The following is a 57671-nucleotide window of genomic DNA, read 5'->3' on the forward strand; positions in this document are numbered from 1 at the left end:
GTCGTGGTTGGCTTTGCGCTGACCGAACGGCTGTCTGATCTGTTCCATGGCCGCTTACAGCTGGCCAGCACCGACCCGGATGTGGCCGCCGCCGACGTACTGGAACAACCGGTCGACCTGGTGGTGTGGCAGGACGGCCAGCCTCTGCGCCGATTCACCGGCGTGGTGAACGAATTCGTTCGGGGCGACACCGGCCACCGCCGCACCCGCTACGAAGTGGTCATCCAGCCGCCGCTATGGCGCCTGGGCCTGATGCATAACAGCCGCATCTTCCAGACCCGGACCACCGACGCCATCGTGCGCACCCTGCTCGAAGAGCGGGGCATTGTGGATTCTGTTTTCGACTTCAAACGCCCAGCCGAACAACGGGAATACTGCGTCCAGCACCGGGAAACCGACTTGCAGTTCCTGGAACGCCTGGCCGCCGAAGAAGGCTGGCACTATCGCTACCAGCACGGCAGCGTGGATGGCGAAGAACAACCGGCACTGATTCTGGCCGACCACCACGGCGATGCCCCGAAACTGGACCCGGTGACCTGCAACACCAAAGCCGGCGGCAGCACCCAACAAGCCTGCGTGTTCAGCTTTGCCTATGAAGAGCGCGTGCGTGCGTCCTCCGTGGCGATGAAGGACTACACCTTCAAGAACCCGGCCTATGCCCTGATGCACGAACACAGTGCAGGAAGCCCGAGCCACCGGGAAGATTATCAGCATTACGATTATCCCGGCCGCTACAAAGCCGACGCCAGCGGCCAGCCGTTTACCCAGAACAAACTGGATGCCCTCAGAAACGACGCGTCCATGGCCAACGGCAAAAGCAACCGCCCGGACTTCGCTCCCGGCGCCAAAGTGGAGTTGCAGGAACACGACAGCCAGAGCCTGAACCGGGAATGGCTGCTGACCGCCATCACCCACACCGGCAAACAGCCCCAGGCCATGGAAGAAGAGGGTGGCAGCGAACCCACCAGTTACCACAACGACTTCACCGCCATCCCGGCCGACAAAACCTGGCGGCCTCTTTGTGAACATAAACCCATGATGGACGGCCCTCAGATGGCCATCGTCACCGGCCCCGAGGGTGAAGAGATCCACTGCGATCAGTACGGCCGGGTGAAAGTCCGATTCCCGTGGGATCGCTATTCGAAAAATGATGAACACAGCAGCGCCTGGCTGCGCGTCGCCCAGGGCTGGGCCGGCGGCCAATACGGCTTTATGGCCCTGCCCAGAATCGGCAACGAAGTGATTGTTAGCTTCCTGGACGGCGACCCGGACCAGCCCATTATTACCGGCAGGACTTACCACGCCACCAACACACCGCCCTACGCGCTGCCGGAACACAAAACCCGGACCACATTAAAAACCAAAACCCACAAGGGTGAGGGCAGCAACGAACTCAGGTTTGAAGACGAAGCTGATCAAGAGCAAATCTACGTTCACGCCCAGAAAGACCTGGACCTGCTGACGGAAAACAACCGTACCGAAGTCATCAAGAACGACAGCCACCTGACGGTGGTGAACAACCGCTTCAGCCACACCAAAGGCAACAGCCACCACACCGTGGACGGCGAGAAGCGCGAACAAACCGGCAAAGACCACAGCTTCAACGTCACCGGCACCCTGCACCTCAAAGCCGGCACCGCCTGGCTCAGTGACTCGGGCACCGAGCTGCACATCAAGGCCGGCCAGAAAGCCGTGATCGAAGCCGGCGCCGAAATAACCCTCAAGGCTGGCGGCAGTTTCGTGAAAATCGACCCCAGCGGCGTCGCCATGGGCGGGGCGGCCATCAAGATGAATGCCGGCGGTGCACCGGGCAAGGGCAGTGGACAGAAGGTTCAGGTGCCTGAGATGCCGGGGTTGGTGGAGAAGAATGGTGGGGCTGTGGCGCCTGTGGAGATTGCGGATATCGGCCAGCGGGAGAACGCTGGTGCCTCGCAAATCAACCCGGATGCACTCTTGACGGCAGCATCTGATCGAACACCGGCACAGCAAATGTGTCAGAAGAAAATGGATGGAACCTGCGATGTTGTCGACTGCCCCTGTGTTGGATAGATCGCATTCGTTGACTCACTTTAATCGAGCACTTAATGACTGGAAGGTGTCATCTTGGGAGCGCTGCCTGCTAATCATCGACGCAGCAAGATACGATGAAGGGGATGTGATCCGGCAGATTTATGCTCTCGGTGACAACCCCGATTGGTTCTGGCTATTCGACGAAACGCCTTTTGAACAGCATAAGGACGCCGGCCCCATTGTTTTTAAGACAACCCTCAACAGTGTGCTGTGTCAGCGTGCCGTATCCCAGTGGGGGGCTGATGAGGCATTGGCCATCCTGGTGTCAGAACGAGAACAGGGCTCGGCACTGGCGGGTATTCGCAAAAGCCTGATGATCCATTTCGAATCCTACGGCCCCTGTTTCGTGCGGCCGTATGATGGGCGTTTTCTCGAAGTTCTGAATACCTGCCTGCCCGAGGCAGTGGGCAGCCTGATCGGCGAAGACGATCTACTAATCTGGGCCACTAGTCACGGGGAAGGAACGCATTGGTCGAGCGCAAGGGGAGCCAGCACGGAAACGGAGGGGTTGCACGCACACCAGCCAAGCTCCTTTGAAAGGCTGTTGACGTGGGTAAGTGGTTGGCCCCGATGCATGGCCATCGCGAATCACCAACACACGCCAAGTCATCGAATCCGGATTATTCGTGAATTGTGGTCTGCTGGCCATCAGTGTCCCGAATCGGATGCCGAGCTAGGCACACTGTGGCAACACGCGGAACTGGAATTCCACGGACTACATGAAAAAGGACTTTAGCAATGTCAGCCATTAAGCCACCACCCTGCACACCGTCGCGCACCTTTTGGCTGGAACTGGTTGGGGAGGATTCCCTGGACGGGCACCGTTACTGTTTGCTGGACCACGAAAGTCAGAGCCCTTCTCCAGAGCCAATGGAGCCCTGTGCCGATCACCGTGGGCGAATGGGGCCCATTCTGGCCGGCCATGCAGAAGCACCTGCGCAACGGTCCCTGGTCCTGGAACTCCATGGCGATGAAAAAGTCGTGGTACCTGTGATAGACCAGGAACAGATCGCGCCCGTAACGCTCCGGCCTCCCCAGAGGAATTTCCAGGACAGCCTGATGGTGGCGGTACACCCCACCCTGTTCTGTGACGCTGGCGAGCTGAGCTACCCACGTCCCATGACCGGTTACGAGGAAAGTGTGGCGGCGCCGCTGCGAACCGGGTGGGTGTACGTCTTTTTCCAAGGGCGCCTGTGGCGCGAACTGTTTGTGGTCACCGCTGAAGAATCGGCGCCGTTACTGCGGGATACGGACCTGGCACGGTTTCGACAGGCCGGCGAGGAAGACAGAAATGAACGGCCTCCCGTAGGCCCCGAAGTGGACACAGTGCACATACCGGCCCGCCTGCTTGGCCAGGACGTATACGATGATGTGGAACTGGCATTCAGCGATACCCAGTGGGCCTGGCAGCATATCGAAGCATTGGAAACTGATGATTCGCTCCGTGGCAGCCGGTGCCGTAATGCCCGTGCCATAAAGGGTTTCCTGGATCGGATACCCGGACGCATGTTCCCTGATTGGCACCGGGTTGACGAGCTTGTTCCCATGCGTGCCCGGGACAACCCGGTGGAGCGGGACATCTTCATGCCGAACCAATGGCTGCGTGATATCGATGGCAGCGACACCCAGAGAACGATGGATGAGATTGTCACCCAGCGGGATGCCATTGAATCCGATGAGGCTGTTGTCGATGCAGACATGGATATCTACCCCCAGATGCTGGTACCACGCTGGCGACACCAGCATCTAAAAGGCGAATCAATGCCGCAGATCACCGAAGGCGTGGACGTATTCGAGACCCTGCGTGATCGTCACCTGTTATCCCTGACATTGCGGGACCCACTGTTTGCGGCCAGGCACTTGGTTCAGCATATGAATGAAAGTCTGGGGCTTCTCCTGGCGTTGGTGGACAACATCAAGAAGCGGCCCCACGGCGTAACAGCTGAACTGTTTCATAATAATTTCCGGCGAGAGGTGCTTCCGAACGGCTCCAGCAACCCCCTGCACATCGAGGGGAGCTGGTTCGACAACCGACTGGATGACAGCGAGGATGGGCGTTTGCTGCGTACCGTCTACGAGGTGGAGCGCGCAGCCCTGCGTCGCTACCTGATCGAGGCCCAGGGCGCTGTTGTACGCCTGATGGAGGACACACGCGCTGAGAACCTGACGGAAGCGCTGCGTGATCTCTTCAATGCCGAGGCCGGTAACGATGTAGCCGGGTACGTTCAAGCCGGCCCGCTGCTCCAGGCCCTGACCATGCCGGTAGGCAGGGCCGACCCGCTGCTGTTGCCCCAGGACGCGGGCCGGATGAAAGCTAGCGGCGCGGAGGACCTTAACGAATCCCTTATGGTGGGTGAGCACGCATTGGCGGCGCTGCTGTTGCCCTTCAAAGCCCCGTCCGAAGCATTGCCCGGCGACGCCTCCGGTGAAAAGCTCCGTACCATGGTCAGCGCTCTCCAGGACCGTGAACAGCCCATGCGAGTGGCGGAAGCCAACGTACTGCGTAGCCTTGCCGAGCATTTTGATAAAACCAGTGCTCCCGATATCACGGAAATGTTCTCGGATACTCGCTTCGGTATGCACGCGCTGTCCGCGCCCTTAGCGGAACTCAGTCAATGGTGGCTCGGTGGTGTGCAGGAAACCCTCCTGAAGAAAGGCTTTGCCTTTGAAGCAAAAGTCAGCCAGGTGAAAGGGGCATTCGAAGGCTTCGCTGAAGCCGCCATACCTGGAAAAACCACTCTCCAGTTGAACAGTGCCGAGGATGGCAAGCTTTATACGCTGCTGGACGTGGTGGATGAACAGGGCCAGACCCTGACTTCCGGTGCCGCGGTGGGTGCAACACTGAGACTGGCTGACAGTCAGGCTTTTGATGAAGTGGTGAGGCGGCGCCCTGTTGGTCAGTTTTTCCATACGGCTTCGGTAAGCCCGATAGGGTTGCCGCCGTTGTTAGTGTTAATGGATTTGTTTAATTTGATGAATGCGGTTGCCTACTCTGATGAAGGCAGTCGACGCAATGTAGGAATAGCGAGTGCGGCGGTGGATTTGGCCGTTAGTTCAGCGCAGTGGGTTTCCGTTTTGCCCAAAAGAACTGTTTGGGTCGACACGCAAGTTGGTCTCTGGAAACAGGAAGCAAAGTGGTTTACCTCGATGGCTAGTTCAGTGAGTGTTGCTGAGGAATACGCTGAAGAAGTTATTCGCAACAAACTGCAAGCGGCGGGTTGGATCGCTGGCATGTTTACCGTTTCGGTGATGGTCTGGGATGCGGCGGAAAACGCCTTTCAGGGGCGCCTGAAACTGGCCTCAGCCGACCTGACCAAGGCGGTGGGCGTAGGTGTCATGACCAATTCCGATATCATTGCCGGCCGAATCCTCACCCCCATGGGGCGCCAGTTGGTGCACCGTACCGGTGAGCGGGCCGTGGCAGCGGCGTTGTTATCCAGAGCCGCTGCGGCGTTAGGCTGGGGCGGTACGGTCAGCGCGGGCTGGGTAACCGTCATCGGCCTGGGAATTTATGGGTTGGGTGAATGGCTGTATTACGAAATCAAGGACGATGCCATCAGCAGCTGGTTGCGGGGCGGCCCGTTCTCGGGAAGCCTGGAAGATCAACGCCCGGAACTGCTGGAAGAGGATGCCGCATACCTGGGGCTTCTTAAATCCATGATGCCCCTGTCGATAACGAGGGTAACCGGGGCCGGGCTGGACAGCTTCCTGCAGGAGAATGAGCTGTCGCCGTGGCAGGGCGCGGCAGAATCCGTGTTTTCCTTTTCCGCACCGGCATTGGCCATCTCGGGCGAGCCGGTAACCATCGAATGGGAACTGGAATACGAACGTACCCACTACCAGGCGCTGGGCCGGGCCGGTACGAAGACACTTGCCTCTAGGAGTGGCAATACCCGCCACGTCGAGTATCGGTTCGACGGCAGCCATACTATTCATTTCGTGGTGTCGGAGGCCCAACTCCCGGAGATGGTCCCGAACGAGCACAATCACGAATACGTGGCCACGCGCTACTCGGTGAAAAGCCTGGAACTCACCTTCCAGGTCAAGGTCTGGGACCGCCATCAGGAAACCTATACGATTCGGGAGGTCAGCCAACAGCTCACCGACCTGGACATCAAACACCATGCAAGCCGGTAACGAACCGATGGCCACATACGTATCGGGCGCCTATCGCCGGGATGCCATTCCCGAGCAGGCACCCCTGAAGGATATCAGTGGGTTTGCGAAGTCCTTGGAGGCAGGGGACTTTATCGAACGGTTGCCCTGGGGCGACTATGCCCATCTTGATATCCACGTGCGGCCACAGTATGCAAAGGCCTATCAGGAGCGTCTGAAATCCGGGAAAAAAAAGCTTGAAGGCGCTGGCTGGACACATCTTCAAAAACCCAAAGACCTTATAAAATCGCGCTGGCAGCTCCTTCTGATGTTTGCCGGCTCCTTCGCCGACTATTCCATGTTGAAGTTTTTGTTGTTTTGTGTTTTTGCTTCAGGAATTCTTACTTCGATTGTCGATGGGACAATTTGGGCCTTTGTTGGTTTTTTGGAAATAGGTGGGGTTATTCTTATGCTGCACCTGTTTTTCCGCTACCCATTCACTTGGTACCTAGAGCGCCACCCCGGACTCATCGTCAAGGACTTGGGGTGCGGTTTCTTCCGGACTACCGGCATGGTGAAGTTTCGTACCTGGCGTGAAGAAACCTTCGAAGCACCATTTATCGAGTTTGATCCCTACATCTCGTTCCATGTGAACCCCAAGGGCCCGGTGAGCTACAAGCTGCTCCTGCGTCACCGTTACACCGGCTGGCAGACCACCGTGGCCCAGGTGGCGGATATCCATAAAGTGGAGTTGTACGCCCACTGGGACGAACTCCAGCGCTACATGGACGTCAGCCAGCCACTGCCGGATGTTCCTACCCTTGAGAAGTTCCGCCCACTGGACCCCACCACTGCGGAGCATGATGCAGCAGGCAAGCGCGGACGCCCGGCAGACTATTGGGCGACGCTGGACCTGGCATGGTGGGAGGAAGAGGGGTACCCGGCGCACCTGAAGAAGATCCGTGAGTTCCCCTGGTCGACACTGGAAGACCGGATGGAGAAAAGCGTGCCCAACCTGGCTCAGGGGGCTATGGTTTGAAACCGAGCGCCATGTGGATCATCCGAACCGGACATTAACACCATGCAAGCCGGTAACGAACCAATGGCCACATACGTCTCGGGCGCCTATCGCCGGGATGCCATTCCTGATCAGGCCCCTCTTAAGGATATCAGCGGATTTGCTAAGTCTCTTGAGGCTGGGGATTTCATAGAGCGTCTGCCGTGGGGGGATTATGCTGGTCTCGATATACATGTCCGACCCCAGTATGTGAAAAACTACAAAGAGAAACTCGAGTCGGGTGGGATTGGCTGGGTGGGGCCTAAATGGACGCATCGACAGCAGCCTTCTGATTTTGTCAAGACCCGTTGGCAGTTGCTGTTAATGTTTGCCGGTGGATTTGCGGACTACGGGTTGCTGAAGCTGATGTTGTTCGTAGTGTTGGCCTCGGCAGTTATAACGGCTTTTGTTGATGGGACTGTTTTAGCATTTACAGGGTTCATGGAGATTGGTGCCTATATCTTAGGTTTGCATCTTTTTTTCCGCTACCCCTTCACCTGGTTTCTGGAGCGCAATCCCGGAGTCATTGTTAAGGATCTGGGTTGTGGCTTTTTCCGCCCCTCCGGCATGGTGAAGTTTCGAACCTGGCGCGAGGAAACCTTTGAAGCACCGTTTATCGAGTTTGATCCCTACATCTCATTTCATGTGAATCCGAAGGGCCCCGTCAGCTACAAGCTACTTCTGCGCCATCGCTATACCGGTTGGCAAACGACCGTCGCGCAGGTGGCGGATGCCCACAAAGTGGAGTTGTACGCACACTGGGATGAACTGCAGCGGTATATGGATGTGAGCCAGCCCTTACCTGACGTTCCGGCACTGGAGAAGTACCGTCACCTGGATCCCACGACTGCCGAGTACGATGCAGCAGGCAAGCGGGGAAGGCCAGCGAACTATTGGGCGACTCTGGATTTGACGTGGTGGGAAAGCGAAGGCTATCCGGCCCATTTGAAGGCTATTAAGGAATTCCCATGGTCGACGCTGGAGGATCGGATGAAAAAAAGTGTTCCGAATCTGGCTGAGGCGGCCATGGTGTAATACAGGCGATACTGGGACAGAAGAGAACTGTCTGGGATCCTGACGAACTGTTGGAATCAGGCGATTACTACTAAGAGCATGGGCGCGGCGGGCGTTGCCCTTGAATTGTCCCTGACCGGAGCTGACCTGGATGCGGTCGATGGATTCTATTTGGCTTTTCGCTACAAGGCTGCAAACTCCCCCAACTGGTTGCCAGAGACAGACGAGGCGTACCATTACAAGCTGACCTTGCACGAGCAGGGTAATTTACCGATGGTCGGCGCTAACGAAACGAAAGAGTGGCAGCCGATAACACCGCTGGATGGGCCCGACACTCGATTGACCCCGTTGATCATCAACTACCATGCCCCGGTAAACTACCCCATTAAGTCCTGACTATGACCAAAGCTAACGAAAGCCCATCATCAACTCAAACATCGCCTGAGCCCGACTGGGAAGTCGGAGCGCGCCGAACCACTAAAGATGGTCGGTTACTGGCTCTGAGTCCGGAGCCGGCAACGACAGGTGAAAGGGCGGTAGACGTCAATGCTTGGATTCGACGGAAAACCGAGGGCTGGCTGGATTTGCAGCATGGCAACCTGTTGTTTGGGGCCGAATTTGCGTTGATGTTTTTAAGCCTATTTATCTTAATGATGCTGTTCGCTACGGCTATCACAGTTGATGCCTATCTCCAGGATGGGCAAATGACATGGATTCCGTACAGTGTTGTGGGGGGGATGAACATGTTAATCACGGTCCCTTGGGGTCTTTACATGCATTTCCTGGGTAACAAAGCCGTGAAAGAAACGCCTCCGGTGAGACTGAACCGGCATCGCCGGGAAGTGGCCATGCCGCGCTGGACGGGAGGAAAGGAATACAAACTGCCATTTTGGAATGAAAGTGCAGAAGGATGGGCTTATGTGACGGTTGTATTCACCATTGTCGCTGTTTTTGCGCCATTTATGTTGGAGGATGCGACAAAAGAGTATCGCAATACGATAATAATGTGGGCCTTGGCTGTGCTTGCAATAGAGCTTTTAGTTATCGGCACCTACCTCTTCTTCGCCCTCCGCCTAAAGAAAAAATGCGACCCCAAACTCGTTTACGAAATTTACCCGTGGGAGAAACTGGTCGCCTACATCGAAACCCGCCAAGACATCGGTCCCGGCCTGATGGCTACACACACGGTTCTCACCTTGGCGATTCCGAAACCCGACGACCCGGAATCGGCCTTGGCGGCTGCAAGTATCAACGTCGGCCATGAAACCGCCGGCCTGGCCCAGTGGGAGTGTATTCGCCAGTTTATGGAAAACGGCCCCGAGGCCTGCCCGGATCCGAAAGAGGATGAAACCCTGGCTCATTACAAAGCCAAATGCCGCCGGGCACGAAAAGAAATGTCTCTGCTGCCTTGGCTGAGCAAGAAGGTGGGCGACTGGTTCTTCCAGCGCTATCTGACCCACATCATCACTGAACGCCGCATCAAGACCTTGGCCCTGAAGAGCCTGCCAGAGGAATTGAAAGCCTGGTCCGCGCCTTTGCCCAAGGAACAGTGGGCCAAACCGTCTGAGGCACTGCAGAGCCTGAATCAGCAACTCACCCGTGCTTACGATCGTGGCCTGAAGTTTACCCAGATGGGGCCACTCTCCGAATGGCAGGCGGGTGGTGAGGAGAAGCAACAACAAAAGCGGGGGAGAGGTCGTTTCCGGGCGTGAACATCCTGATGAGCAAGAAGCACATGGATGTGAGCCGACGCTCATCCCGGAATGGGGTTTATGTCTCCGCAGCCGGATTCAAAGGCTGTAGTGACAACCCGATCAAGGTTGCCAAACACATCATCGGGTAGACTGCCCTTTAGAAAATCTTAAGAAGCATTATTCGAAAAGGAATTCAGTGATGGCTCGCAGGCTTCTCTTCTCTCTTTTTCTGTTGTCCGTTGGCTCGTTTTCTCAGGCTGCCGTCTACCAGTGGACAGATGTCAACGGGCATACCCATTTCGGCGATCGCCCCCCGGCGAAGGCCAGTTCCAGGGAGGTGCGCGTCAATGCTGCGCCGGCCCAGACCGATGCCACGGCCCGAGACCGGCAACAAAAAATGATGGAGTTCCTGGAACAGCGACAGAAGGAGCGGGAGGCGCGCCAGGCTGCGGAGACGAAAGCTCGTCAGCAGGCGGAACGTCAGGCGGAGATGTGTCGAAAACTACAGGCCCGTCTCAAGCACCTGAAGAGTGTTTCCACCTTTTACGACATTAACGACAAAGGCGAACGGGAGTACGTGTCCGAGGAAGACAATCAGCAGATTCGTAATCGTTTCCGTGCCAAGGTTAAAGAAACCTGCGATGGGTAGGCGTCCCTTGCGATTAACCGGCAGGCCTACCGGTTAATCGCAGCCTCCGGCTGATTCAGCATCGCAATCAGCGGATTCTTCCGCAGCACATAATCCCGCAACAGGTAGCCCAGCAGTAACCCCAAGCCAAAGCCGCCCAGATGCGCGGCCCACGCCACACCGCCCTGGGCGGTGAACATCCCGAACAGGTTTATCAGGCTCCAGATCAGGAAATACCAGTGGGGCGCGAGTTTCTTCTGGTAAACAACGATCATGAAGGTAAGGCTGGCGTGGCGAAACCACATCAGGTAGAGGCCGAACAGGGCAGCGATGGAGCCACTGGCCCCGACCAGCAGCAAGGGGCCCTGGCTGGGATCGAACAACAGCAGTTCCGCAAGTGCGGCCATAACGCCGGCAAACAGGTAGAGTGCCAGGAAGGCGCCATGGCCCAACGCATCTTCCAGGTTGTCGCCGATGATCCATAAAAAGTACATATTCCCAACCAGGTGCATCAGGCCGCCGTGCACAAACTGGTAGCTCAGCAATTGCAGAACAAACTGAGACGGGCTTGCAGTATCGGAGCTCAATCCAAAGTTCGCGAGGATCCATTGATTGGTCTCTGGGGCTAGTGCGCCAAGCCCAAACACCAGGGCACAGAGGCAAACCAGGGTTCGGGTAACCCAGGGAGTGCGGTGGGGCTTAACGTTGTACTCCACCGGCATGGCGGTCAGAAACTGGAACAGCCAGGATTTCCAGCTCACTTTCTGATTCAGGTCTTTGAGGGCCTGCTTCAGTTGCGGGGACTGCATTACCTGATCAAGTTCGTGTTTATCGAGCCAGACGCCGTCACAGCCGGGGCAACAGTCGATTTCTGTGGCGTAATGCGCCAGCAATTGGAAGTGCGTCATGGGCACCCGGCAACGCCGGCAAAGCCGATCGCTGGTGCGAAGTGCGGGGCCGAGGTGTTGTTCGTGTTCGTACTGATCTACATCGTCATGGTGCTCGGCAATTGCCTGATTTAACGCGCCATCTTCAAACCACAGCCCGTGGCACAGGCGGCAGTCGAATATCGAGGGGTGGCTGGAGGAGTCCAGGCTTGGGGTGTTGCAGGCCGGGCACTGTCGATAGCGGTTTCTGGGCATGACATCCTTTTCCTGATGAAGTGGTTCCTGAAGCTCCCGGCTTCAAGCCTGCTCAATTAGTGATCCGAGGCAGTCAGATACTGCCTGGCAAACCCCTGCAATTCCTCCGCCACGCGCTGGCGGATAGCGGCACGATCCTGCGGATCCAGCCCGTACTGGCGTGCCAGTAGTTCGAAATCGTCGTCTTTGAGAGTTACCGTCAGCCGCGGGCGGGCACGGCCTTTACGATAGGGCAGGTGAAGCACCTTGCGCACCATATCGGCGCTGGTCATATCCTGCATGGCCGCCGATATGCGGAAGGCGCGCTGGATGTCGTTGGACAGGTCGAAGGCCATCTGTACCGCCTGAACGGCTTGTTCTTCTCTGGACCAGTCCTGTTTCTTCGCCATGGGGTTGCCTGTAAAAACGACGTTAAGGTGCCTGAGTGAGTGCCCCGGCTTGGGGCACCCGGAGTTTATGAGTTTGCGTTGCCGCCCTTGAGGCGTGCCAGTACATCGTTGACGGCATCCTGTTCGCCGTCAAGACCGGCGGCTTTCAGTCTTTCGTCCAGATCTGCGCCGGTCAGCTCTTTTTCAAGGGCCGCGCTGGCGGTCTGGCGGTCTTCTTCCCGGGCCTGGCGCTCGCGAATCCGCTCGAGCGTTTCCTTTGCGGTGCTCAGGGAGGACTGTTGACTGTTGATGTTGGTGTCAATCTGCGCGGTGGTGCGCAGCACCCGCTCATTGGTCTTCACCACCTGCAGTTCCCGGCGGTAGTCGGCCAGCTGTTTCTCGGCTTTCTGCACCCGCTCTTTCAAGCCGACAATGCGTTGTTGCAGCAGTTCCCGCGTTTGGGTCAATTCTGAGGCACGGCGTTCATGACCAACAATACGCTCGGCTACTTCCCGGGCCAGGTCTTCCTGGCCAGCCGCGATGGCTTTGCGGGCATCGTCTTCACGCTTGGCGGCGCTGTCCTGCTCGGTGCGGATCTGGCGGGCCAGGGAGGCCGCTTCGGCCATCAGTGATGCCAGTTCCTGCTTGGCCTGTTTCAGTTCGTGCTCGGAGTCCCGCAGTTCCTGTTCCAGAATCCGGTTGCCCTGTCCGTCGACAACGGCTTCACCCAGTTCGTTCACACCCCCGCGCATGGCGGTCAGGATTTTTTTCAGTACAGTTCTCATGTCTCAGCCCTCACTCAAGCCAGGTAGTCTTCAAAAGTCTGTAACAGGTCGATGGCATTCTCGGCGAGGGTCACCAGTTCCTGCATGATTTCGCTGATGCCGGAGGTGGGGCTCAGTGCGCCATAGACCACATAGTGTTGGCCGGTTTTGCCCAGAGAGCTCAAGGGCATGGGCACGCTGATGCGCAGCAGGTTTTCATGCAGCTCGTTCAGACGTTCCGGGGCGAGTTCCTGTTCGTCGAAAAGGTACGCAAGGCACAGAATCTGGGTGTCGGTTACGGTAATGTAGACCGGTGTTTCTTCGGCGCCGGAGACGATTACCTGTAGTACCGGTTCATCACCGGCAATGGGCATGACATCGAAGGTTCGGCCAGCATGGGTGGCGTCACCCAGGGCCAGGGTGAGAGATTGGGTATCCACGAATAGCTCCTTCCTGTGGCGTTGAATCGGTTCGGCCGATCCGGACGAACCTTGTCCTGTGGCTTGACATTTTATGTCAATCGTTTGAGTCTATACTTCGCAATTAAACATTTGCAAGAATTAGTTTGTTTACGTTATAAACAACGCGACAGCCTGACATGGACTGTCGCCCAGTGGATTTACCAGAACGGATATCTGGTCGCGTATGGATACATTCTTTGCAATTGCCTTTTCCTTCCCCACGGTCATTTTTTCCGTACTGCTGTGCGTGGCCATCATTTATTGGCTGATTTCTCTTGTTGGTCTGGGCGATATCGAGGCCGATGGCGATATAGATGCCTCGGGTGACTTCTCTGGCCTGATGGTGACCCTGGGGCTCCAGGGTGTCCCCCTGCCACTCGTGCTTACCCTGTTGTTCCTTATCGCCTGGTTGGCGAGTTATTTTGCGGAGCTGCTGCTCGGTGCACGGGTGCCTGATGGTTTTTTGCACGTCTTGTTCGGCCTGGTGGTCATTGCCGGTGCTGTGGTGGCGAGTGTCCTGTTGACCGCTGTGATTATCCGTCCATTGCGGCCGCTGTTCCGCCGGGCGTATTTACCCCCGCTTCAGAAGCGTATTATCGGTACCGCTTGCGTGATTACCTCTGCGACGGTGACGGAAACCCGGGGCCGGGCTGAAGCGATTCTGGACGGTGCCCATCTGGTGCTGCAGGTTCGCAGCCATGCGCCCCTTTCGCATCGCGAACGCGCGGTGCTGATTGAACACATTCCGGACAAGAACGCCTGGTGGGTGGTTCCGGAAGCCGAATTTCTCGCCGGCGAATCGGCCGGTTAATCCCCGCACGCATTTCCTTCAATCCGCTCAGGAGAATGACTAAATGGACTTATCTTGGATGATGCCCGCAATCATGACCATCGGGGTCCTGGTTCTGCTGATACTGGGCATACTGGCCCTGTTCAAGGCTTTCTACCGCAAGGTGGATCAGGGTCAGGCCCTGATTGTGAACGACCTTTCGCCCACGCCCAAGGTGTACTTCACCGGGGCCATGGTGTTGCCGGTTATCCACCGCGCCGAGACCATGAAGATCTCGGTCATTACCCTGGAACTGAACCGCACTGGCAAGGAAGGGCTGATTTGTAAGGACAACCTGCGGGCCGACATTACCGTAGCCTTTTACCTGCGGGTGAATGAAACCCAGGAGGACGTGCTGCGTGTGGCCAAGTCGGTGGGTGTGGGCCGTGCCTCAGACCGGGATGCCGTGAACGAGCTGTTCAACGCCAAGTTCAGTGAAGCGCTGAAGACCGTGGGTAAGAAACTCGAGTTCATGCAGCTGTTTGAGGAGCGCCAGCGATTCCGCGATTCCATCGTCGAGACCATCGGGGAAGACCTGAACGGCTACGTGCTGGAAGACGTGGCCATCGACTACCTGGAGCAGACGCCGAAGACTTCGCTGGATCCCAACAACATCCTGGATTCAGAGGGCATCAAGCGGATTACCGAAATCACCGCTTTGCACAATGTGGAAACCAACCGCCTTGAGCGGGATCAGGAACTGGAAATCCAGCGCAAGAACGTCTCTGCCAGGGAAGCGTCCCTGGAACTGGAACGCAGCCAGGCAGACGCCGAAGCCCGGCAACGCCGGGAGATCGAAACCCTGCAGGCGCGGGAAACCTCGGAAACCGAGCAGGTGCGTGAGCAGGAGCGGGCCCGTGCCGAAGCCGCGCGCATCAAAACCGACGAAGAACTGGCGATTGCAGACGAAAACAAGCAGCGCCAGATCGAAATGGCGATGAAAGCCCGTGAGCGGGCGGTGCAGATTGAAGAAGTGCGTATTCGCCAGGCCCGCGAGCTCGAGGATGTAAACCGTGAGCGGGCGGTGGAAATTGAGCGTATTGGTATGGAAAAAACGCTGGAAGGAGAGCGCAAGGAAATTGCCGATATCACCAGCCAGCGTATTGCCGTTGAGCGCAACGTGGCGGAAGAGGAAGAGAACATCAAGGATGTTCGTAACCGCTCCGAAGCAGACCGCTTGAAGGTGAAGAAGGTGGTGGCGGCTGAAGCCGAAGCCGAAGAACTTAAGTTGAAAGATGTGAAAGCGGCTGAGGCGGCGTTTGAGCGCTCCAAGCTGGAAGCCGAGCAGATTCGGGTCACCGCCCAGGCGGAAATGGACGCGGCCGAGAAGAAATCGGTGGCTGATGAGAAGCTGGCCCGCGGTCACCAGGCTATGGCCGCCGCCGATGGTCTTGCCGAAGCGCAGGTCAAGGAAGCCCAGGCGTCTGCTATCCGGGCCGATGGTCTGGCCCGTGCCGAGGTGAAGTCTGTTACGGCGAAGTCCGACGAAGAAGCCGGTATGGCCGAGGTTCGGGTGCTCGAGCAGCGTCTGGAAACCGAAGCCATGGGCGAAGAGAAGCTGGGTGTTGCCAAGGCAGATGCCCGTAAGGCCATGGTTCTGGCCGAGGCCGAAGGGGAGCAGCGCATGGGCCACGCCAAAGCCGACGCCCGCGAAGCCATGGCCAAAGCCGAAGCGGCTGGCCTGGTTGAGAAGCTCAAGGCCTACGATGGTATGTCTGAGGAATCCCGTCACTTTGAAGAGTTCCGCATGAACCTGGAAGTTCATGAGAAGGAAGTGATGGCTCAGATCGACGCCCAGAAGGCCGGTATGCTGGAGAATGGCCGGGTTATGGCCGCTGCCCTGAAAGACGCCAAATTCGAGATGATTGGTGGCGATGGCGGCATCTTTGAGAAATTTGCCCAGGGTCTTGGTTACGGCAAAAGTGTTCAGGGGGTGCTGGACAAATCCCCCTCCCTGCAGGCGGCGCTCTCGAATATTGCCGGCCGGGTAGCGGGCGAAAAGCCCAGCCGCAGTTCTGAGACGGCCTGATAAGGCCAATGGCCACCAGTGCTGGATTGCCAGTGCTGGTGGTTGCTTCCGCTAAGCGCATTCCCCCCTCTCTTTGGTTCAGGATGATTTGGTATGTCGACGGATCGCACCGAGCTCGAAAGCATTGTTCAGGAAGGTTCTGCCTTTGAAACCATCAAGCGTCGGCTGAAAGAACAGGGCGGGCAGTTGCGAGAGCAAGTGTCCGGGCTGAATCAGGCCCGGGAAGAGATCTTTGGCAGTGCCGGCATGAACGTGCTTGGCCGGGCCCGGGTACGAACCGAAAATAACGCCATTGCCCGGGATGTGGTACGCCTTGGTGACAAACTGCTGTTCGGCTTCAATCTGCAACTGGGCTTGCGCAAGACGTTGGTGATTGAGGACGTGTTCCGGCTCTATCATCTGGCCGATGGTGACGGCGGGTTTGAAATGACCGAAGCCGCCATCGATGGCTCGTTCCTCGAGGACGAGCGTTTTGCCACCGATTTTCGGGAACTGCAGCAATACTACAACACCGCAACCCTGTCTCAATTATCGATTCTGAAAGGGATGTTGCTGATGGCGTTTCGCATCGGCGACAAGCTGGATGATTTGCGGGTGTTCCGCTGGGAACTGAAACCGAATGGCGAGGTAAACCGTTACATCGACAACCGGGGCGAGCGCGATCTGTCTTTCCCGGAACGTTTCAGTTTTCCCTGGAAAACCGTGGGCCGCGACAGCCAGGTTCAGGGCCGCTCTCCGCACCTGAACATCGCCGACACCCTGTTTGTGGATAACCTGCGGGGCAACATTACTTTCAAGGTGGAGAACAACACCTCCACCGGCGAAGGCATCTACTCGGACCCGGTGGAGTCCGATTCCCAGTCACTGGACGACGCCAGCTTCGATTTTGCCGATCTGGGCGAGATTCTGCTGGTGAGGATTCTGCCGTTTAACGAAGATCACTGGCGCTATTACCTGTTCAATCGCACCGAGCGCAAGATCGAGCGGGTTGACGCCATGGCCGGTTCCGTCGCGTCGCTGCCGGACAATCACGGCCTGATTTTTCCGTCGGGTTACTACCTGAGTACCGGCGAGCTGAAAACCTTCCAGATTCCCGACGGGGATTTCCGGCTCAAGCGTACCTTGCGGGCCCCCAACGGCGAAGACATGCTGTATGTCTTCTTCGAACAGCGCACCGGTCAGGTGATCCTGTTCCGCTACAACCTGATCCGCAAACAGGCGGATGTGCCCCTGATTGGCCACGGTTACGCTCTGTTCGAAAACGGACACCTGGTGATTTTCAATGCCGACAAGGAACCTACGCTGGTGCACCCGCTGCAGGTGTGGGAAACGCCGTTCACCTCTGAAAGTTTCCACGCTGCGGCGAACGTCGCCAACGATTCCGAGCTGGCGCGCATTGGCAATCCCGAGCTGGTGCGGGGAATTGCCGAGCTGAATACGGTGGTTACCCTGGTGGAGGGCGCCAGCGCCAGTGAGCGGCATTTCACCAACCTGATTCGTACCGTGGACCGTATTCTGGACCAGTTCTTCTGGCTGTCGGCGCGTCAGGAAGAAGCCTTGTTTGCCGGGTTAAATCAACAGCTCAGCACCATCCGAAGCACCGCCGAGCTGGTGCTGGATGAATATGAGAAAGTCCAGAGCATTCGCGCCCAGACTGAAGCTGCCATTACCGAGGTCGCTCAGGACCAGGGCGCGTTGATGCGGGACCTGAAACCGGATAGCTGGAAAGCACCGGATCAGTTTGTCAGTTACCTGGCACGTTTGCGCGATCATCGCGGCCGGGTGCGAACCCTCAATGATCGGCGCTATGCCGACAAAGCCCGTATCGACACTCTTGAAGAGGAGCTGGCCGAGGCTGAGGGCCGGCTGACCGAGCGCACCTTCCGTTTCCTGGCGTCGCCGGAGGCGCTGGATGGCTACCGCCAGACCCTGACCGAGTTGCAGACTGCGCTGGCCGAGGCCGACAGCCGGGATGCCCTGAAGAAGATTGTCGATCGCTATCGGGAATTGACCGAAGGCCTGGACATGATCCAGGGCATGCTGGCGTCCATGGGCGGTGACGATGCCGCGCTGGAAACGGCGATCACCGATAACATCTCGGGCATCTACGCGACCATCAACCAGCAGCGTTCCGAAGCGGAAATCCGGCTGAAAGAGCAGGGCAGTGCGGAGGCCCGGGCCCAGTTTGCGGCCCGTATCCGGCTGTTTGAGCAGAGCCTGGCGAACGGCGTCAGCGCGCTATCGGATGTGCGCGAATGCGATGGTCTGATGACCCGGATGCTGGATCAGCTGCAGGACCTGGAAAGCCAGTTTGGTGAGTACGACGAGTTTCTCGCAGCGATTCTGGAGCAGCGTGAGAACGCTCACGAGAGTATCGAGGCCCGGCGTCAGCAACTTCAGGACCAACAACAGCGCCGGGTAACCACGCTCACCGATGCCGCCGCCCGTATTCTTAAAAACCTGAGCCGCCGTACCGAACGTTTCAGCAGCCCGGAAGAACTGCATTCCTTCTTCGCCTCTGATGCCATGGTTAGCCGGTTGCGCAGCATGGCCGCTGAGCTGCGGGAGCTGGGTGCCGCGATGGAGGCTGACGATTGCCTGGGCCAGCTCAAAGCGGCTCAGGACACGGCCCTGCGCAGCGTACGGGATAAGGCCGATATCTTTGAAGATGGCGGTGCTGTTATCCGGCTGGGCAAGCACAAATTCAGCGTTAACCAGCGGGAGCTGGATCTGACCCTGATTCCCCGGGACGATCATGTGCTGCTGCACCTGACTGGTACCCAGTATTATGAACGCCTGGAGGAGCCCGAGCTGGACCGCCTCCGGGGTTACTGGAACATGAGCCAGCCATCAGAATCCGACCGGGTGTACCGGGCGGAGTATCTGTCGGCACTGGTGATTGAGGATTTCCGGCAAACCGGGGATCTGCCGGTCAACGTCGCGGATCTGGATGAACTGACCGGTTATATCCGTACGTTCGCCTCGCCCCGATACCGGGAGGGGTACGAAAAAGGCATTCACGACCACGACGCGGCGTTGATTGTCAGCACGCTGTGGCCGGCGATTCAGAGCGCCGGGTTACTACGCTTCAGCCCGAGGGCGCGGGCACTGGCCATGCTTTTCTGGGCCGGGTTGAGCCAGCAACAGGGCGCAGGCCCGCAGTTGCGCTCACGGTGCCTGTCTGCCGGCATCCTCAGCCGCATGATGCAATCCGATGAGTTGCTGGAATCCCTGCAGCAGGAACTGGCACCGCAGCTCGCGAACTTTGTCGAAGAACAGCAATTGACCCTGGCCGGGCCGGGCAGCGATGGGCGCAGCCTGGCGCACTCAGCAGCGCAGTACCTGGTGCGGGAGCTGTCGGAAGAATCCGAAGCCTTCGATACCACCCGTTATGCCGGGGATCTGGTGGCCGGCTTTGTCGAGGCTCTGAAACGAGACAACCAGTTTGCCCAGTATCAGCAGGCACTGGAGGTGGTGGCCCACCAGCCGGCCGCTCGCTGGAGCATTACCAGCCACTGGCTGAGAGCCTGGATGACCAAGACGGATCAACAACACCTGCTGCATTATCTGCCGGAAGCCGTGGCTGTGCTGAACGTGGGTGAAACTGTGAAAACCTCGATCCGCAGTGTGGAGCTGGCGTTTCAGATCGAGGGGTTGCTTGGCCAGCATCCCCGTATCGAAGAGCGCACGCTCAGTCTGCAGCTGGATGAATTTGACGAGCGTCTGCGCTATCACCAGCAGGAAATTATTCCCGGCTGGCAGCAGTTGCAGGAGGTGCGCCATCAGGTGCTGGAGAAATGGCGTGGCCAGTTACGGCTGGAGGAGTTCCGGCCTCGCCCGCTGTCGTCCTTCGTCCGCAACAAGCTGATCAGCGAGAGCTACCTGCCGATCATTGGCGATAACCTGGCCAAGCAGATGGGTACGGCGGGTGAAGACCGCCGCACCGACCAGTCCGGCCTGTTGATGATGATCTCGCCACCGGGCTACGGTAAGACCACGCTGATGGAATACGTGGCCAACCGTCTGGGCCTGATCTTCATGAAGATCAACTGCCCGAGCCTGGGTCACGACGTGATGTCGCTGGACCCGGAAAAGGCACCTCATTCCACCGCCGAAGCGGAGCTGATCAAGCTCAACCTGGCGCTGGAGATGGGTAACAACGTAATGTTGTATCTGGACGATATCCAGCATACCCACCCCGAGTTCCTGCAGAAGTTTATCTCCCTGTGTGACGGCACGCGCCGCATTGAAGGGGTGTGGCGCGGCAAGACCCGCACCTACGATATGCGCGGAAAACGCTTCTGTGTGGTCATGGCCGGTAACCCCTACACCGAGAGCGGCGAAGTCTTCAAGGTCCCCGACATGCTTGCCAACCGGGCCGACATCTACAACCTGGGTGACGTGCTCTCCGGCATGGAGTATGCCTTTGCGTTGTCCTATATCGAGAACAGCCTGAGCTCCAACCGGGTGCTGGCACCGCTGGCCACCCGGGGTATGGCAGACTTTTACCGATTCGCGGACCTGGCCGAAGGCAAAGCGGTGGCGGATTCCGACTTCGAACACGATTACAGTGCCGCCGAGCGCGATGAAATCGTTGCCCTGCTGAAGAAGATGATTCGGGTGCGGGAAACCGTGTTGCGGGTGAACCAGGCCTACATTGCCTCCAGTGCCCAGGCCGAAGCTTACCGCACCGAGCCCACCTTCAAACTGCAGGGCAGTTACCGGAACATGAACAAGCTGGCGGAGAAACTGTCGCCGGTGATGAGTGACCAGGAGCTGGAAGCCCTGATTGATGACCACTATCAGGGCGAGGCTCAGCTGCTGACCTACGGCGCCGAAGAAAATCTGCTCAAGCTCAAGCAAATGCGCGGCACCATAACCGACGAAGAAGCGGCGCGCTGGCAGGCCATCTGTGAAGAATACCGCCGCCGTCAGCAAGCCGGTGGCGACGAGGAAACCGGGGTAAAAGTGGTTCGCCAGCTGGGCCTGATCTCGGAATATATGCAGCAACTGGGGCAACAGCTGATTGCCGGGCTGGACAGCCGAAAACACTCGGAACCGGATCTGGATAAAGCCCTGAGCCAGCTATCCCGTTCCCTCGAAACCGGCCTCACCGAAGGCCTGCAATCGGTACAGCTGAATCCCGCTGTCACCGTCAACCTGGACAGCCCGCCTCAGGTGGGCGACGCGCTGATGGCCTTCGCCCGGATCTTTGAAGAATCCATTGTGCCGCTGGTGAAAACCATGGACGGCAAGCTGGACCTGGATCTGAAAACCCAGAGTGAGATGAGCCGGGTGTTGCGAGTGATCCGGGAGCTGCAGGAGCGATTATTGGCGGGCTGATGATCGCGCCTACATTAAAGCGATCCGGTAAGTTAGACTGGCCGGCTTTCACTCAGCGTAAGGAGTTCACTATGATCTGGACCGTATACCTCTCCGGCGAAATCCACACCGACTGGCGCGAGCAGATTGCCGCCGGTGCCGAAGCCGCAGGCCTGCCGGTTGAGTTCACCTCGGCCAATACCGATCACGAATCCAGCGATGCTGCCGGGGACTTCCTCGGCAAGCCGGACAATAACTTCTGGCGCGATCACCAGTCGTCCAAGGTCAACGCTATCCGCACCAAGACGTTGCTTGAGCAGTGCGACCTGGCGGTTATTCGCTTCGGCGACAAGTACAAGCAGTGGAATGCAGCCTTTGACGCCGGTTATTGTGCTGCCATGGGTACGCCCTACATCACCCTGCACAGCGACGATATTGTCCATCCGCTGAAGGAAGTGGATGCCGCCGCCATGGCGTGGGCGCAAACGCCGGAACAGGTGGTTGAACTGCTGAAGTATGTGACCGCTTAAAGAACGCAGTTTCGGATTTCTGTATACAGGGCAGTTAAAAAGGGCAAAGGATTATGCCGCGTCGAACTATTACCAGCGCCAGGGCGATCGCTCTGGCGCTCAGTGTTACCCTCGTATCTGCTGTTTCGGCATCGCTTGGGCACGCCAATGGCCGCTCGCCGGCCCTTCCTCTTGCCAATGTTTATCATCCGGGGGTTAACCTGGGGGATTACTGGGTCAGTGAAAAACTGGATGGTGTCCGGGCGTACTGGGATGGCAAACAGTTATGGTCCCGGGGTGGGCACGTGTACGCCGCACCGGACTGGTTTACCCGTCAGTTTCCCTCACAGCCGCTGGATGGTGAACTGTGGAGCGGTCGCGGGCGCTTTGCCGAGTTGTCCGGCGTGGTTCGAAAGGTGCAACCGGTGGGCCGGGAGTGGCGCGAGGTGCGGTTTCACGTGTTTGATTTGCCCACACCAGATGTACCGTTCGAGCAGCGCTATCGGCGCCTGCAACAGCTGGTGCTGCAGGCTCGTTCCGATTACCTGGTGCTGGTGCAACAGCGCGCGGTGGCCAGCCACGATGAGCTGATGGCGCAGTTGCAGGCAACGGAAGAAGCCGGTGGCGAGGGGCTGATGCTCAAACGCCGGCAAAGCCGGTATCAGGCCGGGCGTTCAGATGACTTGCTCAAGGTAAAAAGTCATGAAGATGCCGAGGCCACGGTGGTTGGCCACTTACCGGGCAAAGGCAAATACCAGGGGTTGTTGGGCGCCTTGGAGGTGGAGCTGGACAGCGGTCGCCGGTTCCGGCTGGGGACCGGGTTCACCGACGCTGAGCGGCGCCACCCGCCGGCCATCGGGGCGCGGGTCACATTCCGCTATCGCGGCTTTACGGCAACAGGGTTACCCCGGTTCGCCAGTTTTCTGAGAATTCGTAATGACGAACCGGAACATATGGAATAGTTCAGTCTGCCAGTGCCTTCTTGCTCTCGGCGAGCTCCTCAAGGGTGCTGTATTCGCATTCGTTTTCGACCATAAAACTGCGGCCGGAGTCGACCAGAATATTATCATCGCGCATGAAACGGCGGCCCAGCAGCACCGGATAAGAGAACTTGCCCCGGTCCGTCAGTGAAAACTGGGTTTCGTGGGTTTTGCCGCCAATACAGAAGTCCATTTTGACCACGTATCGCCGTTGGGACGGTGCGCCCTTACGTTTGATCAGTACGGTCCGGTATACCGGCCGTTCGAATTCGAGAATCACCTCTTCGTGGTCAATCTCTCCTTCACTGGGCTGGTCTTCGTGGTCGCCCAGGGGTAGCTGGAACCGGACCCATTCTTCACTGTCTTTCTCGAACGGCTCCACATTGACCGCGTGCAGGGAAGAGGTTTTGGCACCGGTGTCGAGGCGGGCTTTCAGGCGTATGCCGGTTTCGCCCATCACCACCCATTCCACAAATCCCATAACCTCGGGTTCTGGCGAGGCCTCTTCTGTGCTTTCGGCCGATGCCGGCAACGCAGAAAGAATCAGGCTTGTCAGAGTAAGAAAGAGAACGGCAGATCGCATTGACAGGCTCCCTTGGGTTGTCTCGGTCAACAGTGGCATAACGTAAATCTGCTTTGAAATCGTATCAGGATTCCCACTTTATCGCCTTGCCGGCAGATTAAGCTTCCTTGAGCCGAGGCTCTGAGCCGCATTCGCCCGTATGCCGGGCTATGGTGCGCATAACGCCATAGAAATTGTCTCCGGCTGGCGTACACTGGGGTTATCAACGGGAGAATGATTGATGGCACCTCAGGCTCCGGCGGGGCGTATTCAGCAACAGGTATCGGCAATCGCCAGTGGCTTTCTTGGTGACTGGCTGGAGCGCCGTGGCAATGTTCTTGCCCTCCCCATGTCCGTATTTGCCGGAGATAAAGAGCTGCGGGTAGAGCAACCGGAACCCGAGACGCCCGGCCGTACCTTGTGCCTGTCAATTCACGGCCTCATGGAGCTGGAGTCAGTGTGGGATTTTCCCTCCCGGCCTGGGTACCACTATGGCAGCCACCTTGCGGAACAGCTTGGTGATACCAGCGCCCTGAAACTGCGCTTCAATACCGGCCGGCCTATTTATCGCAACGGCCAGGAATTGGCGGCCCTGCTTGAATCACTGGTCAGCAGCTGGCCTGTTCCGGTACAGCGGCTGATTCTGATTGGGCACAGCATGGGCGGGCTGCTGATTCGGAGTGCCTGCCACTATGGTGTAGTGAACGATCATTCCTGGGTCACTCTGAAACCGGATTGCGTTTACATCGGCTCACCTCACGATGGGTCCTGGCTGGCGGTGGGTGCCCACAAAGCGGCTGACTGGCTTAACCAACGTCCAAGGGACTATCTCAAGGTGATCGGTGAAGTAATCGACCTGCGTAGCGAGGGCATCCGTAACCTGTCCCGGGGCGATGTTCTGGAGCCCGGTATGGAACCGCAACCACTGTTACCGGAGGCCCGGCATTACGTGGTCAGCGGGCTGCTGCTGCGCGGCCAACAACACCCCGTAAATCTGCTCTTTGGCGATGCCCTTGTGCAGCAGGCCAGTGCCGAAGGCGCTGGCCAATCCGGCTGGCAGCTGGCGGGCTGTGCGAATTTCCCGGGTGTGGATCACATTCGCCTGGCCCACCATGCGGTGGTGTGCCAACAACTGGAGGACTGGTTGGTATGAAAAACGGTGATGGCAACGCGCACTGGTGGCTGGGCGTGGCAGATCTTCTGGGCCATGGCGTGCAACACGGCGCCGTGAAACTGCAGCGGGTTCATTTGTCGGTGGCCGAGGAAAGTTTCCGGATACTGGAATCGGTGCCCGTTACCCGGCCCGGAGCGCGAGTGGTTCGGGTATGGCACCACGGTATTGCGAGGCTGAGTTATGGAAGCGTGGCAATGGCGGGGCGGCTGGCAACCAGGCTTACGGGCTGCCAGCCGTGAGGATTACTGCTGATTCTCAAGCTCGCCAAAGGTCTCGGCAAACAGGGCTGAAGACAGGTAGCGTTCGGCCGAATCCGGCAGCACCACCACGATGTTCTTGCCCTGGTGTTCCGGTTGTCGACTGACTCGAACGGCCGCTACAACCGCTGCACCGCAGGAAATCCCGCACAGAATGCCCTCTTCCCGCATCAGGCGATGAGCCATGGCCATCGCCTCTTCATTGGTGACAGGCTCTACCTGGTCAACAAGCTCAAGATCCAGATTCTTGGGCACAAAGCCCGCCCCAAGCCCCTGAATCTTGTGGGGAGAGGGTTTGATCTCGTCTCCCCGCAGTGTCTGGGCGATCACCGGTGAGTCCGCGGGCTCTACCGCTACGGTGGTAATGGCTTTGTCTTTGGTCTGTTTGATGTAGCGGGAAACACCGGTCAATGTGCCCCCGGTGCCAACACCCGATACGAAGATATCCACTTCGCCATCGGTGTCGTTCCAGATTTCCGGCCCCGTGGTGTCTTCGTGAATCCGGGGATTGGCCGGGTTCTGGAATTGCTGGGGCAGAAAGTGGTTGTCCGGGTCTGAGCTGAAGATTTCCTCAGCTTTGGCGATGGCGCCCGGCATCCCCTTTGCGGGCTCGGTCAGCACCAGTTCTGCGCCCAGCGCTTTGAGAACCTTGCGTCGTTCCAGGCTCATGGATGCCGGCATGGTAAGCACCAGTTTGTAGCCACGGGCCGCCGCGACGTAGGCCAGGGCAATGCCGGTGTTGCCGCTGGTGGGCTCGACAATGGTCATGCCCGGTTTCAGGGTGCCGCGTTTTTCGGCATCCCAGATCATGGCGGAACCAATACGGCATTTGACCGAATAGGCCGGATTGCGGCCTTCAATCTTGGCCCAGATGGTTGCGCCATCATTTACCCGGTTCAGTTTCACCAGCGGTGTATTGCCGATGGAAAAGGAATTGTCGTTATAGATGCGTGCCATGTTCTGCTCCTGTTCCTTATGTCTTGCGTCCGGTCTGTCTGGCTTCCAGGCGGTTTCGGCCATTGCCCTTGGCGGCGTAGAGCGCCTGATCGGCCAGCCGCAGATACTCGGCCGGCGAACCGGCCGGCGTGGGCACGCCATAGGCGAGGCCAATACTGACCGTCAGCTCGATCGCGCTGCCCTGGCAGGTATCGCACTGCCGGTTGGCAACCGCTGCCCGGAAACGTTCCAGTCGCTCCATGATATCGGATGCGTCTTCGTAACTGGTGAAAATTATGAATTCCTCACCGCCAAAACGCGACAACCGGTCGGTATCCCGGCGGAAGTGCTCCCGCATGACATCGGCCAGCGCCTGAAGGCATTGGTCTCCAGCTTCATGGCCCCAGGTGTCGTTGATTCTCTTGAAGTGGTCGGCATCCACCATGGCCACGGCGAATCCGGTTTTGTGGCGCTGGCACCATTGGAAGCTGTGGGGAAACTCGCGGTCGAAATAGCTGCGATTGCCCAGTTGGGTGAGGTTGTCGGTTACGCTCAGTCGTGACAATGCTTCGTTGGCGTCGGCCAGCTCCCGGTTCAGCCGGCCAAGCTTGCGATTCCAGTACACCAGCAGTGCCGTAATCACGAGGCCGGCAATCAGAATCTGCCAGAACCGGGTGTAATCAACCCGTTCCTCAATCCGAAGATTACGCCAGGTGCTCTCCAGATTCTCTCTTTCCTCCGGAGTGAGGCTGGAAACCAGCCGCTGCATGATGTTGTTGAGTATGGGTTCGTCATTCCGGGTGGCAATGGCCAGGGACCAGTCGGCAGGGACCCGGCCGATCACTTTCAGGTCGGCCAGGCCGAGGGACTGCATGTAATAGCTGGCGGTGGCCAGGGTGGTGATGTAGCCAGCCAGCGTGCCATTCTGTAATTGCCGCAACCCATCTTCCTCCGAGCCAACCGGAACCAGCTGCAGCGTGGGATAGCGTTGCTTCAGCAGTTCGGCAAACGCGTAGCCGTCGACCACGCCAACGGGCCTGTCGCCCATGTCACTCAGCCGTTCGATAAACGGTGCTTCAATACGCCCCATGATGACGTTGGGCACTTCCAGGTAGGGGGTGGTGAAGTTCATGTAGCCGGTGCGTTCCGGGGTTTCCATGGCCAGAGGGAACATGTCACAGCGGCGGTCGCGGGCGGCGTCAATGGATTCGCGCCAGCTGTCGGTTGGCACCAGCTCGAAATTGAGGTCGCCCCGTTCCCGGAACAGCTCGAGCACCTGGGCCGACAGGCCCACATGCTGGCCATTCTCGATGGCTTCCAGTGGGCTCCAGTCCGGATCGACGCAGATGCGGATTCTGCGGTTGTGTTGTTGCAGCCAGTCGGCTTCCGTTTCGTTCCACTCAATCCGACCGCCCTGTTGGTCTGCCCGCCGGGCCGTGGCGCCGAGCCAGCGGGTTTCGATGGTTCTCTGTTCGGTGGGAGAGATGGACGCCAGGGCCTGATTCAGGATGTCCGCCAGCGGAGACAGGGACGGCCGGATACCGAAGCGCAGGTCCTCTCCGGTGAAACCGGGTAGCACCAGTTCGCCAGCAATACGCACGCCGCTGATGCCAAGTTCATGTATCCAGTAATTGCCCGAATGCAGGGCGTTGATCACCACATCCACGTCGCCCTTGGCCAGAGCCTGGAACATGGGCTCCTGAGCACTGAAGGTTCGCAGGTTGTCTGTGCCCAGAATCTCTTTGACGGCCTCTTCGTAATAGATGCCGGCGCCAATGGCCAGGCGATAATCGCTCAGGTCTTCCAGCCGGGTGTAGTTCAGGCCGTCACTGCGGGTAAATATGACATTGGGGATCGTGTGGTAGGGCTCGGTGAAACGTGCAAAGGCTTCCCGTTCCGGGCGATAGGACATGTTCGCCATGATGTCGATATCGCCGTTCTGCAGCATTGGAATCAGCTCTTCCCACTGGCCGCGTACCGGAATAATCTGCAGGCCGGTGAGGTCGGCCAGACGATCCATAACGTCCACGCTCAGGCCCAGAGTTCGGCCGCCATCAGTAAAGCTGAAGGGGGCGTAATCGTCCATGAAACCCACTCGAACCGGCCCGAGGGTGGCCAGGAACTGCAGTTGTTCGGAACTTAAGGGCAGCCTGGCGGATCGTTCTGTGGAAACGCCACCGAATTCCTGCCAGCGCTCGCGCAGATTACTCAGGCGACTGGCCGGAATGGCGTCGAGGCCCGCCTGTAAACGGTCCAGCAAGGCCTGGTCGCCCATTCTGACACCAAGGCGGAAATCCTCCCGCGATAGCTGGTCGAGGGGCGCTGGCCCGGCCATTTCCAGAAAGCGGAAGCCGGCCCGGTTGGCCAGATACTCCATGGTCAGGCGTGGGCCAACGGCCACATCCACCCAGCCAAAGGCCAGAGCCCGCACCAGGCTGGGCAGGGTATCGTAGGTCTGTATGGTAAGGTCTTCGTCCTGCAGCCGATCCAGGTAGTAAATGTTCTCCACCACGCCGATCCTAAGGCCTTCCAGGTCCGTCAGATTCTGGATTGGGGGCAGGTAACGGGCGCTGTCCCGCATCAGGTAGACTTCGCGAAAATGGTAGGGTTCGGTAAACAGGATCTTTTCAGCCCGCTCCGGGCGCCAGGAAATACCATCAATGGCGTCCAGATCGCCCTGGAGGAATGCCGCGTAAATGTCTGGCCAGCTGCCGGCCCGGAAATCAAAGGTCAGGTTGGCGTTGCGGGCGACTTCTCGCAGGACATCAATGGAGAAGCCCGTTGGGGTGCGCCCTTCGAAAAAAGTGTATGGCTCGTTATCGGCGACCACGCCGATGGTAATCACCGGTGGCTTGTCAGCAGGAGCCTCTGCCCGGGCGAATCCGGCAACAACCAGCAACAGCATCAGGGCCAGGAAAGGCAGCCGGGATACGACTGTGACCGGGCGCTGTAGCGTTGAAAACGTGGGGAATGTCAAAATGAACTTTCCATGTTGCTTACCGCGACAGTGTAGTTGCAAATCGTAACCTCTGACAGTCATAACTGGCCAGAATTCATACAGACTTTGTGAAAACTTCAGCGAGGAACCGCAGCCCATGGCAGAACAGGCGTTTGATTGGCAGCACACACCCGCCGCCGTCTGGCGGAGGCACCGTTCAGGCTTGCGGGCCATTCGCCGGCTGGACCCGGTGCAGTGGCCGGCGCTGACCGGCATTGACCACCAGAAGCAGGCGCTGGCACGGAATACCGAACGCTTTCTGGCGGGTGAACCCTCCAATAACGTCCTGCTCTGGGGATCGCGGGGGACGGGCAAATCTTCGCTGATCAAGGCCTTGCTGAACCGCTACTGCGATCAGGGCCTGCGCATGATCGAGGTGGACAAGGACGACCTGGTCAACCTGCCGGAAATCGTCGACGACATCTGCGAGCTGCCGTTCCGGTTTGTGATTTATTGCGATGACCTGTCGTTCGATGTGGGGGAATCCGGGTACAAGGCACTGAAAAGTGTGCTGGAAGGCTCACTGGAGCTGCCGCCGGAGAATGTGCGGGTCTATGCCACCTCGAATCGGCGCCACCTGATGCCGGAATTCATGAGCGACAACCTGAAAAGCGAAGTCCGGGATGGCGAACTGCATCCGGCCGAAGCCATTGAGGAGCAGGTGTCGCTGGCGGATCGGTTCGGTCTTCAGTTGTCGTTTTACCCGTTCTCGCAGGATGTCTATCTGCAGGCGGTGGATCTGCTGTTTCCCCAGGTGCAAGACCGTGAAGCTCTGCACCTGGAGGCGGTGCGCTTTGCCACCGGCAAGGGCGTGAGAAATGGCCGCACCGCCCAGCAGTTCTACCGCCAGTTCGCCGGCGACCCCCGGTTCTGCTGAACCGCTACTGCCGGCGGGCCATACGGATGAAGCGATGATGGATGGTGCGGATGCCGATAAACACCAGCACCATCACCACCGGTATCGCCAGGCCGGTCACCAGTGGTTCGTTGATGGTCGCACCGGTACCTTTCAGGGCGTCCAGGCCCAGTTTCAGCAGGCCAATCAGGTAGTAGGAGATGGCCACCACGGAAAAGCCTTCCACGGTATGTTGCATCATGAGCTGAATGCGGGAACGGCGGTCCATGGAACTGAGTAGTTGCTGGTTCTGGCTCTGAATGGCCAGCTCCACCCGGGTGCGCATCATTTCCGAGGCCCGGTCGACCCGGCGTGACAGATCTTCCAGGCGCTCGTTAACGGCTTCGCAGGTTTTTACCGCTGGGGTCAGTCGCCGGGTCATGAATTCGGTGATGGTCAGGTGGCCGGAGACTTCGTCTTCCCGCAGTTCCTCCAATCGGGTCAGCACCAGCCGGTGATAGGCCCGGGTCGCCGAGAACCGGAAGGTGCTATGGGCACGGTAGGCTTCAATCCGGGCTGCGATGTTGGTCAGCTCGGCCAGAATCTGTTGTTCATCCAGGCTCTCGTTGTCCGCCAGGGACTGGGTGATGCGGGCGAGTTGTTGATCCATGTCGTTCAGTGACGGTGTAATTTCACGAGCGACCGGCAGCGCCAGCAGCGACATCAGACGATAGGTTTCGATCTCCATCAGGCGCTGGATCAGACGGCCAAGCTGGCTGTTGGACATATGGTGATTCAGCACCATAAACCGCCCGAAATTGTCACTGTGCAACTGGAACGAGCCCAGCACCCGGGCTGCACCCTCTTGCGGACTGCTGCCCACCAGGCGCATACCTTCAAAGTGTTTGCGCATGAACGCCAGTTCGCTGCGGGCGTCCTCCGAGGAGGAGCGCACCTCAACGTGAAAGGCGCCCACTACAGTACCCTCCAGCTGCGCCAGCCAGCCGTCTGGTAACAGGCTCAGGCCGGTTTCGGCAAACGGATCCGCGTCGGAATCGGCCAGATTGATGAAGGTGTAGGAGGTAAACTCCATGTGCACTTCCCGCCGGATGCGCAGTCTCCCGAAGCTCTGCTCATAGCAGCTCACTTCCTGTTCCGGCCAGGGCTCGCCCAGTAACCGGTGCAGTTTCTGCAGGTGCTCAAACTGCCGGGTTCGCTGATCCGGTGTGGTGATCACGGCAATTTGCGTAACCCTGGCATGGGGCGGGATGATCTGGAACGGTCGGGAGTGAAGTTCCTGGTAAAGGTCCGCCCGGAGCGGGTGGAAATCCAGGTTGCGGGTATCTGCACTCACGGTGATGTCCTTGGGTTGGCGTCGGTAGCCGGGATGATAACCCGGAAACAGGCTCCGTCAATGCCATTGCGCTGCTGGTTTCTGGCTTCCACCCGGCCACCATGGTAGTCCGCAATCAGGCGCACGATCAGCAGACCCTGGCCTAAATGGCCGTCGTGGGTGCCGCTGCGCTGAGAGACGAACGCACCGAAAATATCGACACCGTCATGGTCGGGCAGGCGCGAGCCTTCGTTGAATACTTCGAGCAGGTGATGGCCGTCGCGGGTGTGCAGCCGAACCTCAATGTGGCCATTTTCAGGGGTGAAGTCCCGGGCGTTATCCACCAGTTTGTCGAGCATCTGGACCAGCATTTCCGGCGACCCGTTTATCAGGCAATCAGCCGCCGGCCCGGAATAGATAATACGGTGCGCGCTATCCAGTGCCTGATAGGCTGCGGTGGCTTCGGCCAGCACGGAGGCCAGGTCAAACGGTTCTTTGTCGGTGTCTTCAAAGCTCTGCTCCAGCCGGGCGGCTTCGCTCATGCTGTGCAGGATACGACGAAGGCGCTCGGTAGCCGCCGCGGCACGTTCAAGGTACGGCTCCCGATTCTGCTCGGGTCCGCCCAGAGCCAGGTTCTCCAGGGATGAGCGCACCACCGCAACCGGGGTTTTCAGCTCGTGGGACAGGCGCCTGGAAAAGCTCTCCAGATATTCGTTGTAGTTCTGCAGGCGCAACACCATCTGGGCAAAGTGTTGTTGCAGCTGCGCGAGCTCGTCGCGGCCCCGTGGTGAGGGAATAGGGCTCAGAATTCGGCCATCGTCGTCGACACTGGCCTGAACCAGCGCCTGCAGCCGGGTAATGCGCCAGGACAGCCAGCTGGCATAACCCAGCAGCACCAGCGTCAGCGCCAGAATGATCAGCAGGCTCCGGGCCAGCACGCTGCCCAGGGTCGAACCGGACAAGGTCAGGAGCTGATCCAGAGACTGCTCCAGCAACAGGGTCCGGCCACCGAACAGCTGGTGACGGCTAGCCAGCCAGACCGAACCGTCGCTGTGCCGGACCAGACCATTTTCCGGTAACTCGATGGCTTCCCGGCGGCCATACTCGGTTGCTAATTTTTTCGGCTCTGGTTGGTACAGCCGAATCAGCCCACTCAGGGCGTTAAGCGTGATCTGTTCGACGATCTGCCCTGGGGACAGGTCCTCGAACATTGAGCTGGGCTGTGGCGCAGCCAACCGTCTGTGGGCCAGTATCCACCGGTTCGGCTCCATGATGGTCGCCTGTTGGCCGGGGCTGAGCTGGCCCGCAAGGCGTTGCTCCAGGCGGATATCCTGCTGAATCAGTATGGGTGGTGGCGTGAGTTTCGTGCCTGCTCCCTTGTCTTCTTGCCCCGCTCGTGTTGCCTGGAACCCGAGGCGGCTGCCCGGGGAGGGCAGTGGCAGCTTCAGTTCCAGTTCCCAGCTTGCCCCTTTATCCTGCCAGCTCGCCTGCAAGCGTGAATCCGGAGTGGGTGGTCTGGTGGCCTGGAAAACCGTCACCGTTCCGGGAGCAACGGCGCGAAGGAACCAGTGTTGTTCCCGGTCGCGGGAATCCAGTTCGCCAGCCGGCGCCTGCAGTCGCAGGTCGAAACGTTCATGGGGCTGGCCAGGGCGGGCGGGGTTAAAGAGTGCCAACCCCTGATCCTGGCGCTGAATCAGTAGATACAGAAACTGGCCGTCGTGGCGGGCTTGCCAGCGTAAGGCGGGAGCTGCCGAACCATCGGTCTGCCAATGCGCCGCCTGATCACTGTCATCGAATCCCGGCCACTCGTGACCGTAGCCATCAATCGTGATCGCCTGGTCCACGGAACCCGCGTAAATTGCGTTCTTGTCGCTTGCCACCGGCGTATCCAGCAGCCGGTCACCGGCCACGTCTGCCAGCCGGGTGCCCTGGGCTTCAAGTTGTTGCAGTGCCTGCTGTCGCAAGGCGCTGTCCAGTTCCAGCACGAAGCGCAATCCGGCCCAGGGAATCAGCAGCATCAGCAAGCTGGCCAGTAGCAGTTGTCGTTTCAGACTCAAAGCTCAGACCTCACGGGCATTCCAGCGGTAGCCCATGCCGTAGGCGGTCTGGACGCCGTCGAACTGATCATCAAGCCGGGTAAATTTGCGGCGGATACGCTTGATGTGGGAGGTCACGGTATTGTCGTCGAGCACCGTGCTGGCGGCTTCCATCAGCTGTTCGCGGCTGCGTACGTGTCCCGGATGCTGGACCAGCGCATACAACATCCAGAATTCGGTGACGGTCAGGTCCACCGGCTGACCATCCCAGGCCACCGTCATCCGGTCCACATTCAGGGTCAGCTTGCCCCGGCGGAGGATATCATCGGGTTTCTGAAGTGCTTCGGCCCAGGCTTCGGCCCGGCGCAGCAGCGCGGTGACACGCGCCAGAAGGTGTTCCAGGCTCATGTCTTTGGTGACGTAATCGTCGGCGCCCAGCCGCAGGCCGTGCACGGAGTCGATGTCGCTGTCGCGGGCAGTCAGGAAGATAATCGGCAGGGTGGCCGACAGGCTGCGAAGGTCCTGGCACAGGGTGAAACCGCCCTCCGGTTCCTCGCCCAATCCCACATCAATGATGGCCAGGTCGGGCAGGCTCTGGCGCAACACCTGCCAGGCGGCCGGCCGGTCGCCGTAGGTTGATACACGGTACCCCCGGCGCTCGAAGGCGGCGCGGTAGTTATCGCGTAGGCCGGCTTCATCTTCGATCAGGACGATGTGCTTTTTCATGGTGGGTTCAGTCTGCCGTGTTGCCAAAATCGCCGTGTCATTTAATCACGCTGACCATGGCATACAAGCGATGTCGACGCCATTGCCATAATTCATCATTTTTCATCGCCAGCCTGCCGGTTTCTGCCATCGGGTTGCCCCGTGGCCGGGTTGAAATAGTGGCATCACCATCAACACAAGGATCCTCCCATGATGCTGCTATCGCTGCTTGCCACCCCGACCGTTCGGCCGGAATGCCATCATCAGCCGTTGAAGCGGGCGCCATCGGTTGGCGCCAGGCGAACCATGATCCGCTGCGCCGAGGGTATCAGTCTATGGCTGGCCGTGGTGCTCATGCTGTTCGTACACCCGTTGTATGCCGAGGCCCGCGCGATGGACGCCGAACAACCCGGGCAGCTGTATCTGGTGGATCAGAAAAGCGCCTGGCAGGAACCCGCTCTGGTACTGGATAGCCGGTTTGACGTTCAGGTAACCGGCCTGCTGGCACAGACACGCCTGACCCGCACTTTTCGCAACACCAGCGATGTCTGGCAGGAAGGTGTGTTTGTGTTTCCCCTGCCGGAGCAAGCCAGCGTCTATGGCCTGACCATGACCGTGGGCGACCGCCGGATAGTGGGGCAGCTACAGCCGCGGGCCCGGGCGCGCCAAGAGTATGAAAAGGCGAAGCAGGCTGGCCAGAAAGCGGCGACCGTAGAGCAGAACCGGCCCAACCTGTTCACCAGCCGGATTGCCAACATTGCGCCGGGTGAGGAAGTAACGGTGGACGTGCAGTACCAGCAACCGGTGAGCTACCGCCATGGCGAATTTGAACTGCGCTTGCCCACCACGCTGACGCCCCGGTATATGCCAGGCAAGCCTGTTGCTAAGCCGGCCAGTGCCTGGCGGTCCGGCTGGTCGCTGCCCACCACGCAAGTTGCCGACGCCAACGAAATCAGCCCGTTTACCGTGGGGCCTGACGAAGTGGGCCCCGACAGCCACCGTGCCACCATCGCGCTGGAGATTGAAGCGGGGTTGCCACTCGATAAAGTCACCAGCCCCAGTCATCGCCTGCAGGTGGAGCTGGACGGTAGCCGGGCCAAAGTAGCGCCGGAACAGGGGGCGATAGTGATGAACCGGGATGTAATCCTGCGCTGGCAGCCCGAAGGCAATCAGGCGCCAACGGCGGCCTTGTTTCACCAGCAATGGCAGGGAGAGGATTTTCTGATGGCCATGGTGATGCCGCCGGCCACCACGGGCCCGGTTCTGCGCCGGGAGCTGCTGTTTGTTATTGATACCTCCGGTTCCATGGCCGGGGAGTCCATCCGGCAGGCCCGCTCGGCCCTGTTGCGCGGGCTTGATACTCTGCGCCCCGGCGATCGCTTCAATGTCATTCAGTTCAACAGCCAGCCCCACGCCTTGTATCCGCAACCGGTGCAGGCCAACGGCCATTATCGGGCACGCGCACGCCGCTATGTGCAGAACCTGAGTGCCGATGGCGGCACCGAAATGGCCGGCGCTTTGTCGCTGGCGATGGGCATGAAGAGTCCGGAGTCCGCAGGCCATGTGCAGCAGATGGTGTTCATGACCGATGGCGCGGTTGGCAACGAGTCGGCCCTGTTCGAGCAGATCCGGACCGGGCTCGACGACCGTCGATTGTTTACCGTTGCCATCGGCTCGGCGCCCAATATGCACTTCCTGCGGGAAGCCGCACGCTGGGGCCGGGGCCAATACACGGCGGTGCAGAGCACCGAAGACCTGGATAAAGCGCTGGGCAAACTGTTTGCGGCCATGGACGCACCCGTGATGACCGATGTCAGTGTTCAGTGGCCGGGCGACACCGCGCAACCCGTGCCGGTGAAGCCGGGTGACCTGTTTCAGGGGCAGCCTCTGGTGCAGGTGGTTCGTGGCGTACCGGCGGAGGGCGAACTGTGGGTCTCCGGCCGTTTGCCCGGTGGCCGGCAATGGCAGAGCGCGCTTGATCTGGCCAGTGCGGCCCCGGGCCAGGGCCTGGGTCGGCAGTGGGCGCGGGGGCGGATTGAGGGCATGATGGATACCGCGAGCCTGGGCGGCAGCGAGCCCGATGAAGATGCCATTGTCGCATTGTCTTTGCAGCATGGCGTGATGTCGCCGTTTACCAGTTTTGTGGCCATTGAGGAGCGGGCCTCCCGGCCCCGGGACGAAACCCTGAGCCGGGAGTCTGTGCCTACCCTGCTGCCGGCTGGCAGTCAGTCGGGGATGCTGCGTTACCCACAAACCGCCACCTTCGGCCCGCTGCTGACGGCTCTGGGACTGGTGGGGCTGATGTTCTCGTTGGCCATCGTCATGCTCAGCCGGAGGCAGACCCTATGAGCCGGGCGCTGCTCTTATTGGTGGGATGTTCCGCCACCCTGCTGGTCTTTGGTCTCTGGATTCCGTTCAAGGCGCTGGTGGCCCAGGAAATGCTGGAGCTGGCGTGGGCCGAGAGTCAGGCGAGGCAGAGCCAGGCCCGGCCCTGGCCCTGGGCCGATACCTGGCCGGTGGCGAAGCTGGATATACCGGCCCGGGATGTTTCCATGATGGTTCTGGAGGGTGTGCACGGTGAGAGTCTGGCCTTCGGGCCGGGGCGTATGCCTGCCAGCGACGGCCCGGGCGGGCCGGTCATTCTGGCCGGCCATCGCGACACTCACTTTCGCCATTTGCAGCATCTGGAACCGGGTGATGTGGTCAAGTTGCAGGGCATGGACAGCCGTTGGCGCCAGTATCAGGTAACGGCAACGCGGGTGGTCGACAGTTCCAGAGAGATCCTTGATACCCGGTCACTGGCGCGGAATACCTTGTTGCTGATTACTTGTTACCCGTTCAACAGCCTGGATGCCTCTGGCCCGTTGCGCTATGTGGTGGAGGCCCGTCCGGATTTCATTGTGAAACCAATTGATACTGTTGCCACCCTATAAAGTTGGCGTACACTTGTGCGCCAAAATGCAGTCGATTGGATCAATCAGAATGTCGCTAGTTCGAAAATTCCTGGCCTGGCTCAGCGTCCCCGTAGTTTGCCTGGTCATGATGTTGCTTTACCTTGCCCGGCCCTTCAATCCCGATAACAACCGGGTGCTGGGGTTGGTGGTGGCTCGGGTGGGCCGCTGTATTCTGGGCATGAAGCGACCGCTATATGGTGCCGAGAATATGCCGAAAGACCGGCCCATGGTCGTTATTGCCAACCACCAGCAGAACGATGATTTGTTTGTGGTAGGGGATCTGATGCCCTCCCGTGGCGTGGCCGTGGGCAAATCATCGCTGTTGTGGGTGCCGGTGTTCGGGCAGGTATTCTGGTTGGGCGGTAATATCATTCTCAATCGCGGCCGCGCAACCAAGGCGGTGGCCACCATGCAATCCACCAGTGATGCCATTACCCGCGAGCGCAAGAGTATCTGGGTTTTTCCGGAAGGCACCCGAAGCCGCGGCCGGGGATTGGGGAGTTTCAAGAAAGGGGCGTTCCACATGGCGATTGCTGCCGGAGCCCCCATCACCATGGTCTGTGCCGGTGAATACCATGGCAAATCCAGCGGCTGGACCGGGCGAAGAGAACCTGTGCCCGTGCGTATCCTGCCGCCCATCGAGACCGAGGGCATGAGCCGCGAGGATGTTCCCGAACTGATGCAGCGTTGTCACGAGCAAATGGAAGAAGCCATTGCCGGCCTTGCCGGTACCCACGGAACTGCTTGAACACCCGGTTAAAACAGGGCAGTCTTTCGAGCTACACAGGCGCTGAATCTGGATATCTGGAGGGAATCGCACATGAATCTGATCTGGTTTCTGGTTATTGGTGGTCTGGCCGGCTGGCTGGCCGGCCTGATCATGAAAGGCAAGGGCTTTGGCGTATTGGCCAACATTGGCATTGGTATTGTGGGCTCGTTTATCGGTGGCTTTCTGTTCGGGCTGCTGCAGCTGTCTGCCCAGGGCGCCATTGGCCGTCTGGTTACGGCAACCATAGGGGCCATCCTGCTGCTGGCCATTGTCAACAAGATCAAGAAGGGCTGAGATGATCGTACCCGTTACTGCTGTTTTTGCCGCCGTCACCGGCCTGTTGTTGCTGGTGTTGTCGGCTCACGTGGTCAAATACCGGCTGAAATACCGCCAGGGAATGGGCGTAAACGACGACCGGGAATTCGAAGTCGCCGTCCGGGCCCACGCCAACCTTGTGGAATACGCACCGCTGGGCCTGATCATGCTGGCGCTGGCGGAGCTCAATGGCGTCTCCGGTACCCTGATCTACTGGACCGGCATGGCTCTGGTGGTGGGTCGTATCCTGCACGCCTGGGGCATGATCAACGGCAAGGGCGGGCCGCACCTGGCTCGGATGATCGGCATTCTCTTGACCTGGCTGGCCATACTCGTGGCGGCTCTGTTGCTGTTCTGGAATGTCTGGCAAGTGTACGGTTGATGGCATGAGCAATGAATAAAAACGGGGCCCTAGGGCCCCGTTTTTTGTCGCCGTTATTCACAGGGCCTGCGCGATATCGCGGCGCAGGTATTCCAGTTCCACACGGCGATTGGCCGCGTGATCTTCGGGGCGGGCGAGTGGACGTTCCGGCCCCCAGGTGGCCAGCAGGATAGCGCTTTGTGGTACGCCTTCCTGGATCAGTAATCGGGCAACGGTGTTGGCCCGGAGTCGGGCCAGGAAACGGTTATATTCGGCAGAGCCAAATGTGTCCGTATGACCATGAATCCGTATCCGCACACCGGGGTGCCCCTTCAGGTAGAATGCGTGCCGTTTGATCATTTCGATATCCGGAGCATCCAGTGTGTGCTTGTTGAAGCCATAGTGGAACCGGGTTCGGTGCGGTTGGTCGGCGTCTGCGGACAAACGCCCGGCCGAGGCCGCGAAGGCGAGTGCCGCTTCGGCCAGTATATCGGGGGTGTCCAGAACTAATACGGTCATCTGCTGCTTCCTCGAGTCGAGAGCCCGGCGTTTTTGTTATGTCTCCGTCACTATTGATGTCGGAGGCCATAACGGCAATTGGCGAATGGTCGATAGCCACCCGGGTGTTCTGGTTATCGATTGAATGGCATTTGTGTGACTGTGTGATTACACCGCGAAAAGAAGGCCCGGCTGTGGTAAAAAGCAGCTTTTCAGGGACAGATTATGATGAATTGTGACCGCCCATGCTGATTATTCCTGCCGAAAATGCCATTAACTGGAAACGCCCCCCCTGGGTAACCCTTGGCCTGATCATGGCCTGTCTGCTGGTGTTTCTGTTCTATCAGGGCGGAGATGACCGCAAACTGGAATCGGCTCTGGAGCAATATCTGGAGCAGGATCTGCTGGCCCTGGAAGCGCCTGCCTATGAGGATTATCTGCAGCGGGAAATTCGTTTCGAGGGTAATCAACAGCGGGTGCTGGAATTGCAGGAGTTCCAGCGGCTTCAGGAGACCGGCGAAAAACCGTGGCAGGCGCTCACGCTGCTGCTGGATCGCGAGTTCTACCAGTATCTGCAGCAGAACCAGAGGCTGATCTGGACGCCGGCGGAGCGTGCCCGGTGGCAGGATCAGCGCTCGGCGATAGAGCAGCAGTGGATCAGCCAGATGAGTGCCTATCAGCTGGGGCTGGTGCCGGCAAAACTGTCGCTGTACACCCTGATTACCTACCAGTTCCTGCACGGAGGTTGGGGCCACATCCTCGGCAACCTGTTGTTCCTGTTCCTGCTGGGCTTCACGGTTGAGAAAGCATTGGGGCCTGGCCGTTTTCTGGTGGCCTACCTGGTGTGTGGTGCGCTCTCCGGGCTGGTGTTCACGGCGTTTTCCACAGGCAGCCAGCTGCCGCTGGTGGGCGCATCCGGCTCCATTTCAGGGCTCATGGGTATGTACGTGGCCATATACGGCCTGCAGCGTATTCGTTTTTTCTATTTTCTCGGGGTCTATTTCAACTATTTCCGGGCGCCAGCCATTGCCGTGCTGCCGGTCTGGCTGGGTAAGGAAATCTACGATTACTGGTTCGCCGGTGCTACCGGCATTGCCTACATGGCCCACGCGGGCGGTCTTGCGGCCGGCGCGGGACTGGTATGGTTGTTGGGCCAGAGTTGGTTGCAGGTCAAAGAGGAGTTCTTTGAGCCTGGCCAGGAAGCCCAGGATGAGCAATTTACCAAAGCCTACGGGCAAGCCATGGCCAGTCTCGGGCGAATGGAGTTTGAACTGGCCCAACGTCAGTTCGAAGCCCTGCACGAGCGTTATCCGGATCGGCCCGTGCTGTTGCAGCATCTCTACCAACTGGCCAAATTAAGGCCGGACCTGGAGGCCTACCGTTTGAGGACCGAGGAAATGATGGCCGCGGCCATGGCGGGGCATCAGCCGGAACAGATGGTGGAACTCTGGCAGGAATACCTGAGCAAGGGCGAGGCTCACAACCCGTTGCCGCCGGAGTCTCACAATCGTGTGCTGTTCGCCAGCCTGAAACGTCACGATTTCAAAGTGGCCGAAAAGGCCTTTGAGCGAATGCGCACCAGTGCCGATCCAGACATGGTGCACGAAGCCTGCCGGCTGCTGGTGGCGGAGTTCGAGAAACTGCAGATGGAGCCTAAAGCACGGCACTATCGTCAATTACTGGCGGCCCAGGGCTGAGGCGCAGCCGCCACGTTTTCAGTCGGGAACCTCAAAACTCGCCTTCGGCCCTTTCAAGGGCTGATGGGCGGTTACCTGCTCGAGCCAGACATCAATGTGCTCATGGGCAGGGTGCTTCACACAGCGCTTTTTGATGAACGACAGGAAGGCACTGGCTTTTTCCCATTGTTGCAGGCCGTTGGCCAGGGCCTGGGCCACGATCAGGTAGGCGGGAGCCAGTTGGTCACTGTCCGGAAAGCGCTTGTGGAAATCCTGGAGCAGGCGGATGGCTGCCTTGTGATGGCCCCGATGGTAGAGAGTGCCCGCGCACTGCACGGCCAGTTCCGGGTCATCCAGCTGGAAGGTCGGTTCCACAGCCTGCAGGCTCTTTAGCAACTGGTTCAGCCCGTCGCCGTCGTGCCGCTGGGCCAGCCAGGCCATCATCCTCGGATGGTAGCGGTACAGCTCCTGAGCATCATTCTGCGCGGTCAGCAGCTGGTACAGCTGGCCGATGCGGACGGGATTGGTGCGATCCCGCTTCAGAGCCTCCTGCAGCATACTTTGTACACGCTCATAGTTGCCGTCTTTCAGGTTCATGTCCAGATCCGCATCAAACCGGCTGCTGCGATCGCGCTGGTGCTGGTCGGTTTCTGAGGAATCGTCCTTAATGTCCGAGGCAAAACCGAGTTCTTCCTGGTACTGGAACAGCAGGTACCCCAGCATATGAAACAGGATCAGGGTAAAGGTACTGTTCAGGAACCCGGCCACAGGCTGCGCCACCCACATTGGGAAATGATTGACCGCGAAGTCCTGGGCGGCGCCGGAGGCGAGCGTCAGCAGGATCAGGTAGCCATACAGCAGAAAGTAAGGGGTCCCGATGCGTGAGATCAGCACGGCCAGATTCAGGGGGTTGACCGCCGCCCCAACGGACCGCTCCATGGCCAGAACCATAATGCTGGCCGGTAGCGCCAGGACCACAAACGCCACCGCCAGTAGCATCAGGACGGGGCCGCCCAGCATGGCAGCGGCGCCCACCAGGCCGCCCATCAACACAAACACCAGTAACTGCAGCACGACAATGTCAAAACCACTGCCGGTGAACGCCACCGAAACCGGCGGCGGTTTCAGATGCCCTTCGGCGGTGTGGTTGATCACGGCGTAGGTGTACTTGAACAGGGCCAGGGCAAGAATCAGCCAGATGATCAGACCCACAAGATTGGCCGGCGCTATCACCGGCACGAGGGTGCAGATAGCGATGACCATCAACGGATCGGTGTGGAAGGGATAGCGGAAAAACGCGCCCACACGCTGCCAGAACGGCACCACCTCTGTGGCGGCACCCAGATAGCGCATGGCTTTGCTGCAGCGTGGACAAAGTGCCCGGCGCTGTCGGCTGTCGGCATCGGGCATACACCGGCTGCAGTAGTGCATCTGGCATTCGCCGCAATGCCACTTGGCCGGGTCGCCCGGGTGGTAATGACAATCGTGCTTCACGTGAGACCGTTCCTGATCCGTCAGAAATCCGCCGCCAATGATGACAGAACTCATCCCGTGCCGCACCCGCAGTGTTCACAGTTGGGAATGCTCCTGTGAACACGGGGCTTCTGAATGGATGTTTTTCTGATCTATTTCGGGATAACCCTATCAGGTTTCTCAAGATGCAGCCGATAACATGGCATAAACGGCGTGGATGAACCGCAATGCAGAAAGTTCCGGCTATTGCCCTGGTATGTGTTTTGATCTCGGGCCTGTTGGTCGCGTTTCCCGTGGTGGGCTACCTTACCCGGGACAATAACTATTACGGATTCAAAACCAATCTTGAAGTGCCGCCACTGCCCGGTTATCGGCCCGGCAACGAACAGGTTCGGCTGGTGTTCTTTGGTTATCAACACTGTGGCACCGTCTGCCCGCTGCAACTGGTGAATCTGAAGAAATTGCAGCGCCGGTTGACCAACGAGCCGGTGCGTTTCGTATTTGTGACACTGGACCCGGAACGGGACAGTCAGCAAGAGCTTGACCGGATTATGGCGGGGATGGGCGATGGCTTCTACGCCGTGCGACCGGCATCCCAGGCTGCGGCACAGAACCTGGCCATGGGCTTTGCCGAGTATGCCGGTAAAACCGGCAGCGGTGACCATTACGATTTCGATCACAGCGCCCGGATTTACGCGGTCACAGCGGATAACCGGCGCCAATTGCTTTATGCCTCTCCCGACCTGGACCTGGCGCGGGTTGAGGACGACATTCAGCGGCTCCTGTCGAGACATTGAGAGATTGATACGTGGAAAATAACATCGATATTGCGGATCTGACGCGAGAGCAGGCTTTGGTCAACGACCGTCAAATGCTCTTCATCTTGCTGGCTCACGTTCCTGTCGTGGGGCTGTGGGTGCCCTGGGGCTATGGTACTCATGGTTTTGCACTGATGGCTTCGGTCCTGGTGGGCGTGGTGGCGCTGGCAGGCTACTATTTGTTCCGGGGTACCCGGGCGAGCTCGGTTCTGTTCGCGGCTTGCCTGATGCTGTTTTCCGCCATCATGATTCAGGCCCAGATGGGTCGTATTGAAATGCATTTCCACATATTTTCGGCCCTGGCACTGGTGATCATCTACCGGGACTGGCTGCCGGTGATTGCAGCGGCCGTCACCATTGCTGCCCACCATCTGCTATTGACTGCACTGCAGCTCTCTGAAGCAGAGGTGGGCGGTATGCCGTTGATGATCTTTAATTATGGCTGCAGCTGGGGTATCACCTTCCTGCACGCCGCCTTCGTGGTGTTTGAGGCCGGTATTCTGGTGTTCTTCGCCGTGCAGATGCGGGGGGAGCGCAATCAGGCCTTCCGCATGATGGCCATTGTCCGGGATTTTGATCAGGACCACGATTTGTCTGGCCGGTTGCCGGCGCACGATAACGACGCCAGTGCCCGTTCCTTTAACGAGATGATGGAAAAATCATCAGGCCTGGTCGCGCAGATGCGTGATTTTTGCCAGGAGCTGCGCCAGAACTCCGAACAATTGCGCAATGCCAGCGAAACCACCCGGCAGTACGTTGAAGAGCAACAGCAGCAGGCAGACCAGGTAGCGACCGCTACCAATCAGATGTCGGCCAGTGTCCAGGAAGTGGCGCAGAATGCGCAGCTGGCCTCTGAGGCAGCCACTGATGCTTCCCAGGCATCTTCGGCAGGCAGTGAGGCCATGGCCAGTGCCCGGAGCATGACGGAGGCAACCAACAAAGCGCTTGAGGACAGCGCGCGCATGGTCGTTCAACTGGCAGAGAAAGTGGAGTCGATCGCCCAGGTTACAGGGTCCATTCACGATATTTCAGACCAGACCAATTTGCTGGCGCTTAATGCTGCCATTGAGGCGGCGCGGGCTGGTGAGCATGGCCGGGGGTTTGCGGTGGTGGCTGATGAGGTTCGCTCCCTGTCGCGCCGTACCCAGGAGTTTACCGATGAGATCCGCGCCACCGTGGATGAGCTTAAAAACCTCTCGGAGGCAACAACCGCTGCGGTGGAAATCGGGCAAACACGGTCGACCGAGTCCAACCGGGCGATTCAGGACGCCGCTGACGCCATCACGCGCATCGAGCAGGCCATTGATTCGGTCAGCAGCATGAATAACCAGATTGCCGCCGCCTGCGAACAACAGGCGGCTACATCGCTGCAGATCAATGAAAACATCCATTCGGTGGCGACACGCAACAGCGAGGTCGCGAAAGAAGCGGACGTTGTCAGAGCCATGTCGGGTGACCTGGAGCACAGTGTGGTGGGAATGGACGAGCTGATCAGGCGATATCGGTTGTCCTGACAGGGTACTAAAAATTGATCTGTATCCTTAGGCGTCATAGCAGCCCAAGGTTATGATTGAAGTTTGTCAAAGTGAGAGAGTCGTCGTCATTCGGCTTTCCGGATTTATGTGAGTAATCGAGATGTTTTTGTCAGAGAAGCGAGCAAAAGAGCAGATAAAATCCCTGCTGGAAAATGATATGCAGGGAGCGTACCCGGATTGGCTGGCGCCATTAGCCGAGTATCTTGTGGAGGCTCGCTCTAAGGAGTTAGCGGCGGCGAACGGGTCAGTCGATATTTCGCGACACATTTCGAGTTTGGGGCAGGGCGCTCTGGATTTTGACGATCGTATTCACCACCTGGTGGCTAATGTGCAGACGCTTTCGGCTGCCATTGAGGAAATGTCTGCCAGTGCTTCGGAGGTGGGCGGTTTAGGTCAGGAAGTGCTCGAGCAAGCCTCTCAGGTAAACGAATACACCAGGGAATCCATTTCCGCGCTTGAGGATATGGAGGCCCGTTTGGCCGAAGTGGATATTGCACTGACCCAGGCCAATGAGGAAATGCGCTCGCTGGCGGAGCAGACTCGTAGTATTGAATCGCTCACCAACACGGTAAACGAAATTTCGGACCAGACCAATTTGCTTGCCTTGAATGCGGCAATAGAGGCGGCTCGAGCCGGGGAGGCCGGCCGAGGCTTTGCCGTGGTGGCTGACGAAGTGCGTCAGTTGGCTGCGCGCAGCGCAGGCGCAGCTAAGGAGATAAACGGAATTGTCGCGCAGATTATTTCCGGCTCCGAGTCGGTTCAGTCACGGCTGGGGAATTCTGTGCGAGCGGTGCAGGCATCGGGTGAAAGCCGAGAGCGTGTTGCGCAGGTTTTACACCAGTCTCGGGAATCATCGAATATCAATTACGATCAGGCAACGTCGATTGCTGCCGCTGCTGAACAGCAGAGTCAGGTGGCCGCCGATATGGCGCATCAGGTGAACTCCAATTCCGAGGACTCCGACGCACTTGCGAGTATTTTTAGTGATTTGATTCAGGCCATTCGCCCTCTGCGGGAGGATGCCGATCGCGTCTTCAGTAGAATTCGATTGTCAACGCCGTGCCTGGTGCTGGCAAGCGCCAAACGGGATCATGTGGTTTGGGTCGACAAGCTGATTCGTTTTGCGATCTTTAATGAAAATGCAATCTCTGAAGCCGAAGTCAAAGACCACACCCAATGTCGCCTTGGCCAGTTTCTGGCCGGCGACGATGCCAAACCGATGCATCAGCTTCGCAGTGCCGACCGTTTGGTTTCTGTCGCCCACCCGCAAGTACACAGAACGGGTAGAGAGCTTTTTAAGCTTGCACTGGCATTCCATCAGAAAAAAATCAGCACGGATGAGTATGCAAAACAGAGCCGGGAACTGGTTACCAGTCTCAACGCTGCCTCTACGGAGGTCTTGGAACTGTTGGACGATATGATTTCCGAAGTACTTGAGCGCGGAGGTTTTGGGTGCTGAATCTTCTGTAATGATCACCCCGGCAAGAGGAGTCTACGACCCACTGGTGTGGAGTGGGTCAATCGGCAACTACCCGGTTTTTCCCTTTGTTTTTGGCGCTGTAGAGCTGCTGGTCGACCCTCTCGAGAATGCTGGCAGGGGTGTCGTCCGGGCCTGATTCAGCAACGCCGACAGACAGCGTTACCCGGCCGACATCCGGTATGTCGGTACCGGCCATGGCAGTTCGTATATTGCCTGCGATCTCCATGGCTTTGCTCCGGTCACAGAACGGCAGCAAAACGATAAACTCCTCGCCGCCCCAGCGCACACACTTGTCCGTTTTTCGCGTCTCGTCCATCAGAATATCAGCCACGATCCGGATCACATCGTCACCCGTGGCATGGCCGTAGGTATCGTTCACCGCTTTGAAGTCGTCGATGTCGGCCATCAGAACCGAGAACGGCGATTCTTTTTCCAGGGCCTGCATCAGCGTGACATCCAACTCGATCTCGCCGCCCCGACGGTTCAGCAGGCCAGTAAGAGGGTCGTGCGAGGCCTGTTCCCGGAGTTTGAGCTCCTCAAAGACCCGGTCTGTCATGTCCTTGATAATACTTATAAAGTGTGTAATCCGACCCTCAGCGTTCTTGACCGGCGTAATGGTCTGCTGGCAGTGGATTTCATCGCCATTTTTATGTCGGTTGGTCACCATGGCCCGGAACGGAAGCCCCGCATTCAAATGCCGCCACAGGCCCTTGTAGAAGGTTTTGTCGTGCTTTCCGGACTTCAGGATCGAGGGTTTGCTGCCGACGACCTCGTTGGGCGCGTAACCGGTAATGATCTCAAAACCCTGATTGGCAAATTCAATAACGCCGTCTTGATTGGTAATAAAAATACCATCGTAGGCTGCATCGATGGCCTTCGCAAACAGGTTGCCGGTGGACTGTTCAGCCTGAAGTTGGGTGATATCTTTTTGAATGGAGAGGAAATACCGAACCTGGCCGTGATCATCGCGCACCGGCGAAATCGTCCATTCCACCAGATACGGCCGTCCGTTTTTACGATAGTTGATGGTGGAGCCGGTAAATGAGCCCCGCTTATCGAGCGCGTTGCGCATTTTGTCGATGACGCTTTGCTCGGTCAGTGGTCCTTGCAGCATGGCCGGATTCTGGCCAGCGAGCTCGTCTTCTGAATATCCGGTCATCCGGCAGAACGCCGGATTGGCATAAATAATCCGGTGATCCGGCCCGGTGATCAACAGGGAACTGAACGACAGCTCGGCAGAAGCTCTCAACAACAGCAGGGAATCGTCGGCGCTGAGGCCGGGCAATGATGTTGTCGATGAAGATGTCACAGGGAATCCCGGGGGGCAGGTGGTTGGTATACACACGGATAAGCATCATTGATGCGTGCCTTGCTGTCAACGAAGCAATGTTACGAAAACAACCGGAGGCAGGCTATTCACGCGAATGATACTGAACATTCAGCCGGGCATGGTTGAACTCTGGCTGATCGATGCAATAGTTAAGGGAGATTTCACAAGAGGAGGCATCAAATGTCGAGTTCATCTCTGAGTACAGACAGCCTGAGTACCCTCTCCACCCTGAAGGCCGCCGGCAAGACCTACTACTATTACAGCTTGCCCAAGGCAGCAGATACTCTGGGCGATCTGAACCGTTTGCCGTTTTCCCTGAAAGTGTTGATGGAAAACCTGCTACGCAACGAAGATGGCACCACCGTGGACAGAAGCCACATTGACGCCATGGTGCAGTGGATGAAGGATCGCCATTCCGATACTGAAATCCAGTTTCGCCCGGCCCGTGTGTTGATGCAGGATTTCACCGGGGTGCCTGGGGTTGTCGACCTGGCCGCCATGCGCGAGGCCGTGAAGGCTGCTGGCAAGGATCCGGCGATGATCAATCCGCTGTCGCCGGTGGACCTGGTGATTGACCACTCGGTGATGGTCGACAAATTCGGCGATGCCTCCTCGTTCAAGGACAACGTTACCATCGAGATGGAGCGTAACCAGGAGCGTTATGAGTTCCTGCGCTGGGGCCAGCAGGCCTTTGACAACTTCCGCGTGGTGCCGCCGGGTACCGGCATTTGCCATCAGGTGAACCTGGAATATCTGGGCAAGACCGTCTGGCAGAAAGACCAGGACGGCAAGACCATCGCTTACCCGGATACTCTGGTGGGCACAGACTCCCACACCACCATGATCAACGGCCTGGGCATTCTTGGCTGGGGTGTTGGTGGTATTGAAGCAGAAGCCGCCATGCTGGGCCAGCCCGTCTCCATGCTGATTCCGGAAGTGGTTGGGTTCAAGATTACCGGCAAGCTCCGTGAAGGCATTACCGCCACCGATCTGGTGCTCACCGTTACCGAAATGCTGCGCAAGAAAGGCGTCGTCGGCAAATTCGTGGAGTTCTACGGCGATGGCCTGAAGGATATGCCGGTGGCAGACCGGGCGACCATCGCCAACATGGCCCCGGAATACGGTGCCACCTGTGGTTTCTTCCCGGTGGACGAGCAGACCATCAAATATATGCGCCTGACCGGTCGCGAAGAGGAGCAGCTGGAGCTGGTGGAAGCCTACGCCAGGGCCCAGGGCTTGTGGCGTGAACCTGGCCATGAGCCGGTGTACACCGACAAGCTGGAGCTCGATATGGGCGAAGTGGAAGCCAGCCTTGCCGGCCCCAAACGCCCGCAGGATCGGGTGGCCCTGAAGAACATGAAGTCGTCCTTTGAGCTTTTGATGGAAACTGCCGAAGGGCCTGCCGAGAACCGTGAGGCCAGCCTGGAATCCGAGGGTGGCCAGACCGCAGTTGGTGTTGATGACAGCTACAAGCACCATGCCAGTCAACCGCTGGAGATGAATGGTGAGAAGAGCCGGCTGGACCCGGGCGCGGTGGTCATTGCCGCCATCACCTCCTGCACCAACACCTCAAACCCGAGCGTGATGATGGCCGCCGGCCTGATCGCCCAGAAAGCGGTGGAGAAAGGCCTGACGACCAAGCCCTGGGTGAAAACCTCCCTGGCACCGGGCTCCAAGGTGGTGACCGACTATCTGAAAGTGGCCGGCTTGCAGGATGATCTGGATAAACTGGGCTTCAACCTGGTGGGCTATGGCTGCACCACCTGTATCGGTAACTCTGGCCCCTTGCCGGACGCGGTGGAGAAAGCCATTACCGATGGCGACCTGACGGTCGCTTCCGTGCTCTCGGGTAACCGGAACTTTGAAGGGCGAGTGCATCCGCTGGTGAAAACCAACTGGCTGGCCTCGCCGCCCCTGGTGGTGGCCTATGCGCTGGCAGGCAACGTGCGCCTGGATCTCTCGAAAGATCCGCTGGGCCATGACGAGGACGGCAACCCGGTGTACCTGAAGGACCTCTGGCCGAGCCAGCAGGAGATCGCTGAAGCGGTGGAGAAAGTGAAGACCGATATGTTCCGTAAGGAATACGCGGAAGTCTTCGATGGCGACGCCACCTGGAAGTCCATCCAGGTGCCGGAAAGCAAGGTGTACGAGTGGTCTGATAAATCCACCTACATCCAGCATCCTCCGTTCTTCGAGGGCCTGAAGGAAGAGCCGGACGCGATCGACGATATCAAGGAGGCCAACATACTGGCACTGCTGGGCGATTCGGTGACCACCGACCACATCTCACCGGCCGGTTCCTTCAAGCCGGACACCCCTGCCGGCAAATACCTGCAGGAAAACGGTGTTGAACCGAAAGACTTCAACTCCTATGGCTCTCGCCGGGGTAACCACGAAGTGATGATGCGCGGCACCTTTGCCAACGTTCGCATCAGGAACGAAATGCTCGATGGCGTGGAAGGCGGTTACACCAAATTCGTGCCCACCGGCGAGCAGATGGCGATTTACGATGCCGCCATGAAGTATCAGGCGGATGATACGCCGCTGGTGGTCATTGCCGGCAAGGAATACGGCACCGGCTCAAGCCGCGACTGGGCCGCCAAGGGCACCCGGTTGCTGGGTGTCAAAGCCGTAGTGGCTGAATCCTACGAGCGTATCCACCGCTCCAACCTGATCGGTATGGGCGTCATGCCACTGCAGTTCCCGGAAGGCACGGATCGCAAGAGCCTGAAACTCACCGGTGAGGAAACCATCAGCATCGAAGGCCTGTCCGGCGAGATCAAACCGGGGCAGACCCTCAAGATGACGGTGAAATACCAGGATGGCTCTACAGAGACCTGTGAGCTGAAATCCCGTATCGATACCGCCAACGAGGCCGTGTACTTCCAGCACGGCGGCATCCTCCATTACGTGGTGCGGGAGATGCTGAAAGAGGCCTAGGCGATGGGCACATCCAGCCAGAAGGTGGAGCCCTGGCCCACCTCTGAGGAAAAATCGACCTGCCCACCCATCCGGGTCATCAATTCCCGGGTGATGGCCAGTCCAAGACCGGAGCCGCCCTTGGCGCGCCGGTCTGAACTGTCAGCCTGGGAAAACTTCTCGAAGATGCGCGCCCGGAATTCCGGATCAATCCCCGGGCCGTGGTCTTTTACCGCAATTCGGATGTGTTGACCGATACGTTCTGTTGAAATATCGATACGGGCATCAGGCGGGGAAAACTTGATGGCGTTGGACAATAAATTATTCAGCGCTTGTGCCAGCCTTTGCCGGTCGGCCCGCACCCGGTTAGCCGGCAGCTCCCTGGCATCCAGTGTGAGATTCTTCTCCAGGGCGTAGTGCTGGATGTTTTCCAGACACTCCGAAACGGCCTCCGCAACGGGAAATTCGCTGGTATGAAAATCCATCTTGCCGGCAATCAGCTTCTCGATATCCAGAAGGTCATTGATGAGATAACCCAGCTGATCGCTGTTGCGACGGGCAATACTGATCAGCCGGACCGCCTGGTCCGGGAGCTTGTCCGTTGCGTTGGCGCTTAACAGGGACAGGGCGCCGGAAATGGAGGTCAGTGGGGTTCTGAGCTCATGGCTGACCGTGGAAATAAATTCGCTTTTCAATCGCTCGGCCTCCTTGCGCTCGGAAATATCCTCGGCAATGATCCAGACCACGGATTCGTTGCCCTGCATATCCAGCCTCAAACCATGGAGCATCAGCGGCCGGAGCGTCTGGTCTGGTGCCCGAAAAAAGCCTTCCAGCCCGGTGAACCGGAACCGGTGCGCGAGAATGGTGGATACCGAGTACTCCACGGCTTTACGCTGGCCGGATTGGTCATAAACGTCGTTGAAGTAGTCGATGGAGGCGCCCCCGGACCCCAGGGCGCGGGTAAAGCCGGGGTTGGCCTGAATCTGCTCGCCGGTGATGGCGTCGTAGAGCGCGATGCCAAAAGGAGCAAGTTCAAACAGCCCCCAGAATCGACGTTGCATTCTGCGATCGCGCAGAATCAGTGCCGTTATCCACAGGGTGCCGGCGATGATCACCAGCGTGACGAATGCCAGCAATCCCCGGAGTAACCAGGGTGATTCGGGATGGTCAGGCCAGCCTTCGCTTGGTTGCGCATAGAGGTTCCAGGTAAAGCCGGTCATGGCCATGGTTGCGGATACCGGGGACTGCCACGGGATATCGGCATCGCCGAAAAACCGCCCAGCGTCGATCTTATCCGGCTCTGCCGTGGACAGCACGAGTTTGAAATTCGATGGCAACTCATTCAGACCGACCGATGCATAGAGTCGTTCCAGATCCAGAATGGCGGAAATGACGCCCCAGAGCCGGCCCGTGTCGTTCTCGTGAATGGGGATGCGGGCAGCCAGGCCCTGACCGCCCTGAACGAGGTTGATAGGGCCGTTGAAAACGGCCCGCTGTGTCTCGAGTAACAGGGCAACCTGTTCCGGCGACAAGCTCTGGGTCCGGAGATCCAGACCCAGTGCACCGCTGTTGCCAGACATCGGATAAATGTGTCGAATCACAAAGTCCGGGGCCAGGCCAATATTCAGCAGTTCGGGCGCCAGTTTGAAAATCACTGAGGCCAGTTGTTGAAACTGCGATTCCCGGATGTCGGGGTTGACGGCCACGTTGGCAGCGAGCCCCCAGACTGTTTGGGTATTTTGCAAAATGGACGCCCGCAACTCGAGGCTGAGATCATCCACCTGTTCCTGCCATTGGGCACGCACATCGGCGCGGTGTTTCTCCGTGGCGGTCGAATCCAGCGCCAGTGCCAGGCTGATGGCCAGCAGGCAAACGGTGAGGCGGGCAAACCAGACCAGGCCGTAAAACGTTCGTTCTTGTTGTTTGTTCATGATCGACCTGCGTGTTTATGCTTCGGGCAACGCCAGCCAGAAGCGTGCGCCCTGGCCTTCCAAAGAGTCAAAGCCAACAGAACCGCCCATCTGGGTCATGATTTCCCGGGTGATGGCCAGGCCAAGGCCGGTTCCGCCTTTACCCCGGGTATCGGAACTGTCGGCCTGGGCGAATTTTTCAAAAATTCGCGCCCGGAAGCTGTCTGGAATGCCGGGTCCCTGGTCCTGGACCTCAATCACCAGATGCGCCTGCCGGCATCGCAAACGCACCCATACGGCACTGTTTTCCGGTGAAAACTTGATGGCGTTTGACAGCAGGTTGGTGAGTGCCTGAGCGAGCCGGGAGCGGTCGACATTGGCGTGAGGGTCGGGATTGTCATTCTGGTCAAACCGTAAGGTAATGTGTCGGCCTTGCGCGTAGCTGTTAAGGCGTTCCATCACCTCGTGAACCAGCGGCCTGATCGGCTCATGAGCCAGGTGCATACGCATTTTGCCGGAGACCAGTTTTTCGATATCGAGCAGGTCGTCCACCAGCTGGCGTAAATGATCGCTGTTCCGGTGGGCAATATTGACGATCCGCTCAACAGGCTCCGTTAATTGCCCCAGCGCGCCGCCGGCAATCAGCCCCAGCGACCCGCTGATGGCGGTCAGCGGTGTTCTCAGCTCATGGCTGACCGTGGAGATAAACTCGTTTTTCATCTTCTCCACTTTTTTGCGCTCGGAGATATCCTCAACCAGGCTCCAGACCAGTGAGCGCCCGCTGACGCTGGTGATCTGCATACCGCGAATTACCACCGGGTATGGCCGGGCATCCGCATCCAGGAGTTCCAGTTCGCAGGGGCCAAAACGCCCGGTTTCCTGGAGCTCTGAGATGATCTCCCGGGCCCTGGGCTGTTTGTCCTCGGGCACCAGTTCCAGAACCGCCATACGGTGAAGCTGCTCCCGTGACAGGCCGGTGGGAACCAGGAAGGCATCGTTGACATCGAGGAAGCGTCCACTGGCATAATCGTTTAGTGAAATACCAATGGGTGAAAGCTCATACAGCCGGCGCAGCTCATCTTCACTTTCCTTGAGTGCCAGTTCGATTTTCTTTTTTTCATCAACATCGGCGATGTAGCCGTGCCAGATGATGCTGCCATCGGCGAGTAATTCGGGTGAGGCTTTGCCCTCCACCCATCGCCAACCCTTGTCTTTGTGATGCACCCGGTATTGCGAATGCCATTCACAGAGCGTTTCCGCCGATTGTTCAATACTGCGACTGATCCCATCGAGGTCGTCCGGATGCAGTTTTTCGAAAACGATGCCGGCATCCTCCCGAACCTGCTCCGACTCAACGTCGTAGATCTCCCGAATTCGATCACTGGCGAATGGAAATGATGAGTGACCATCCGGCCATCGCCGGTACTGATAGAGCATACCGGGTGTATTGGACACCAGTTTTTCGAGTGTTTCCGTCTGCCGTGCCTGCTGGATGCAATCGCCCACCCAACGTGCCAGCAGGTTGACGAACATTTTTTCGGTCTCGCTGAACGGTAATGGTCGCGGTTTGGGGGAAGAGAAATTCACGGTCCCGAACAGTTCATCGTCGATCCAGATAGGCGCTGCAATGTAGCTCTCAAGCCCGAAGGCCGCGTAGCAGGCGCGGTCCCGATACACGGACCTGGCCATATGGCTGATGCCCAGGACTTCGCCTTTTTCGAGCAGAATCGAGCAGTAGGTCTCGTCGAGTGGCAGCGTGAGGCCGTTCTCCAGAGAATGGTCCCGTCTCTGATGATGCCAGAGTACCGTATAGGCATCGCCGGTTACCTCGCTGACGATGGCGGTTTCTGTTCCCAGGTAACGATTGGCTTTTGCCAGAGCGTCGACGATGGCCAGGCTGAGGTCTGCGGTAGATTCAAGAGCAATATCGTTGAGGATATTCAGGGCTTTGGTGCGTTCGCTGAAGTAGCTTCCCAACTCCCGGAACTGGAATTCCCGTTCGATAATGTCCGCCAGATCCCTGAGACTGTTCTGCTCAGACGGCGTCAGGATTCGTGGCTTGCGATCGATAATGCACAGAGTTCCCATGCGATAGCCTGATCGATCCTTGAGCGGGGCGCCGGCGTAAAAGCGGATCTTCGGATCCCCGGTCACCAGAGGATTATCGGCGAAGCGTTCATCTTTCAGGGCATCTTCGACGACAAACGTCTCGGCACCCAGAATGGAGTGCCCACAGAAGGAAATATCACGGCCGGTTTGTTTCGCACCCAGGCCGTAACAGGATTTAAACCACTGACGATCTTTGTCGACCAGGGATACCAGCGCAATCGGCACATCAAACAGACTTGCCGCCAATCGTGTGACGCGATCAAAACGTTCCTCTGCCGGAGTGTCCAGAAGCTCCATGGCTTCCAGTGCCGACAGACGCTCCGCCTCATTGGTTGGCCGCTCAGGTGTTTTCATGGGCCTCCTCGGTGTCTTGATCCGGGCAGGGAAGCTCGACCCAGAAATGGGCCCCGTCCCGATAGTAGTAGCCGATCTCCCCATCCATCAATTCTGCCAGTTCGCGACAGATGGCAAGGCCAAGGCCGGTACCCGACCGGGACTGACGGGAGGCTGAATCTGCCTGGGCAAAGCGGTCGAATAGCCGTGGCAAGAATCCCTCAGGAACCCCCTTGCCCTGGTCTGAGACGGTGATTCGCACCATGCCGTAATCGGTGGGCTCGCCAAGTATCCGCACGGTGCCGCCCTCGGGCGAGAATTTGATGGCGTTGCTCAGAAAGTTGTCGAGTATCTGGCGAAGGCGCTGTGCGTCCGCCCAGACGCTCTGCGTCCGGGGATGAGTGCTGCAGGAGCATTCGACCCCGTAGTTTTGCGCCATACCGAGGTTGCCTTCCACCGCCTGGCTCAGGGCCGTTGCGACCTTCACCCGGGCCGGATAGACGGAAAGTTGGCCGGCAATGGCCTTGTTGAAATCCAGCAGGTCTGAAATCAGCAGCTGCAGCTGGTCGCTGTTGCGCAGGGCAATGGTGATCAGATTCTCCGCTTTCTCCGGCAATTCCCCTGCCGTGCCAGCCTTCAGAAGTTTCAGCGAACCGTTAATCGATGTCAGCGGCGTGCGAAGCTCATGGCTGACGGTCGACACAAACTTGTCTTTCATGGTGTCCAGAGACTCAAGTTCTTCCATCAGCTGGTTGAAGGCCTTCGCCAGATTGCGGGTCTCCGGTGGTCCTTTCGGTTTCAGCCGCTGTTGGACGGTTTTTGCCATAATCATGTCGCGAATCTTCAGTGACATGGTCTCCAGCGGCCGGGTCAGTGTTTTTGCCAGTACCCACGCCAGGAAACTGATCCCCAGAATCACCAGCACGCTGAGTTGCAGGAAATTGCTGAACGAGGCGCGGGCGGGCCCGGTGACCCGTTCATAGGGTTCGGCGCGCAGGAAAAGCCAGCCGACCCGGTCCAGATGCTTGGTGGCATAGACCCAGCGTTTACCTGAGCTGTCCTTAACGATCCCGGTGGTGATGCCCGACAGGGCCGCGTCAATGATGGCATCATTGCCGGGGCCGGGAAGATCGGGCATCGGCAACCCGGATCTCAGTGAATCGACCTGGGTGAAGTGGCCGGTATCCAGCACTTTAAAGAGCACGCCGTCTTCCTGGCCGAGCGATTCGGGGATGATGCCGGATTCCGCGAGGTTAATGACCCCGCCGGCAAGGCCCAGCAAATCACCGTCGTCGGTTTCAACAGGTGCAAGAAACGAAAGCAGCGGCAGGCCGGTGGTCCGGCCTATGATTGGCCGGCTGACCAGCGCCTGGCGAGTGCGGATGGCGTCCCGGAAGTGGGGGCGATCCGCATAGGACGTGCCTATTCGATTCGGCACATAACGGTTTTCGGCGATCGCCACACCGTTGTTATCGAACACCAGCAGGCCGGCCGGGAAGTATTGGTTCAGAGCGCCCGGCCGGCCAAGAAGTTCCGCCAGCCTGGCGTTGGGCAAAAGCCGGTCGCCATCGGTAAGGAAACTGGAAAACGCGGTGAGTGCTTCAAGGCGAATCTGGAGTTCCTGGTCGACAATGCGGGCCGCAGATTCGGTTTCCAGCAGTTGTCTCTGAGTCAGGACCTCTTCGAAATCCCGAACCACGCCGTTGTAGGCAAGAAGCAGTATGGCGATAACGGCTGCGAGGCTGGTGCTGATCGTAAGGAGCGTAACGCGCAGACCAAGGGACAAGGTTTTCAAAAGTAATCCTTAGTGGCGTGGTCGACAACTGGAAAACGTGCTTTGATAGAGCTTAGAGTATTTCCAAAGCGGACAAAACCGGAGTTTGGGGAGTTTTTTTGGATAGTCGACAACAAGAGCAGATTGCAAACCGCCTGAAGGTGCTTCAATCGCGCTTTGTGGAGCGTCTGAGGGGAGAACTCGCCGATCTGGACCAGCTCGCGCACAGTATTCGGGCCGGCAAAGCCAGCCCGAGTGACCTGGCGAGCTGCTGTCAGCGTTTGCATCAGCTGGCCGGATCGGCCGGGACATTTGGCTTTCACGAATTCGGGCAGAAAGCCCGGGCTCTGGAGAAGCGCTTCAAGAGCGAGCTTGAGAGCGTGCCGGGGGATGAGCCCCTGCGCCGGGAGCAGGGCGCGGTCGGGCTTGCCGAGGGGCTGCAGGAGCTGATTGCCCTGGCTGATGTCGAGCAAACGGCACCGGGGGATGCCGGGGCGGCAGAGCCGGCAAGTACGGAAGATCCGGAAGCCCATGGTATGCAGGTGCGGTTGCTGGTGGTGGACGACGGCAGCGGTCAATTGCAGGGGCTGTCAGCGGAGTTGCGCAAATACGGTTTCGATGTCTGGTATAAAAACCGGCTGGAGCTGCAATCGCAGGCAAGCGAACCGGGTGATTCCGGGGCCGGGATCGCCGCTGTTCTTTGTCACTCTTTTTCAGTCGATCTGGTGGCCCATGATTTTTCAGGGCGGGATGTTGGTCACTATCGCGCGCCTCCGCCTATTTTGTGCGTCGGCGAGGAAGACAGCTTTCAGAACCGGTACCGCGTGGCCGATTCGGGAGGGCGTGCATTTTTCCCGGAGCCGGTCGATTTTCCGGAACTGGTGGAACGCATCGAAGCGTTGGTGGAAGAGCAGAGTGCCGGGGCGCAGGCGCGGGTCATGATCGTGGACGACGACCGTGAACTGGCGGAGCATTACTGCCTGGTGCTCGAATCGGTTGGTATCCAGGCCCGGCCGGTGTCTGATCCGTTGCTGTTGATCGATGAACTGCACGCCTTTGAACCGGAACTGTTGCTTATGGATATCGAGTTGGGCGAGTATTCCGGCGTCACGCTGGCACGTATGGTCCGGTTCCAGGCTCGCTGGCTCAGCCTGCCCATTATTTATCTCTCCTCGGAGGATGATCCGGAGCGCCAGCTTCGCGCCCTGTCCGGTGGTGCGGACGAGTTTCTGGTCAAGCCGGTTTCCGACGATTACCTGATTCGCTCCGTCCAGATGCGTTGCCATCGGGCTCGCCAACTGGCCGATTTGATGAATCGGGACAGCCTCACCCGGTTATTGAAGCACGCCCTGATCAAGCAGGAGGTGGAGCGCGAGCGAGTGCGCGCTGAGCGCGGCGGTTATGAGTCGACGGTGGTTTTACTGGATATCGATCATTTCAAGCGGGTAAACGATACCTGGGGGCACGGGCAGGGGGATGTGGTGATCCGCACGCTGGCGAACCTGCTGCGCAATCGTCTGCGTGAGTCGGATGCGATTGGCCGCTACGGTGGCGAGGAATTCCTGATCGTTCTGCCCAATTGCGATGCCGGTGCCGCCAGGGCGTTGATCGCGCGGATT

The 57671-nt window shown here is 58.6% G+C and carries 43 protein-coding genes (1 of these 43 running past the window's edge); 27 read left to right on the top strand and 16 right to left on the bottom strand.

The window, feature by feature from the left end:
• The 8 genes from ACP2AU_RS07460 to ACP2AU_RS07495 form a co-directional block, all read left to right on the top strand.
• A partial coding sequence (locus ACP2AU_RS07460) for a type VI secretion system Vgr family protein (RefSeq protein ID WP_426375485.1) occupies positions 1–2049 on the top strand: 2049 nt, incomplete at its 5' end.
• A complete protein-coding gene (locus ACP2AU_RS07465) occupies positions 2009–2806 on the top strand; it encodes a DUF4123 domain-containing protein (RefSeq protein ID WP_426375486.1) in 798 nt (265 codons plus the stop codon). The genes ACP2AU_RS07460 and ACP2AU_RS07465, both read left to right, overlap by 41 nt.
• Positions 2807–2808: 2 nt before the next feature.
• Positions 2809–6207, top strand: a complete 3399-nt coding sequence (locus ACP2AU_RS07470) for a hypothetical protein (protein WP_426375487.1) — start codon at positions 2809–2811, stop codon at positions 6205–6207.
• Complete coding sequence (locus tag ACP2AU_RS07475; protein ID WP_426375488.1) at positions 6194–7204, top strand: hypothetical protein; 1011 nt, start codon at positions 6194–6196, stop codon at positions 7202–7204. The genes ACP2AU_RS07470 and ACP2AU_RS07475 overlap by 14 nt, the downstream gene beginning before the upstream one ends.
• Positions 7205–7246: 42 nt before the next feature.
• Positions 7247–8257 carry a hypothetical protein gene (locus tag ACP2AU_RS07480; RefSeq protein ID WP_426375489.1) on the top strand — a complete coding sequence of 337 codons (1011 nt, stop codon included), beginning with the start codon at positions 7247–7249 and terminating at the stop codon, positions 8255–8257.
• A 78-nt stretch (positions 8258–8335) separates the two neighbouring features.
• Complete coding sequence (locus ACP2AU_RS07485) at positions 8336–8632, top strand: hypothetical protein (RefSeq protein WP_426375490.1); 297 nt, start codon at positions 8336–8338, stop codon at positions 8630–8632.
• Between the two features lie 2 nt (positions 8633–8634).
• On the top strand, positions 8635–9948 hold the full coding sequence (locus ACP2AU_RS07490; protein WP_426375491.1) for a hypothetical protein: 1314 nt from the start codon (positions 8635–8637) through the stop codon (positions 9946–9948).
• A 181-nt stretch (positions 9949–10129) separates the two neighbouring features.
• Positions 10130–10579 (top strand): DUF4124 domain-containing protein, encoded by a 450-nt coding sequence (locus ACP2AU_RS07495; RefSeq protein ID WP_426375492.1) that lies wholly within the window; start codon positions 10130–10132, stop codon positions 10577–10579.
• A 26-nt stretch (positions 10580–10605) separates the two neighbouring features.
• Here ACP2AU_RS07495 and ACP2AU_RS07500 read toward each other — a convergent pair whose 3' ends face one another.
• The 4 genes from ACP2AU_RS07500 to ACP2AU_RS07515 form a co-directional block, all read right to left on the bottom strand.
• A complete protein-coding gene (locus ACP2AU_RS07500; RefSeq protein WP_426375493.1) occupies positions 10606–11700 on the bottom strand; it encodes a rhomboid family intramembrane serine protease in 1095 nt (364 codons plus the stop codon).
• Positions 11701–11756: 56 nt separating this feature from the next.
• Entirely contained in the window at positions 11757–12089 is a 333-nt protein-coding gene (locus tag ACP2AU_RS07505) for a hypothetical protein (protein ID WP_426375494.1), read from the bottom strand.
• 65 nt (positions 12090–12154) lie between these two features.
• Positions 12155–12853, bottom strand: coding sequence for a PspA/IM30 family protein (locus ACP2AU_RS07510; protein ID WP_426375496.1), 699 nt, complete (start codon positions 12851–12853; stop codon positions 12155–12157).
• 14 nt (positions 12854–12867) lie between these two features.
• On the bottom strand, positions 12868–13272 hold the full coding sequence (locus ACP2AU_RS07515) for a YjfI family protein (protein WP_273133990.1): 405 nt from the start codon (positions 13270–13272) through the stop codon (positions 12868–12870).
• 205 nt (positions 13273–13477) lie between these two features.
• Between ACP2AU_RS07515 and ACP2AU_RS07520 the strand changes: the two genes are divergently transcribed.
• The 5 genes from ACP2AU_RS07520 (at position 13478) to ACP2AU_RS07540 (ending at position 22944) form a co-directional block, all read left to right on the top strand.
• Entirely contained in the window at positions 13478–14104 is a 627-nt protein-coding gene (locus ACP2AU_RS07520) for a hypothetical protein (protein ID WP_426375497.1), read from the top strand.
• 43 nt (positions 14105–14147) lie between these two features.
• Positions 14148–16151: a flotillin family protein gene (locus ACP2AU_RS07525; protein WP_273133992.1), complete on the top strand. Its 2004-nt coding sequence runs from the start codon at positions 14148–14150 to the stop codon at positions 16149–16151.
• 93 nt (positions 16152–16244) lie between these two features.
• Positions 16245–21494, top strand: a complete 5250-nt coding sequence (locus ACP2AU_RS07530) for a DNA repair ATPase (RefSeq protein WP_426375498.1) — start codon at positions 16245–16247, stop codon at positions 21492–21494.
• A gap of 71 nt (positions 21495–21565) precedes the next feature.
• Positions 21566–22003, top strand: a complete 438-nt coding sequence (locus ACP2AU_RS07535) for a YtoQ family protein (RefSeq protein ID WP_426375499.1) — start codon at positions 21566–21568, stop codon at positions 22001–22003.
• Positions 22004–22056: 53 nt separating this feature from the next.
• Positions 22057–22944, top strand: a complete 888-nt coding sequence (locus ACP2AU_RS07540; protein ID WP_426375500.1) for a DNA ligase — start codon at positions 22057–22059, stop codon at positions 22942–22944.
• 1 nt (position 22945) lies between these two features.
• Here the strand turns inward: ACP2AU_RS07540 and ACP2AU_RS07545 are convergent, their stop codons facing one another.
• Positions 22946–23545: an ATP-dependent zinc protease gene (locus tag ACP2AU_RS07545; protein ID WP_426375501.1), complete on the bottom strand. Its 600-nt coding sequence runs from the start codon at positions 23543–23545 to the stop codon at positions 22946–22948.
• 220 nt (positions 23546–23765) lie between these two features.
• Here ACP2AU_RS07545 and ACP2AU_RS07550 point away from each other — a divergent pair, with 220 nt between their 5' ends.
• Both ACP2AU_RS07550 and ACP2AU_RS07555 read left to right on the top strand, forming a co-directional pair.
• Positions 23766–24677, top strand: a complete 912-nt coding sequence (locus tag ACP2AU_RS07550; RefSeq protein WP_426375502.1) for an esterase/lipase family protein — start codon at positions 23766–23768, stop codon at positions 24675–24677.
• On the top strand, positions 24674–24937 hold the full coding sequence (locus tag ACP2AU_RS07555) for a hypothetical protein (protein ID WP_426375503.1): 264 nt from the start codon (positions 24674–24676) through the stop codon (positions 24935–24937). Before ACP2AU_RS07550 ends, ACP2AU_RS07555 begins: the two co-directional genes overlap by 4 nt.
• A gap of 3 nt (positions 24938–24940) precedes the next feature.
• On the opposite strand, the gene cysK is transcribed toward ACP2AU_RS07555, so the two are convergent.
• Entirely contained in the window at positions 24941–25912 is a 972-nt protein-coding gene (gene cysK, locus ACP2AU_RS07560) for a cysteine synthase A (protein WP_426375504.1), read from the bottom strand.
• Between the two features lie 16 nt (positions 25913–25928).
• Positions 25929–28868: a transporter substrate-binding domain-containing diguanylate cyclase gene (locus tag ACP2AU_RS07565; RefSeq protein WP_426375505.1), complete on the bottom strand. Its 2940-nt coding sequence runs from the start codon at positions 28866–28868 to the stop codon at positions 25929–25931.
• Between the two features lie 118 nt (positions 28869–28986).
• Between ACP2AU_RS07565 and ACP2AU_RS07570 the strand changes: the two genes are divergently transcribed.
• Positions 28987–29766 (top strand): ATP-binding protein, encoded by a 780-nt coding sequence (locus ACP2AU_RS07570; protein ID WP_011787095.1) that lies wholly within the window; start codon positions 28987–28989, stop codon positions 29764–29766.
• A 4-nt stretch (positions 29767–29770) separates the two neighbouring features.
• On the opposite strand, the gene ACP2AU_RS07575 is transcribed toward ACP2AU_RS07570, so the two are convergent.
• Genes ACP2AU_RS07575 through pdsR form a run of 3 tightly spaced genes read right to left on the bottom strand, consistent with a single transcriptional unit; the run spans position 29771 to position 33819 of the window.
• Positions 29771–31078, bottom strand: coding sequence for a DUF3422 family protein (locus tag ACP2AU_RS07575; protein ID WP_426375506.1), 1308 nt, complete (start codon positions 31076–31078; stop codon positions 29771–29773).
• The gene (pdsS, locus tag ACP2AU_RS07580) at positions 31075–33114 is read right to left on the bottom strand and encodes a proteobacterial dedicated sortase system histidine kinase (RefSeq protein WP_426375507.1); all 2040 of its coding nucleotides are present in this window, start codon (positions 33112–33114) and stop codon (positions 31075–31077) included. The genes ACP2AU_RS07575 and pdsS overlap by 4 nt, the downstream gene beginning before the upstream one ends.
• Before the next feature lie 3 nt (positions 33115–33117).
• Positions 33118–33819: a proteobacterial dedicated sortase system response regulator gene (pdsR, locus tag ACP2AU_RS07585; RefSeq protein ID WP_426375508.1), complete on the bottom strand. Its 702-nt coding sequence runs from the start codon at positions 33817–33819 to the stop codon at positions 33118–33120.
• A 189-nt stretch (positions 33820–34008) separates the two neighbouring features.
• Here pdsR and ACP2AU_RS07590 point away from each other — a divergent pair, with 189 nt between their 5' ends.
• The 5 genes from ACP2AU_RS07590 (at position 34009) to ACP2AU_RS07610 (ending at position 38218) form a co-directional block, all read left to right on the top strand.
• Positions 34009–36147 (top strand): marine proteobacterial sortase target protein, encoded by a 2139-nt coding sequence (locus ACP2AU_RS07590; protein ID WP_426375509.1) that lies wholly within the window; start codon positions 34009–34011, stop codon positions 36145–36147.
• The gene (locus ACP2AU_RS07595) at positions 36144–36731 is read left to right on the top strand and encodes a class GN sortase (RefSeq protein WP_426375510.1); all 588 of its coding nucleotides are present in this window, start codon (positions 36144–36146) and stop codon (positions 36729–36731) included. Before ACP2AU_RS07590 ends, ACP2AU_RS07595 begins: the two co-directional genes overlap by 4 nt.
• A 49-nt stretch (positions 36732–36780) precedes the next feature.
• Positions 36781–37500 carry a lysophospholipid acyltransferase family protein gene (locus tag ACP2AU_RS07600; RefSeq protein WP_426375511.1) on the top strand — a complete coding sequence of 240 codons (720 nt, stop codon included), beginning with the start codon at positions 36781–36783 and terminating at the stop codon, positions 37498–37500.
• Between the two features lie 72 nt (positions 37501–37572).
• Positions 37573–37815, top strand: coding sequence for a GlsB/YeaQ/YmgE family stress response membrane protein (locus ACP2AU_RS07605; protein WP_426375512.1), 243 nt, complete (start codon positions 37573–37575; stop codon positions 37813–37815).
• Between the two features lies 1 nt (position 37816).
• Entirely contained in the window at positions 37817–38218 is a 402-nt protein-coding gene (locus tag ACP2AU_RS07610; RefSeq protein ID WP_426375513.1) for an MAPEG family protein, read from the top strand.
• Between the two features lie 57 nt (positions 38219–38275).
• Here ACP2AU_RS07610 and ACP2AU_RS07615 read toward each other — a convergent pair whose 3' ends face one another.
• Positions 38276–38716 (bottom strand): OmpA family protein, encoded by a 441-nt coding sequence (locus ACP2AU_RS07615; RefSeq protein WP_426375514.1) that lies wholly within the window; start codon positions 38714–38716, stop codon positions 38276–38278.
• Positions 38717–38940: 224 nt separating this feature from the next.
• On the opposite strand from ACP2AU_RS07615, the gene ACP2AU_RS07620 reads away from it, so the two are divergent.
• Positions 38941–40392, top strand: a complete 1452-nt coding sequence (locus ACP2AU_RS07620) for a rhomboid family intramembrane serine protease (protein ID WP_426375515.1) — start codon at positions 38941–38943, stop codon at positions 40390–40392.
• Positions 40393–40410: 18 nt separating this feature from the next.
• Here ACP2AU_RS07620 and ACP2AU_RS07625 read toward each other — a convergent pair whose 3' ends face one another.
• Positions 40411–41865, bottom strand: coding sequence for a hypothetical protein (locus ACP2AU_RS07625; RefSeq protein WP_426375605.1), 1455 nt, complete (start codon positions 41863–41865; stop codon positions 40411–40413).
• Positions 41866–42071: 206 nt separating this feature from the next.
• On the opposite strand from ACP2AU_RS07625, the gene ACP2AU_RS07630 reads away from it, so the two are divergent.
• From ACP2AU_RS07630 to ACP2AU_RS07640, 3 genes are all read left to right on the top strand, one after another.
• Positions 42072–42641 (top strand): SCO family protein, encoded by a 570-nt coding sequence (locus ACP2AU_RS07630; RefSeq protein WP_426375516.1) that lies wholly within the window; start codon positions 42072–42074, stop codon positions 42639–42641.
• 11 nt (positions 42642–42652) lie between these two features.
• Positions 42653–44176 (top strand): methyl-accepting chemotaxis protein, encoded by a 1524-nt coding sequence (locus ACP2AU_RS07635; protein WP_426375517.1) that lies wholly within the window; start codon positions 42653–42655, stop codon positions 44174–44176.
• 484 nt (positions 44177–44660) lie between these two features.
• Positions 44661–45656, top strand: a complete 996-nt coding sequence (locus ACP2AU_RS07640; RefSeq protein ID WP_426375606.1) for a methyl-accepting chemotaxis protein — start codon at positions 44661–44663, stop codon at positions 45654–45656.
• 58 nt (positions 45657–45714) lie between these two features.
• On the opposite strand, the gene ACP2AU_RS07645 is transcribed toward ACP2AU_RS07640, so the two are convergent.
• On the bottom strand, positions 45715–46986 hold the full coding sequence (locus tag ACP2AU_RS07645; protein ID WP_426375518.1) for a sensor domain-containing diguanylate cyclase: 1272 nt from the start codon (positions 46984–46986) through the stop codon (positions 45715–45717).
• Between the two features lie 201 nt (positions 46987–47187).
• Between ACP2AU_RS07645 and acnA the strand changes: the two genes are divergently transcribed.
• Complete coding sequence (gene acnA, locus ACP2AU_RS07650) at positions 47188–49947, top strand: aconitate hydratase AcnA (protein ID WP_426375519.1); 2760 nt, start codon at positions 47188–47190, stop codon at positions 49945–49947.
• On the opposite strand, the gene ACP2AU_RS07655 is transcribed toward acnA, so the two are convergent.
• From ACP2AU_RS07655 to ACP2AU_RS07665, 3 genes are read right to left on the bottom strand one after another with little or no spacing between them, the layout of a single operon-like run.
• Positions 49944–51857 carry an ATP-binding protein gene (locus ACP2AU_RS07655; RefSeq protein WP_426375520.1) on the bottom strand — a complete coding sequence of 638 codons (1914 nt, stop codon included), beginning with the start codon at positions 51855–51857 and terminating at the stop codon, positions 49944–49946. The genes acnA and ACP2AU_RS07655 overlap by 4 nt on opposite strands.
• Positions 51858–51872: 15 nt before the next feature.
• Positions 51873–54299, bottom strand: a complete 2427-nt coding sequence (locus ACP2AU_RS07660; protein ID WP_426375521.1) for an ATP-binding protein — start codon at positions 54297–54299, stop codon at positions 51873–51875.
• A complete protein-coding gene (locus tag ACP2AU_RS07665; protein WP_426375522.1) occupies positions 54286–56073 on the bottom strand; it encodes an ATP-binding protein in 1788 nt (595 codons plus the stop codon). The genes ACP2AU_RS07660 and ACP2AU_RS07665 overlap by 14 nt, the downstream gene beginning before the upstream one ends.
• Before the next feature lie 98 nt (positions 56074–56171).
• On the opposite strand from ACP2AU_RS07665, the gene ACP2AU_RS07670 reads away from it, so the two are divergent.
• A protein-coding gene (locus tag ACP2AU_RS07670; protein ID WP_426375523.1) for a diguanylate cyclase crosses the window boundary here: on the top strand, positions 56172–57671 show its 5' portion. 189 nt of this gene lie beyond the right edge of the window; 1500 of the gene's 1689 nt are visible here — the first part of the coding sequence; the start codon lies at positions 56172–56174; its stop codon lies off the right edge, out of view.

The organism is Marinobacter sp. VGCF2001, from assembly GCF_049943275.1.
In the GTDB taxonomy this organism is placed as follows: Bacteria; Pseudomonadota; Gammaproteobacteria; order Pseudomonadales; family Oleiphilaceae; genus Marinobacter.

Bases quoted from the DNA above. Each gene is read 5' to 3' on its own strand.
- ACP2AU_RS07465 (WP_426375486.1), top strand. From the start codon at position 2,009: ATGGAACCTGCGATGTTGTCGACTGCCCCTGTGTTGGATAGATCGCAT.
- ACP2AU_RS07470 (WP_426375487.1), top strand. From the start codon at position 2,809: ATGTCAGCCATTAAGCCACCACCCTGCACACCGTCGCGCACCTTTTGG.
- ACP2AU_RS07475 (WP_426375488.1), top strand. From the start codon at position 6,194: ATGCAAGCCGGTAACGAACCGATGGCCACATACGTATCGGGCGCCTAT.
- ACP2AU_RS07480 (WP_426375489.1), top strand. From the start codon at position 7,247: ATGCAAGCCGGTAACGAACCAATGGCCACATACGTCTCGGGCGCCTAT.
- ACP2AU_RS07485 (WP_426375490.1), top strand. From the start codon at position 8,336: ATGGGCGCGGCGGGCGTTGCCCTTGAATTGTCCCTGACCGGAGCTGAC.
- ACP2AU_RS07490 (WP_426375491.1), top strand. From the start codon at position 8,635: ATGACCAAAGCTAACGAAAGCCCATCATCAACTCAAACATCGCCTGAG.
- ACP2AU_RS07495 (WP_426375492.1), top strand. From the start codon at position 10,130: ATGGCTCGCAGGCTTCTCTTCTCTCTTTTTCTGTTGTCCGTTGGCTCG.
- ACP2AU_RS07500 (WP_426375493.1), bottom strand. From the start codon at position 11,700: ATGCCCAGAAACCGCTATCGACAGTGCCCGGCCTGCAACACCCCAAGC.
- ACP2AU_RS07505 (WP_426375494.1), bottom strand. From the start codon at position 12,089: ATGGCGAAGAAACAGGACTGGTCCAGAGAAGAACAAGCCGTTCAGGCG.
- ACP2AU_RS07510 (WP_426375496.1), bottom strand. From the start codon at position 12,853: ATGAGAACTGTACTGAAAAAAATCCTGACCGCCATGCGCGGGGGTGTG.
- ACP2AU_RS07520 (WP_426375497.1), top strand. From the start codon at position 13,478: ATGGATACATTCTTTGCAATTGCCTTTTCCTTCCCCACGGTCATTTTT.
- ACP2AU_RS07525 (WP_273133992.1), top strand. From the start codon at position 14,148: ATGGACTTATCTTGGATGATGCCCGCAATCATGACCATCGGGGTCCTG.
- ACP2AU_RS07530 (WP_426375498.1), top strand. From the start codon at position 16,245: ATGTCGACGGATCGCACCGAGCTCGAAAGCATTGTTCAGGAAGGTTCT.
- ACP2AU_RS07535 (WP_426375499.1), top strand. From the start codon at position 21,566: ATGATCTGGACCGTATACCTCTCCGGCGAAATCCACACCGACTGGCGC.
- ACP2AU_RS07540 (WP_426375500.1), top strand. From the start codon at position 22,057: ATGCCGCGTCGAACTATTACCAGCGCCAGGGCGATCGCTCTGGCGCTC.
- ACP2AU_RS07545 (WP_426375501.1), bottom strand. From the start codon at position 23,545: ATGCGATCTGCCGTTCTCTTTCTTACTCTGACAAGCCTGATTCTTTCT.
- ACP2AU_RS07550 (WP_426375502.1), top strand. From the start codon at position 23,766: ATGGCACCTCAGGCTCCGGCGGGGCGTATTCAGCAACAGGTATCGGCA.
- ACP2AU_RS07555 (WP_426375503.1), top strand. From the start codon at position 24,674: ATGAAAAACGGTGATGGCAACGCGCACTGGTGGCTGGGCGTGGCAGAT.
- cysK (WP_426375504.1), bottom strand. From the start codon at position 25,912: ATGGCACGCATCTATAACGACAATTCCTTTTCCATCGGCAATACACCG.
- ACP2AU_RS07570 (WP_011787095.1), top strand. From the start codon at position 28,987: ATGGCAGAACAGGCGTTTGATTGGCAGCACACACCCGCCGCCGTCTGG.
- pdsR (WP_426375508.1), bottom strand. From the start codon at position 33,819: ATGAAAAAGCACATCGTCCTGATCGAAGATGAAGCCGGCCTACGCGAT.
- ACP2AU_RS07590 (WP_426375509.1), top strand. From the start codon at position 34,009: ATGATGCTGCTATCGCTGCTTGCCACCCCGACCGTTCGGCCGGAATGC.
- ACP2AU_RS07595 (WP_426375510.1), top strand. From the start codon at position 36,144: ATGAGCCGGGCGCTGCTCTTATTGGTGGGATGTTCCGCCACCCTGCTG.
- ACP2AU_RS07600 (WP_426375511.1), top strand. From the start codon at position 36,781: ATGTCGCTAGTTCGAAAATTCCTGGCCTGGCTCAGCGTCCCCGTAGTT.
- ACP2AU_RS07605 (WP_426375512.1), top strand. From the start codon at position 37,573: ATGAATCTGATCTGGTTTCTGGTTATTGGTGGTCTGGCCGGCTGGCTG.
- ACP2AU_RS07610 (WP_426375513.1), top strand. From the start codon at position 37,817: ATGATCGTACCCGTTACTGCTGTTTTTGCCGCCGTCACCGGCCTGTTG.
- ACP2AU_RS07615 (WP_426375514.1), bottom strand. From the start codon at position 38,716: ATGACCGTATTAGTTCTGGACACCCCCGATATACTGGCCGAAGCGGCA.
- ACP2AU_RS07620 (WP_426375515.1), top strand. From the start codon at position 38,941: ATGCTGATTATTCCTGCCGAAAATGCCATTAACTGGAAACGCCCCCCC.
- ACP2AU_RS07630 (WP_426375516.1), top strand. From the start codon at position 42,072: ATGCAGAAAGTTCCGGCTATTGCCCTGGTATGTGTTTTGATCTCGGGC.
- ACP2AU_RS07640 (WP_426375606.1), top strand. From the start codon at position 44,661: ATGGAGGCCCGTTTGGCCGAAGTGGATATTGCACTGACCCAGGCCAAT.
- acnA (WP_426375519.1), top strand. From the start codon at position 47,188: ATGTCGAGTTCATCTCTGAGTACAGACAGCCTGAGTACCCTCTCCACC.
- ACP2AU_RS07655 (WP_426375520.1), bottom strand. From the start codon at position 51,857: ATGAACAAACAACAAGAACGAACGTTTTACGGCCTGGTCTGGTTTGCC.
- ACP2AU_RS07660 (WP_426375521.1), bottom strand. From the start codon at position 54,299: ATGAAAACACCTGAGCGGCCAACCAATGAGGCGGAGCGTCTGTCGGCA.